Here is a 55,388-nt window from a genome sequence, read left to right as displayed (position 1 = left end):
ACCGACGTACACCGTGGTGCGCGCGGCGGGCGGCTGGGTGAGGCCCTGCTCCTCGAAGTAGGCGTTGTAGATCTCGTTCATCTCGGCGAAGTGGTCCACGTCGGTGAGGTAGACGCGGAGCATCATCACGTCGTCCCAGGAGGCGCCGCCCTCCTCCAGGATCGCCTTGACGTTGGCGAGGGTCTGGAGGGTCTGCTCGCGCAGGGTCGGGCCGGCCGGGGTGGGGGCCTTGCCCTCCTCGTGGGGCAGGAAGCCGACCTGGCCGGCGACCTGGAGGATGTTGCCCTTCTTCACGCCGTGGGAGAACTTCGCCGGGGGGACGGTGTGGGTCGCGGGGGTGAGAGCGATCTTGTCGGTCATGCGGTGACTTCCTTGACTGGGGTCCTGCCGGAGTACTCGCCGCTGATGGCGTCCGCCGTACGGCGCACCAGCGGGAGCAGGGTGAGGAGTTCCTCGGCGGTGACGACGACGTTCGGCGCGGAGACCGACATCGCGGCGACCACCCGGCCGTCGGCGCCCCGGATGGGCGCGGCGACGCAGTTGATGGACTCCTCGTGGCCACCGAGGTCGGTGGCCCAGCCCTGTTCGCGCACCTTGGCGAGTTCCTTGAGGAACCCGTCGGCGTTCGGTGTCGAACGGGCCGTGTACATGGGGTAGTCGAGCTGCTCGGCCACGGCCCGGCGCTCGTTCTCGGGGAGGTCGGCCAGCAGCAGCTTGGCGACGGCGGCGACGGTGATGGCGACGGGCTTGCCGATCCGCGAGTACATGCGGACCGGGTAGCGGCTCTCGACCTTGTCGATGTAGAGGACCTCGTCCTCCTCGTGGACGGCGAGGTGGACGGTGTGTCCGACCTGTTCGTTGAGGCGGACCAGGTGGGGGTGGGCGATCTCGCGGACGTCGAGGTTCTCCATCGCCTCCTGGGCGAGGGAGATGAGCCGGGCGCCGAGGCGGTAGCGCTGGTCGGACTGCCGGTAGACGAAGCCGTGTTCGTGGAGGGTGCGCAGCAGGCGCAGGGCCGTGGACTTGTGCACGCCCAGGCGCTCGGCGACCCGGCCCAGGTCGGCGGGGCCCTCGGCGAGCAGCGGCAGGATGCTCAGCGCGCGGTCGACGGTCTGGCTCATGGTGTGCGTACCTCCTCCTCGGCCCCTTCCGCGGCGTGTGTCCAGCCGGGGCCGAGTCGCAGTCTCCCCCACGCGGCGTCGTCGAGGGCGGCCAGCCGGTCGGCGTGGTCGCGGGCGGGCGGCGCGGCGAGGTCGCCGGGGGCGGTGAGGGCGGCGGCGGCCATCAGGTGGCCGTGGCGCAGGCGCTCGCGCACGGGCTTGTCGCGCAGGGTGGCGGAGAGGAACCCGGCGGCGAAGGCGTCGCCCGCGCCGACGGCGGCGACGACGTCGACGGTGAGCGCGGGGACGGAGGTCACCTCGTCGGCGCCGCCGCCGGTGCGGTGGAAGGCGGTGGCGCCGTCGGCGCCCTGCTTGACGACGAGCAGTTCCGGTTCCGGCAGCGCGGCGCGGACGGCCTCGGGTCCGCCGAGACCCCAGGCGTCCCGTGCCTCGTCGTCGCCGACGAAGACGAGGTCGGCGCCGCGGGCCAGGTCGAGGAGCACCTCGGGTCCGTGGCCGTGACCGGCGTCGCGCCACAGGCCGGGGCGGTGGTTGACGTCGAAGGAGACGAGGGGGCGGCCGGGGCGGCGGGCGGTCAGCTCGCGCGTCAGGTCCAGGCAGTCGGCGGAGAGCGCGGGCGTGATGCCGGACAGGTGCAGGACGCGGCCGGAGCGGACCGCGTCGAGGTCCATGGTGTCGACGGACATCGCGGAGGCGGCCGAGCCCGCCCGGTAGTACGCGACCTCGTGGGCGTCGGTGGCGCGGTCGCCCGCGGTGCGGAAGTAGATGCCGGTCGGGCGGGCGGGGTCGCGGCGCACGGCGCGGACGTCGACGCCGTAGGCGCCGATCGCCTCGACGAGGTGGTCGCCGAAGCCGTCGGCGCCGACCCGGCCGGCCCAGCGCGCGGAGTGTCCGGCGGCGGCGAGCACGCAAGCCACGTTGGACTCGGCGCCGCCGATGGCCCGGTCGAAGGAGGGGACGTCGGCGAGGCGCCCGGGGCGGGAGGGCAGGAAGGTGACCATGGACTCGCCGAGCGCTACGACGTCCACGACGTCGGGGGCGGTGCTGGTGCGTCCGATGGCGGTCACGATGGTGGGGGCTCCTCGTCGCGTGTGGCGGGCGGCTGCTCCGTTGACCCCGCGTTCGCCGAGATGTTAGACAGCAGTAAGCGATATACGCAACGGTCGTTGCAAGTGTTGCAACACACTCGCGACGCATCAGATCAGGGAGGCTCCATGGCCCTCGACACCGGCTCTCCGCACGGCCGCGAAGCCCTCGCCAGACTGGCCGAGGAGCACGTCGACCACCGTTTCAAGGGCCTCCCTCCGGACGCGTACGGTCTGACCCTCGCCGAGCTGGCCGGACAGCGCCGCAACCTCTTCACCGGCGGTTTCACCACCCCCGTCCTCGCGCTGTCCGCCGAGCGCCTGGAGCACAACCTGAAGCTGATGGAGACCTACTCCGCCCGGCACGGCCTCGCCTTCGCGCCGCACGGCAAGACCTCCATGGCCCCGCAGCTCTTCCACCGCCAGATCGAACACGGCGCCTGGGGCATCACCCTCGCCGTACCGCACCAGGTGCGGGTGGCGCGCGCCTTCGGCATCGAGCGGGTCTTCCTGGCCAACGAGCTGGTCGACGCCGCCGCCCTGCGCTGGATCTCCTCCCAGCTGGACGCCGACCCGGACTTCCGCTTCGTCTGCTACGTCGACTCCGTGCGCGGCGTGCAGCTGATGGACGCGGCCCTGACGGACGCGGGCGCCGCCCGTCCGGTGGACGTCGTGGTGGAGCTGGCCGCCGGTGCGGGCGCCCGGACCGGCGTGCGCACCGAGGCCGAGTGCGCCGCGGTCGCCGACGCGGTGGCCGGGACGCGGACGCTGCGGCTGGCCGGGGTCGCCGGGTACGAGGGCGAGGTGCCGGACGCCGATCCGGAGCGCGTGCACGCCTGGCTGCGGCGGCTGGTCGCGCTCGCCGTCGACTTCGACAAGGCGGGGCGGTTCGACGGCCTGGCGGAGATCGTGCTGAGCGCGGGCGGCAGCGCCTGGTTCGACGCGGTGGCCGACGTGTTCGCCGAGGTGCCCGAGCTGTCCCGGCCGGTGCTGAAGCTGCTGCGCTCCGGTGCTTACGTCTCCCACGACGACGGCCACTACCGCGAGCTGACCCCCTTCAACCGGGTCCCCGAGGAGGGCGCCCTGGAGCCCGCCTTCCGGCTGTGGAGCCAGGTCGTCTCCCGCCCCTCCCCCGGGCAGGCGTTCACCAACGCGGGCAAGCGGGACGCGGCGTACGACCTGCACCTGCCCTTCGCCCAGGTGGTGCGCCCCTCGGACGGCGGCCCGGAGCGCCCGGCGACCGGCATCACGGTGACCGGCCTGTCCGACCAGCACGCCTGGCTGCGCACCGCCCCGGACGCGGACCTGGAGGTGGGCGACTGGGTCGGGGCGGGCCTGTCGCACCCCTGCACGTCCTTCGACAAGTGGCAGCTCATCCCGGTCGCCGAGGCGGACGGGACGGTCGTCGACTACATCCGCACGTTCTTCTAGGACGCCCGAGAACACCTGGGAAAGGGAGCCGGACATGGAAGAGCTGGTCATCAGGGACGCGGACGTCGTCGACGGCTCCGGGGCGGACGGGTACCGCGCGGACGTCGTGGTCGACGGCGGCCGGATCGTCTCCATCGTCAAGGAGGCGGCGGCCGCCGGCTGCCAGCGCCCGAAGGCACGCCGTGAGCTGGACGCCGAGGGCCTGGTCCTGTCGCCCGGCTTCATCGACATGCACGCCCACAGCGACCTGGCGCTGCTGCGGGACCCCGATCACAGCGCCAAGGCCGCGCAGGGCGTCACCCTGGAGGTCATCGGCCAGGACGGGCTGTCGTACGCGCCGGTCGACGACCGCACCCTCGGCGAGGTCCGCCGCGCGATCGCCGGGTGGAACGGCCCCGGCGACGACATCGACTTCGACTGGCGCTCGGTCGGCGAGTACCTGGACCGGCTCGACCGCGGCATCGCGGTCAACGCCGCCTACCTGATCCCGCAGGGCACGGTGCGCGCCCTCGCCGTCGGCTGGGACGACCGGGAGGCGACCGAGGGCGAGCTGGAGCACATGCGGCGCCTGGTCGCCGAGGGCCTGGAGCAGGGCGCGGTCGGCATGTCGTCCGGGCTGACGTACACGCCGGGCATGTACGCCAAGGACGCGGAGCTGACCGAGCTGTGCCGGGTGGTGGCCTCGTACGACGGCTACTACTGCCCGCACCACCGCTCCTACGGGGCCGGGGCGCTCCAGGCGTACCAGGAGATGGTGCAGCTGACCCGGGAGGCGGACTGCCCGCTGCACCTGGCGCACGCCACCATGAACTTCGGCGTCAACAAGGGCAAGGCGCCCGAGCTGCTGGCGCTGCTCGACGGGGCGCTGGCCGACGGCGCCGACATCACGCTCGACACCTACCCGTACACCCCCGGCTGCACCACCCTCGTGGCGATGCTGCCGAGCTGGGCGAGCGAGGGCGGCCCGGAGCAGATCATGAAGCGGCTGTCGGACGACGACACCGCGGAGCGCATCCGCCACCACGTCGAGGAGACCGGCTCCGACGGCTGCCACGGCGTGCCGATGGAGTGGGACACGATCGAGATCTCCGGCACGGGCGACCCGGCGCTCGGTGAGTACGTCGGCCGCACGGTCGCGGAGTCGGCCGCCCTGCGCGGCGAGACCCCGTGGACGGTGGCCCGCAACCTGCTCCTGGCCGACCGGCTGGCCCCGACGATCCTCCAGCACGTCGGGCACGAGGAGAACGTCCGCGCGATCATGCGGCACCGCGTCCACACCGGCGGCTCGGACGGCATCCTCCAGGGCACCAAGCCGCACCCGCGCGCCTACGGCACCTTCCCGCACTACCTGGGCCACTACGTGCGCGAGCTGGGCGTGCTCTCCCTGGAGGAGTGCGTGGCCCACCTCACCTCGCGCGCGGCCGCCCGGCTGCGGCTGCCGGACCGGGGCCTGGTCCGCGAGGGGTACCGGGCCGACCTGGTGCTCTTCGACCCGGCGACGGTCGCGGCCGGCAGCACCTACGAGGACCCGCGGGTGCTGCCGACGGGCATCCCGTACGTGCTGGTCGACGGGCGGTTCGTGATGGAGGACGGGCGGCGCACGGACGTACTGGCGGGGCGGTCGGTGCGCCGGGTTCCGCGCTGAGCGCGGGGCCGGTGCGGCGGGACCCGCCGGACCGGCCCCGGCCCGGTGGTCAGGGCTTGGGCAGGACGCAGCCGCTGCGCGCGAGGTCGAGCTTGCTGTCGAGGCCGAAGCAGGCGGGGATCTGGTAGGTCTGCTGGCCGTAGTTGATGCCCTCGCGGACCGTCACGGTGCCGTCCTCGGCGACCTCGCAGGGGTTGTTGTCGGTGCAGCGCCCGCCGTCCTCGTTGCCCGTGTTGTTGACGGCGACGACCTTGCCGGTGGCGTTGTCGACCACCGGCGATCCGGAGGTGCCGCCGATGGTCTGGCAGGCGGAGGTGTAGCGGACCGAGTCCTTCCAGGTCCACTCCCCCTCCTTGAGGCGGTAGGCGAACCCGTCGACGGCGCAGGCGTAGGTGCGCTTCCAGTAGCCGGAGACGACGGTGATCGCGGTGCCGGCCGTGGGACGGGTGTCGTTCAGGGTGAGCGGGCTGATCCCGTAGGAGCCGCGGATCTGGGCGTACGTGCTGGTGAGCTGGTAGAGCGAGACGTCCGTGTCGGTCATCGTCGCGTAGGCGATCTTGCTCGCCCGCAGGGTGCCGACGCGGGTGCCGGAGGCGTTGAGCAGCCCGAAGGTGCGGCTGGAGGGCTGGTCCACGACGACCTCGCCGGCCGCCGGGAAGCCGGTCTCCAGACAGTGGCCGTTGGACATGACCAGCGCCGGGTCGTCGTCCTCGGAGGCGGGCAGGCGCACCAGGGAGCCGGAGCAGTTGCTGAGCGCGACGGTCCCGGCGAAGGACACGGCCCGGGCGGCGGGAGCCGCGGGTGACGCGGGAGCAGCGGGAGCCGCGGAGGCCGCAGGGGCGGCGGAGGCCGCAGGGGCGGCGGAGGCCGCAGGGGCGGCGGAGGTCGCAGGTGCCGCGGGAGCCGCGGCCGCCGGTGCCACGCCGACCCCGGTGACGGCCAGGGTGGCGAGCGCGGCAAGGAGAGGCTTGTTCATGTGGGGGTCCCCTCTTTGGAGGGCACCGGCCGGAGATCGTCCGGGCGGCGCCGCTTTGTCATGAGCATTCTCACGACAGAGAGGGGTGCGGACAAGGGCCGGTAACCGGCCGCCAGTTGGCGCGAACGGACCCACCGGGCACCGTCACGGGCGGCCGGGGCCACCCGGACAGGCGCGTCTCACGTGGTGGAAAACACGGCCCATGGGTCGTAACCGGGTCGTAAGCTCACGGACATGCAGGTGATCCAGTCGACCAAGCTCGCCAACGTCTGTTACGAGATCCGGGGCCCGGTGCTCGAGGAGGCGATGCGGCTGGAGGCGGCCGGTCACCGCATCCTGAAGCTGAACACCGGAAACCCTGCCGCCTTCGGCTTCGAGTGCCCGCCGGAGATCCTGGAGGACATCCTCCGCAACGTCTCCACGGCACACGGCTACGGCGACGCGAAGGGCCTGCTGGCGGCCCGCCGGGCGGTCGTCATGCACAACCAGACCCTCGGCATCGAGACGGACGTCGAGCACGTCTTCATCGGCAACGGCGTCTCCGAGCTGATCGTGATGGCGATGCAGGGCCTGCTGGACGACGGCGACGAGGTGCTCGTCCCGGCCCCGGACTACCCGCTGTGGACGGCCGCCGTCTCGCTGTCCGGCGGCACGGCGGTGCATTACCGCTGCGACGAGCAGTCCGACTGGATGCCCGACCTCGCGGACCTGGAGCGGAAGATCACCGACCGCACCAAGGCGCTCGTGATCATCAACCCGAACAACCCGACGGGCGCGGTCTACGACGAGGCGATGGTGCGCGCACTGACCGACATCGCCCGCCGGCACAACCTGCTGGTCTGCTCCGACGAGATCTACGACAAGATCCTGTACGACGAGGCCACCCACACCCCGACCGCCGCCATCGCCCCGGACCTGCTGACCCTCACCTTCAACGGCATGTCGAAGGCGTACCGGGTGGCCGGCTACCGGGTCGGCTGGATGTCGATCTCCGGACCCCGCGCGCACGCCGAGTCCTACATCGAGGGCCTGACGATCCTGGCGAACATGCGGCTGTGCGCCAACATGCCGGGCCAGCACGGCGTGGTCGCGGCGCTCAGCGGACGGCAGACCATCAACGAGCTGGTGCTGCCGGGCGGGCGGCTGCGCGAGCAGCGGGACGCCGCGCACGAGGCGCTGACCAGCATTCCCGGTGTGACCTGCGTGAAGCCGAAGGGCGCGCTCTACCTCTTCCCGCGGCTCGACCCCAAGGTCTTCAAGATCAAGGACGACCGGCAGATGGTCCTGGACCTGCTGCGCCAGGAGAAGATCATGGTGGTCCAGGGCACCGGGTTCAACTGGCCCGAGCCCGACCACTTCCGGGTGGTGACCCTGCCGACGGCCGTGGACCTGCGCGAGGCGGTGACCCGGATCGGGAACTTCCTGGACGGGTACGGCCAGCCCTGAACAGCGGCCGCGCCCCCCTGAGGCTTCACTGGAGGAGTTTCCCGAACGCCGTCAACTTTAGATTGGATCTAATGTAGGATGGTTTCCTGAAGCACTCAGGAGGCCATCCCATGTACGAGCCGATCCGCAGCAAGTCGGTCCACAGCACGATGGCCGGCAGCACCACGGACTTCCCCCACCGGTCCCGGGACGAGGAGCTGGACATCCAGCTCGCCGGCCATCTCGCGGCCCTGCTCGCCGTCACGGACGAGCTGCGCGCGCTGGCGCCCGAGCCCGGTCTGGACACCGCCGCCGACCGGCTCGCCGAGCAGGTGGCCCGGCTGCGGGGAGGCCGGGCGCCGGTCCGCCTGCAGGTGGCCGCCACCCGCCCGGAGCCGTGTCCGGCGGCGCTGCACCGGCGGGCGCACACCCTGGCGGCCCGCGCCCTGGTGGTCGCCGCCTCCCGCGCCGACACGGCGGTCGCGATCCTGACCGCCGAGCGCATGGACGCGCACTCCGCGGCCCTGGAGCCGCGCGAGCTCGCGGCCGGCTGAGCCCTCCCGGGCCCCCTCTACGGCCCCGGTCCGCGCGCACCCGCAGCGACGCGCGGACCGGGCGCCACACACCCCACCGCCCGGCCGGGTCGGCACCGGCCGGCCGGTCAGCCGAGGATCACCGTCAGGACGACGAAGACCAGGACGACCGCGAGGATGATCGCCCACACCGGCCAGTTGCCCCGGCGGTGCGGATCCTCCGGGCCGCCGCCGCGCGGCCGGTCCTCCGCCAGCTGCGGATCGGGCTCCCGCGGCCGGTCGCGCGAGTAGAAGTCACCACCGTCTGCCACGGCGGGTCCCTCCTTCCTCTTCCTGTTCTCCGCGGTTCCGATCCCCCCGGGTACCCGCGGGGAGCCGCGCATGCCCGCCGCCACCGGCGGTCCCGGAGTGGCCGGTTCCCGTTGCATACCGGTATCGGCCGGTCACCTCCCGTTCACCGGGACCCGCCAGGAACGTCTGGTTCCGGGAGCACGCTCACCGCGTGAGACGCATCGCTGGAATCGTCCTCGCGGTCCTGCTGATCGGTGGCGTGGTGGCCGCCGTCGTCGCGGGCCGGGACAACGAGGAGACGGGCGCGGCAACGAAGACCGTGCGCATGGTCATCGGGTCGGAGAAGGCGCAGTTCTTCGCCGACCCCGAAGTGGTGAAGGCCCTCGCCGCCAAGGGCTACACCGTGCGGGCCGAGACCTCCGGGTCCTGGGCCATGGAGGAGCTGGACCTCAAGGGCTACGACCTCGCCTTCCCGTCCAGTCAGGCCCCGGCCGACGAACTCGCCGACAAGTACGGCGTCCGGGGGCCGCTGCCCCGGCCCTTCTACTCGCCGCTGGTCGTGGTGACCCACCGCTCCACCGCGGCGGTGCTCGCGGCGAACGGGCTCGTCACCCTCGACCGCAGCCGGGGCGGCACCCTCAGGATGGACGCCTACCTCGACGCGGCCCGCGCCGGCCGCACCTGGCAGCAGCTCAAGGGCGCCGACCGGCACACCGAGCTGACCGGGACCCTGTACATCGCGACCACCGACCCGGAGACCTCCAACTCCGGCGCGCTCTACCTGGCCGCGACCTCCTACGTCGCCAACGGCGACCGCGTGGTGTCGAGCGACGCCGACCTGGACCGCACGGCGCCCCTGCTGCGAAAGCTGGTCCAGGTGCAGGGCGCCCAGAAGTCCAGCTCGGACGCCACGTTCCGGGACTTCACCAGCGGCGTCGGCGAACCGCTGGTGCTGGCCTACGAGTCACAGGTCGCCGCCCTGCTCGGGGAGGGCGGGGACACGGTCTCGGACCTGGTCGTCCTGTACCCGGACACCACCGCCACCAGCGACCACACCGTCGTACCGCTCACCGACACCGGCCGGGAACTCGGTGAACTCCTCTCGACCGACCCGAAGCTGCGGCAGCTGGCCGTCCGGCACGGCTTCCGGCCGCAGGGCGCGTCCGCCGAGTTCACCCGGGCCACCGAGGCCCACACCGCGTACCTCAACCAGCGGCTGACCGGCGTCCGGCAGGCGCCGGTGCCCACGTCCGGGGTACTGCGCCGGATGGCCGTCGGGGCGCGCGGATGACGGCCCGCGACCACCGGCCGGCCCGGCCACCGGCGGACACGACCGGACCAGCAGCGAAGCACCAGCGGACCACAGGGGGATTCGGCCACGTGACCGGCACCGACCACGACCTCACGCTCACTCTCACCCCGCCCGAGCCCGTCGCCCCCGTACCGCGCGAGCGGGCCGGCGGCCTCGTGCCCCTGGACGACGCGACCCGCGCGGACATGGCGCGCAAGGCCGCCGCCTACGTGGACGGGCTCGCCGCGCTCGACGCCCGCTCGCCCGAGTTCGCCGGCAAGGTCGGCGAGATCACCGGCCTGGGCGCCGCCGAGATGCGCACCGCCGCCGCGCAGTCCAACCGCATGCTGGAGCGCACCGTGCGCAGCCTGCCCGACCGGGGCGGCGACGCCCAGACCCGGGTGGCGGGCTCCCTGGTGGAGCTGCGGCGCGTGGTGGAGGACCTGGACCCGCGCGACCTGCCCGCGTCCAAGGGCCGCAAGCTGCTGTCCCGGCTGCCCGGCGGCAACCGGCTGCGCGACCACGTCGCCAAGTACGCCTCCGCCCAGGGCACCCTGAACCGGATCGTCGGCGCGCTGCGCGGCGGCCAGGACGAACTGCGGCGCGACAACGCGGCGTTGCAGACCGAGCGGGTCCGCCTGTGGGAGACCATGGGCAAGCTCCAGGAGTACGTCGTGCTCACCGAGGCGCTCGACACGGCCGTGCAGGAGCACGTCGCCGGGGTCGAACCGGGCGACCCGCAGGCCGCCGACGCCCTGCGCGCCGACGTCCTCTTCCCGGTCCGGCAGAAGCACCAGGATCTGCTCACCCAGCTCGCGGTGTGCGCCCAGGGCTACCTCGCGATGGACGTCGTGCGCCGCAACAACGAGGAGCTGGTCAAGGGCGTCGACCGGGCGGCCACGACCACCGTGTCCGCCCTGCGGATCTCGGTGATGCTGGCCGCCGCGCTCGACCACCAGAAGAAGGTCGTCGAGCAGGTCGACGCGTTGCGCGGAACGACGGAGGACCTGATCCGGGGCAACGCGGAGATGCTCGCCACCCAGAGCGGGGAGATCCAGCGCATCGCCGCCGACCCCGCGGTCGGCGCGGAGACCCTGCGCGCCGCCTTCCAGCAGATCTACCGCACCCTCGACACCATCGACACCTACAAGGCCCAGGCGACGGAGGCGATGGCGGCGACCGTGGAGTCCCTGACCGGTGAACTCCGGCAGGCCAACGCCTACCTGGAGCGCAGCCGTTCCCAAAGCGCCCTGGACTCCTCCCGGGAAGGGGGCCTCGCATGAGATCCGGCCGTCGCACGAGGCGCGCCCTGGCCGTCTGCCTCACCGCGCTCGCCCTCCTCACCGGCTGCACCTCGCAGGGCGACGGGGACGGCACGGACGGGGTGCCGACCCCCGGGGTCCCGGGCAGCGCCGAGCCGGGCACCTTGCGGGTCCTCGCCTCCAGCGAGCTGAGCGACATGAAGCCGGTGCTCGACCGGGTCCGCGAGGACACCGGCCTCACCGTCCGGCTCACCCCGATCGGCACCCTCGACGCCGTGGACATGCTGGCCAAGGGCACCACGGACGGCGCGTACGACGCCGTGTGGCTGTCCTCCAACGACTCGCTGCGACTGCGCCCCGAGGCGGCGCAGCGGATCGTCTCCGAGACACCGGTGATGGCCAGCCCCGTCGCGATCGGCGTCAAGGACGCCACCGTGCGGCGGCTGGGCTGGCGGCCCGGGTCGGTCACCTGGTCCCAGGTCGAGCAGGCCGTCGCCGACGGGAAGCTCACCTACGGCATGACCGACCCGGCCCGCTCCAACTCCGGCTTCGCCACCCTGGTCTCGGTCGCCTCCGCGCTCTCCGGCGCCCAGTCCGCGCTCACCGACGCCGACGTGGCGAAGGCGACGCCGCGGCTGCGGGAGTTCTTCGCCGGGCAGCAGCTGACCTCGGGTTCGTCGGGCTGGCTGGCGGCGGCCTACCAGCGGCGCGGGAACGTGGACGCGCTGCTGAACTACGAGTCCGTCCTCATGGGCATCCCGGACCTCACCGTGATCCGCCCCACCGACGGCGTCCTCACCGCCGACTACCCGCTCTCCACCCTCGCCTCGACGGACGACTCGACCCGCGGCGACGTCCGCCGCCTCGCCGAGGCGTTGCGCGCACCGGAGATCCAGCGGGAGATCACCCGCAGCACGCACCGCCGCCCGGTCCTCACCTCCGTGCCGCCCGCGCCGGGGCTGGACACGAGCCGGCGGCGCGAGCTGCCCTCCCCCGGCTCGCGCTCCGTCGCCGACGGCCTGCTCGACGCGTACGAGAACGACCTGCGCCGCCCGTCCCGGACGGTGTACGTCCTCGACACGTCCGGGTCGATGGCGGGCGAGCGGCTGACCCGGCTGAAGACCGCGCTGACCGCCCTCACCGGCGACTTCCGCGACCGCGAGGAGGTGACGCTGATGCCGTTCGGCTCGGACGTCAAGCGGGTGACGACCCATGTGGTGGACCCCGCCGACCCGGGCGCCGGTCTCGCGGGCATCCGCCGGGACACCGAGCGCCTGACCGCCGAGGGCGACACGGCGGTCTACACCTCGCTGGAGAAGGCGTACGACCATCTCGGCGGCGGCCGGGACGCGTTCACGTCGATCGTGCTGATGACGGACGGCGAGAACACCACCGGCACCGACGCGGCCGGCTTCGACCGCTTCTACGGCTCGCTGGGCGGGCAGCGGCAGGAGATCCCGGTGTTCCCCATCCTGTTCGGCGACTCCGACCGCGCGGAGCTGACGCACATCGCCGAACTCACCGGCGGCCGGCTCTTCGACGCGCAAAAGGGGTCGCTGGACGGCGCCTTCGAGGAGATCCGTGGCTACCAGTAGGCCCCACAGGCTCGTCGGCTTCCTGGAGTCCCGCAAGAACCTGACCGGCAGTGCCTGCGGGCTGGCGGGCGTGGTGCTGACCTTCACGGGGGTGGCGGGGCCGTACTGGCCGGTGGTCGTCGCGGGACTGTACGGCGCCGGTGCGCTGCTCGCCCCGCCGGAGCGGCCCGCACCGCCCGACTTCCCCGACCCGTCGGCCCAGCTGGCGGAGGTGCGCGGGGACTTCGGGCGGCTGCGCGGCTATCTCGCGGACGTGGAGCTGCCGCCGGCCGCCGAGGAGCGGCTGGCCGGGCTGACCGGACTGCTGGCCGGGCTGCTGGAGCCCGGCTGGGTCGCCGAGGTGCTGGCGGCCGACCCGGAGGGGCTGCACGAGGTGTCCCGGGCGGTGCGGCAGGACGTGCCGGAGGCGGTGGACGCGTATCTGCGGACCCGCTGGTGGACGCGGCTGACGCCGGGGCAGGAGCCGCCGGAGGCGCATCTGGAGCGGCAGTTGGCGCTGCTGCGGGAGGAGGCGGAGCGGCTGGCGGACCGGCTGCGGGACGCCGAGGCCCGGCGCCAGGAGTCGCACACCCGGTACCTGGAGGACCGCTCGGAGCACTGATCGCCGTACGGGCCGGGCCGGGCGTGCTGAAGGGCCGGGTCCGTCGCACGCCGTTGTGCGGGGACCCGGCCCGAACGGGGCTTCTCCGCGCTCCGGGGTGAGATGAGCTACTGGAGCGCGGGGAGACCCCCTCGTGACCGGCCTTCGTGACGACTTCGCGGGTCAGGGCTAGTCGGACCGGCCACGGAGCTGGGTGGTGGCGGGGCTCAGCCCAGGCGCTGCACCAGCGCCCGGTACTGGTCCCACAGCTCGGCGGGCGTGTGGTCGCCGAAGGTGTTCAGGTGCTCGGGGACGAGCGCCGCCTCCTCGCGCCAGACCTCCTTGTCGACGCTGAGCAGGAACTCCAGGTCGGCGTCGGCGAGGTCGAGCCCGTCGGTGTCCAGGGCCTCCTTGGTCGGCAGCACGCCGATCGGGGTCTCCACGCCGTCCGCCTTGCCCTCCAGGCGCTCCACGATCCACTTCAGGACGCGGCCGTTCTCGCCGAAGCCGGGCCAGACGAACTTGCCGTCGTCGTCCTTGCGGAACCAGTTGACGTAGTAGATCTTGGGCAGCTTGGACTGGTCCTTGTCCTTGGCCACGTCGATCCAGTGCCCCATGTAGTCGCCCATGTTGTAGCCGCAGAACGGCAGCATGGCGAAGGGGTCGCGGCGCAGCTCGCCGACCTTGCCCTCGGCGGCGGCGGTCTTCTCGGAGGCCACGTTGGCGCCGAGGAAGACGCCGTGGTTCCAGTCGAAGGACTCGGTGACCAGCGGGACGGCGGTGGCGCGGCGCCCGCCGAAGAGGATCGCCGAGATCGGCACGCCCCTGGGGTCCTCCCACTCCGGCGCGATGATCGGGCACTGCGCGGCGGGGGTGGTGAAGCGGGCGTTGGGGTGTGCGGCGGGGGTGCCGGACTCGGGGGTCCAGTCGTTGCCCTTCCAGTCGGTGAGGTGGGCCGGCGTCTCCTCGGTCATGCCCTCCCACCACACGTCGTTGTCGTCGGTGAGGGCGACGTTGGTGAAGACCGAGTTGCCCCACAGGGTCTTCATCGCGTTGGCGTTGGTGTGCTCACCGGTGCCGGGCGCGACGCCGAAGAAACCGGCCTCGGGGTTGATCGCGTACAGGCGGCCGTCCTCGCCGAAGCGCATCCAGGCGATGTCGTCGCCGATGGTCTCCACCGTCCAGCCGGAGATCGTGGGCTCCAGCATGGCGAGGTTGGTCTTGCCGCAGGCCGACGGGAAGGCGGCGGCGACGTACTTGGGCTCCCCGGTGGGCGGGGTCAGCTTCAGCACCAGCATGTGCTCGGCGAGCCAGCCCTCGTCGCGGGCCATGACGGAGGCGATGCGCAGCGCGTAGCACTTCTTGCCGAGCAGGGCGTTGCCGCCGTAGCCGGAGCCGTAGGACCAGATCTCGCGGTCCTCGGGGAAGTGCGAGATGTACTTGGTGCTGTTGCAGGGCCAGGGGACGTCCGCCTGGCCGGGCTCCAGCGGGGCGCCGACGGAGTGCACGGCCTTGACGAAGAAGCCCGTCTCGCCCAGCTCGTCCAGGACCGGCTGTCCCATGCGGGTCATGGTGCGCATGGAGGCGGCGACGTAGGCGGAGTCGGTGATCTCGACGCCCAGCGCGGACAGCGGCGAGCCGAGGGGGCCCATGCAGAAGGGCACGACGTACATGGTCCGGCCGCGCATGGCGCCCCGGAACAGGCCCTGCTCCCCCGTGAAGATCTCCCGCATCTCGGCGGGGTCCTTCCAGTGGTTGGTCGGGCCGGCGTCCTCCTCCTTGGCGGAGCAGATGAAGGTCCGGTCCTCGACGCGGGCGACGTCGGTGGGGTCGGAGGCCGCGTAGTACGAGTTGGGGCGCTTGATCGGGTCGAGTTTGCGGAAGGTGCCCTTGTCGACGAGCTCCCCGCACAGGCGCTCGTACTCGGCCTCGGATCCGTCGCACCAGACCACTGCGTCCGGCTGGGTCAGTTCGGCGATCTCGTTGACCCACGAGATCAGTTCCTGGTGGTGGGTGGGGACGGGGGGAGCCGCGATGTCGCGCGCCACGATTGCTCCTAGATGAGGGGTTTTTTGTTGGAGGCCCCGTGGGGGCTGCGACCCGGATGCGTGACGTTGACCTCGTGGGCGCTCATCCGGTGTCGACCGCACTCATTTGATCATCCGACGTGAGTGCCCATCTGTCCAGAGGGCGTCACAACTGAGCGGCGTGAGGAGCGCCACGTGCCCGTCGGAGGCCGCCGCAGGGCCGCGGCCGGGGGTGCACCGCCGGGTTCCCCGTGAGACGATGGCCACTCGCCCCGGGACATACGTTCGCACTGATACGTAACTTACGGGACCGTAGGTACGATGCGCCCATGACTGCGTCCGTCCCCGACGCGCCCAGGGACCTGCCGGCCGGCGGCCGCGGTCCCGTGGCGCTCTCGCTCCCGCACCCGGTGAAGCCGAAGCTGCGCGGCTGGCTGCACCTCGGCATGTTCCCCGCCGTCCTGGTCGCCGGTCTGGTGCTCACCGCGCTCGCCGAGTCGCCCGAGGGCCGCATAGCCTGCGGGGTCTACGTCCTGACGGCCTGCCTGCTGTTCGGCGTCAGCGCGCTCTACCACCGGGGCAACTGGAGCCCGCGCATGGACGGGGTGCTGCGCCGCCTCGACCACGCCAACATCTTCCTGATCATCGCGGGCACCTACACCCCGCTCACGATGCTGCTGCTGCCCGGCGCCAAGGGCGAGTGGCTGCTGTGGGGCATCTGGGCGGCGGCCGCGGCCGGGATCGTCTTCCGCGTCTTCTGGGTCGGCGCCCCGCGCTGGCTCTACACCCCGTGCTACCTCGCGATGGGCTGGGCGGCCGTCTTCTACCTGCCCGAGTTCATGCGGGCGGGCGGCATCGCCGTCCTGGTCCTGGTGATCGTCGGCGGTGTGCTCTACAGCGCGGGCGGCGTGATCTACGGCCTCAAGCGCCCCAACCCCTCACCGCGCTGGTTCGGCTTCCACGAGGTCTTCCACTCCTTCACGCTGGCCGCCTTCATCGCCCACTACGTGGGGATCTCGCTGGTCGCCTACTAGCCGGGCCGCCCGCGCGAAAAGGCCGGGGACCGGGGGCCGCCCGCGTGGCATCCTGACCGGGTGACCGGTCCCGAGATCCACGTCGAGTTCGCCCCCGAACTGCACCTGTTCGTACCGCGCGCCCGCCCCGCCGGCGCCGTCCGCGCGGCCACCGACGGGGTCTCCACCCTCGGCCACCTCGTCGAGTCCCTCGGCGTCCCGCTCACCGAGGTCGGCACCCTGCTCGTCGACGGCCGCGAGGTGCCGCCCGGCCACATCCCGGCGGGCGGCGAGTCGGTGCGGGTGCGGCCGGTCCGGCACCCCCAGCGGGTCCCCGGCGCGCCGCTGCGGTTCCTGCTCGACGTGCACCTGGGCACCCTGGCCCGCCGGCTGCGGCTGCTCGGCGTGGACACGGCGTACGAGTCGACGGACCTCGGCGACCCGGCGCTCGCCGCGCTGTCGGCGGCCGAGAAACGGGTCATGCTCAGCCGCGACCGCGGCCTGCTGCGCCGCCGCGAGCTGTGGGCCGGCGCCTTCGTCTACAGCACCCGCCCCGACGAGCAGCTCCAGGAGGTCCTGGACCGGTTCCGGCCCGCGCTGCGCCCCTGGACGCGGTGCACCGCCTGCAACGGTCTGCTCCGGACGGCCACCAAGGAGGAGGTGGCGGAGCAGCTCAAGGGCGGCACCCGGCGGTCGTACGACGTCTTCGCCCAGTGCACCGCGTGCGGCCGCGCCTACTGGCGGGGCGCCCACCACGAACAGCTGGAGGCGATCGTGGAGCGCGCCATGAGCAGGGGTACTCAGGGCGGCTGAGCACTCCGGCCGATCACCGACAGCCGCCCGGTGCGGTGTGCTGGACGGCATGACCGCCCCGTCCCGCCTCCCGGCCGCGCAGCTCTCCCACGCCCGGCTCTCCGCCCGCGCCCTGACCGCGGGCTCCGTGGCCGGACTCGCCCTGCTGCTGCCCACCGTCGCCCTCGCGTGGGCCGTCGTGCTCGCCTCCGGGCGCGGCAGCCACTGCCTGACCTACGGCGAGCAGTGCTCGCGCGTGCCCGGCGACGCCCTGTGGGCCTGCTTCTGGGCCGCGGCCGCCCTGGGCGTCCTGGCCCTGGCCTGGCCCCGCACCCGGTGGGCCCCCGCCAGGTGCGGGGTCGTCGCGCTGCAGTGGGGCGCACAGCTCACGCTGGGCGCGCTGATCCTCGCCGGTGCCTGACGTCCTGCGCGGGCCGGGCCGGTGCGCGCCGTCTCAGCCGTCCTGGGCGGCGGCCCCCAGTGCGGCGCGGAGCCGGTCCGGGTCGGTGGTCGGCGCGTCGCAGGTGAAGTTCCGGCAGACGTAGGCGGCCGCCGCCCCGCCCACCAGGGGCCGGTCGGCGAGCAGCGGGAACTCGTCGCTCCCCTCGGTGCCGAAGGCGACGACCGCCCCGGGCGCGGTCCCGAGCAGCGCCGTACGGTGCAGCCCGCGCGCGGCGGGGTCGGCGGCCGAAGGTCCGACGACGGCGACTTCCCGGGGACCGTCCAGCAGCGCCTCGGCGGCGGCGAGCCCCCAGCCGACGAAGCGCGGCACGCGCGGGCCGAGCGCCTTCACCACACCGAGGGCGCGTTCGGCGGCGGTGCGGTGGGGGGCGGAGCCGGTGTGGGCGGCGTACGACAGCAGGGCGGCCGCGGCGGCGCTCCAGCCGGACGGGGTGGCGTTGTCGGTGGGGTCCTGCGGACGGCGGATCAACTGCTCGGCGTCGGCCGCGGTGTCGTACAGCGCGCCCGACTCGTCCGTGAAGCGGGTGAGGACGTGGTCGAGCAGGAAACCGGCGAAGTCCAGCCAGACGCCCTCCCCGGTGACCGAGGCCAGCGCGAGGAAGCCCTCGGCCACGTCGGCGTAGTCCTCCAGCACCCCGGCGTTGGCTCCGGGCCTGCCGTCCTTGCTGGTCCGGGTGAGCCGGACCTGCTCGTCCAGGTGCAGCCGCACCAGCAGGTCGGCGGCGGCGACGGCGGCCTCCACCAGGTCGGGGCGCTCGAAGCAGGCGCCGGTCTCGGCGAGCGCGGCGATCGCGAGGCCGTTCCAGGCGGCGACCACCTTGTCGTCCCGGCCCGGGGCGGGGCGGCCGTCGCGCGCGGCCAGCAGCCGCTCCCGGACCGACGCGATCCGCGCGGCGTCGAAGACGCCCTCCTGCTGCGGCAGTTGCAGCACGGAGGCGCCGTGCTCGAAGGTGCCCTCCTCGGTCACCCCGAAGTACTGCGCGGCCAGCTGCGCGTCCGCGTCGCCGAGCACCTCGGTGAGCTGGGCGGGCGTCCACACGTAGTAGGCGCCCTCGACGTGCCTGCCACTGCCGTCGTCACTGTCGGCGTCCAGCGCGGAGGCGAACCCGCCCTCGGCGGTGCGCAGTTCGCGCACCATGAAGTCGGCGGTCTCCAGGGCGACCCGGCGGGCCAGGTCCGAGCCGGTGGCCCGCCACAGGTGGGTGTACGCGCGGCACAGCAGGGCGTTGTCGTACAGCATCTTCTCGAAGTGCGGCACGACCCACTCGCGGTCCACGGAGTAGCGGGCGAAGCCGCCGCCCAGCTGGTCGTAGATGCCGCCGCGGGCCATCCGTTCGCAGGTGTCGGCCGCCATCTGGAGCGCGCCCTCGGCGCCGGTGCGGGCGTGGTGGCGCAGCAGGAACTCGATCACCATGGACGGCGGGAACTTCGGCGCCCCGCCGAACCCGCCGCGCTCGGCGTCGTACTCCCGGGTGAGCCCGAGCAGCGCCTGCCCCAGCTGCTCCGCTCCGGGCGCCTCGGCGTCGCCGTAGGAGATCTCCCGCCCCGCGAGGTCCCGGACGATCTTCCCGGCCACCTCGCCGACCTCCTCGCGCCGCTCGGTCCACGCCTGCTGGACGCCCTGGAGCACCTGGCGGAAGGAGGGCATGCCGTGCCGGGGCTCGGGCGGGAAGTAGGTGCCGAAGTAGAAGGGCTCGGCGTCCGGCGTGAGGAACACCGTCATGGGCCAGCCGCCCTGCCCGGTGGCCGCCTGCACGGCCTCCATGTAGACGGCGTCGATGTCGGGACGCTCCTCGCGGTCGACCTTGACGCTCACGAAGTGCGAGTTGAGGTACTCGGCGGTGGCCTCGTCCTCGAACGACTCGTGCGCCATGACATGGCACCAGTGGCAGGCGCTGTACCCGACGCTCAGCAACACGGGAACCCCGCGCCGCCGGGCTTCTTCGAACGCCTCCGCCTCCCACGGCCACCAGTCGACCGGGTTCTCGGCGTGCTGGAGGAGGTAGGGGGACGTGGCCTGCGCAAGTCGGTTGGGCATGGCTCCATCCTGGCGCACGCGGCGCCGCCCCGCCCATGCGCCACGGGTGGTGGGGCGCACGGGCGGGGCGGTCGGGGTCGCGTGGGGGCTTCTGCTCAGTAGTCGACGCGGTCGGACTTGGCGATCCAGGCGTCGAACGGCTGGGTGCGGTGGGGCAGGTCGAGGTGTTCCACGGTCATGGGCCAGTTCGCCTGCGGCCGCTTCTCGAACAGGTCGTAGAACTTGCGGTCGTCGAATCCGGCCACCGCGGCGTCGTGGCGGTCGGCGGAGAAGACGAGGCGGTCGATGCGGGCCCACAGCGCCGAGGAGAGGCACATCGGGCAGGGCTCGCAGGACGTGACGAGGGTGCAGCCCTCCAGGCTGAACGTGTCGAGCGCCTTGCAGGCCGCGCGGATGGCGCTGACCTCGGCGTGCGCGGTGGGGTCGAGGCCGGCGGTGACCTGGTTGTTGGCGACGGCGACGATCTCCCCGTCCTTGGCGATCAGGGCGCCGAAGGGGCCGCCGCCGTTGCGGACGCTGGCGGTGGCCAGCTCGATGGCCTTGTTCATCCAGGCGCGCTCGAACTCACGGGTGCCGGTCTCGAGGGTGTCGGTGGTCATGCGTGCTCCTTCTTGGGCAGGAAGCGTGCGGGAGTACGGGCGTGCGGGCCTGGGAACGTCACAGGGAGGAGGTTTCGTAGGAGCAGTACACAGCTCGCGCACGACGACCGGCCAGGGGCCGAAAACATGAACTACGGACCGGCCGCGACCCTCGCTTCGTAGATTCCTACAAGGGCGGGCAGGCGTCCTGAAGGGGGTCAGTCCCCCTCGGCCTCGAAGGTGCGCAGCAGGTCGGCGGCGACGCTCACGGCGATGGTCGCGGGTTCCTTGCCGGTGATGTCGGCCAGCCCGATCGGGGTCTTGATCCGGTCGATGACGGCGTCCTCGTGGCCGCCCTCGGTGGCGAGGCGTTTGCGGAACCGCGCCCACTTGGCCGCCGATCCGATCAGCCCGATCGAGCCGAGGTGGCCGGTGCGCAGGGCCGCGTCGCACAGGGCCGCGTCCTCGGCGTGGTCGTGGGTCATGATCAGGACGTGGGTGCCGGGCGGCAGCTCGGCCAGCACCTCCTCCGGCAGCAGCGGCGTGTGGTGCGTGTGCACCCGCGCCACCGCGTCCGCCAGCACGCCGAGCCGCTCCTCGGCCAGCAGGTCGGCGCGGCTGTCGACCAGGTGGAGGTCCAGGTCCTGACGGGCCAGGATGCGCGCCAGCTCCAGCCCGACGTGTCCGACGCCGAAGATCGCCACCGACCGGACCACCGGCAGCGGTTCCAGCAGCACCGCGACGGTGCCGCCGCAGCACTGCACGCCGTGCTGGTTGGTCACCTTGTCATTCAGGGCGAAGTCGAGCATCTCCGGCTCCGCCCCGCCCGCGGCGATCATCTCCCGGGCCCGGTCGATCGCCACGGCCTCGACGTTGCCGCCGCCGATCGAGCCCCAGGTCTCGGTGTGTCCCACGACGAGCTTGGCACCGGCGTCGCGCGGGGCGTGGCCGCGCACGGCCGCGACGGTCACCAGCACGCCGGACTCCCGGCGTGCCCGCAACCGCGCGACCGCGGCGATCCACGTCATGTCAGGCACCGCTCAGCGCTTCCACGCCGGTGCGGACGCCGCCGTCGGCGACCGCCTCGCCGCGGGCGCGGCCCTTCCCGGCGGTGCCGCCCTGCCGCGCCGACTCGATCGCCCAGTACACCGCCTCGGGGGTGGCGGGCGAGGCCAGCTCGACCGCCGTCCCCCTCGGCCCGAACGCCGCGGCCGCCTGCCGCAGCGCCTCGCGCACCGAGAACGCCAGCATCAGCGGGGGCTCGCCGACCGCCTTGGACCCGAAGACCGCGCCCTCCTCGGTGGCGTTCTCCAGGAGGGTGACGTGGAACTCCTCGGGCATCTCCGAGAAGCTCGGCAGCTTGTACGTGCTCGCCGCCTGGGTCAGCAGCCGACCGCGGTTCGGCCCGTCACCGGTGTCCCAGCGCAGGTCCTCCAGCGTCAGCCAGCCCGCGCCCTGCACGAATCCGCCCTCGACCTGGCCGATGTCGATCATCGGGGAGAGGCTGTCGCCGACGTCGTGCACGATGTCCACCCGCCGGATGCGGTACGCGCCCGTGAAGCCGTCCACCTCCACCTCGGTCGCGGCGGCGCCGACGGCGAAGTACTTGAACGGCGAGCCCCGGAAGGTCTGGGCGTCCCAGTGCAGCCCCTCGGTCCGGTAGTAGCCGGCCGCGGAGAGCTGGACCCGCTGGAAGTACGCGGTGCGCACCAGGTCGTCCCAGGCCAGCTCCCGGTCACTGCCCAGGGCGCGCGCGACGCCCTCGACGATGCGCACGTCCGAGGCGTTGGCGCCGAGCTGCGAGGCGGCCACCTGGAGGAGCCGTTCGCGCAGTTGCTCGCAGGCGTTCTTCACCGCTCCGCCGTTGAGGTCGGCGCCGGAACTGGCCGCGGTGGCGGAGGTGTTGGGCACCTTGTCGGTCCGGGTCGGGGCGAGGCGCACCTTGTGCAGCGGGATACCGAGCGTGGTCGCGGCCACCTGGAGCATCTTGGTGTGCAGGCCCTGGCCCATCTCGGTGCCGCCGTGGTTGATCAGGACGGAGCCGTCCTTGTAGATCAGCACCAGCGCGCCGCCCTGGTTGAAGGCGGTGAGGTTGAACGAGATGCCGAACTTCACCCCGGTGACCGCGAGGGCCCGCTTGGTGTGCGGGTGCGCGGCGTTGAAGGCGGCGATCTCGCGCTCGCGGTCGGCGACGTGGCCGTTGTCCTGGACCTGCTGCCAGACGGCGGCGATCCGCTCGGCCTGGGTGACCGGCTGCCCGTACGGTGTGGTCTGCCCCTGGCCCGGGCGGTAGAAGTTGCGTTCCCGCAGCTCCTTGGCGTCCAGGCCGAGCTGCGGCGCGCAGCGGCCCAGGATGTCCTCGATCACCAGCATGCCCTGCGGTCCGCCGAAGCCGCGGAAGGCGGTGTTGGAGACCGTGTTGGTCTTGGCGATGCGGCCGGCGACGCGGGCGTTGGGGATCCAGTAGGTGTTGTCGATGTGGCACAGGGCCCGGGCCAGGACCGGCTCGGACAGGTCCAGGCTCCAGCCGCCGTCCGCGGTCAGCGTGGCGTCCAGGGCCTGGATGCGGCCCTCGGCGTCGAAGCCGATCCTCCAGGTGGCGTGGAACCCGTGCCGCTTGCCGGACATGGTGAGGTCCTGGGTGCGGTTGAGCCGGAACCGCACCGGGCGGCCGGTCAGCTTGGCGCCGAGCGCGGCGACGGCCGCGAAGCCGTGCGGCTGCATCTCCTTGCCGCCGAAGCCGCCGCCCATCCGCAGGCACTGCACGGTCACCTCGTGGGCGGGCACCCCGAGCACGTGCGAGACGATCTCCTGGGTCTCCGAGGGGTGCTGGGTGCTGCTCTGGATGAACACCTGCCCGTTCTCGTCGACCTGCGCGAGGGCCGCGTGCGTCTCCAGGTAGAAGTGCTCCTGCCCGGAGAACTGGAACTCGCCGGTGAACACGTGCACGGAGTCGGCGAAGCCCGCGTCGACGTCGCCGTGCGTCATGACGGGCCGGGCGCCGTGGTAGCTGTCCGCCGCGATGGCGTCCTGGAGGGTGATCAGGGAGGGCAGCTCCTCCAGGTCCACCTCCACGGCCGCCGCGCCGATCCTGGCCGCCTCCAGCGTCTCGCCGAGCACCCAGGCGACCGCGTGGCCGTGGAACATCACCTCGTCGGGGAAGAGCGGCTCGTCGTGCTTCATGCCGGCGTCGTTGACGCCGGGCACGTCGGCGCCGGTCAGCACCCGTACGACACCCGGCACCGCGAGGGCGGCCCCGGTGCGGATGGCCGCGACCCGGCCGCGGGCCTTCATGACCTGGACCGGATAGGCGTGCAGCACGTCCTTGGTCCGCTGGACCAGGTCGTCGGTGTACAGCGCGGTGCCGGTGACGTGCTGGACGGCGCTCTCGTGCGGCATGGAGACGCCGACGACGGGCTTCTCGGGACGCTCGGACAGGTGGCTCATGACGGCACCGCCTCGGTGGTCTGTGCGTACAGCTTCAGCAGGCTCTGGCCGAGCATCGCGGCGCGGTACCCGGCGCTGGCGCGGTGGTCGCTCATCGGCGTGCCCTCGCCCCGCAGCACCTCGGCCGCCGCCTCGGCGGTACCGGAGGTCCACGGCCGGCCCTCCAGGGCGGCCTCGGTGGCGAGCGCGCGGACCGGGGTGGCGGCCACGCCGCCGAGCCCGATGCGCGCCTTGCGGACGGTCCCGTCCTCGACGTCGAGCGCGAAGGCGACCGCCACGCTGGAGATGTCGTCGAAGCGCCGCTTGGCGATCTTGTGGAAGGCCGTGACCGGCGTCAGCGGCAGCGGCACGCGCACCGCGCGGATCAGCTCGCCGGGCCGGCGCACGCTCTGCCGGTAGCCGGTGAAGTACTCGGCCAGCGGGACCTCGCGCTCCCCGTCGGCGTCGGCGAGCACCAGCGAGGCCTCCAGCGCGAGCAGCACCGGCGGGCTGTCGCCGATGGGCGAGCCGGTACCCAGGTTGCCGCCGAGGGTCGCACCGTTGCGGATCAGCCGCGACGCGAACTGCGGGAACAGCTGCGCCAGCAGCGGGACGCTGCCGTCGAGGCGGCGTTCGATCTCGGTGAGCGTCAGCGCGGCCCCGATCTCGACGTGGTCGGACTCGACCCGCAGTTCCCGCAGTTCGGGCAGCCGGTCGACGGCGACCACGCAATCGGCCCGCCGGGAGCGGATGTTGACCTCGACGCCCCAGTCGGTGCTGCCCGCGACCACCACCGCGTCGGGCCGCTCGCGCAGCAGCCGCAGGGTCTCGGCCAGGGTGCTCCGGCGCAGGAAGGCGCGGTCGTCCTGGCGGTACTCGGTGGCGACCGGTGCGGGCGGGTCCTGCTCGCGGCGCCGGGCCAGCGGGTCGTCGTCGGTGGGTGTGCCGACGGCGAAGGCGGCGTCGCGGATCGGCCGGTAGCCGGTGCAGCGGCACAGGTTGCCGCTGAGCGCGTGCAGGTCGAAGCCGTTCGGACCGTGCTCGGCGTCGCCGCCGTCGCCGGTGCCGCTTGCGCCGGCCCCGCCGGTCGCCTCCGCACCGGCACCCGCGTCCGCGTGCGCGCAGCGGTCCGGGCGGTAGTACTCGGCCGCCATGCTGCAGACGAATCCCGGCGTGCAGTAACCGCACTGGGAGCCGCCGCGGACCGCCATCTCCTCCTGCACCGGGTGCAGGACGGGCGGCGTGCCGGGCGCCTCGACGGTGGCGAGGCCCTCGGAGGTGACGACCTCCTGCCCGTCGAGCGCCGCGACCGGGACCAGGCAGGCGTTGACCGGCACCCAGTCGGTGGGCTTGTTCACCCCGGGGCGGGCCACCAGGACCGAGCAGGCGCCGCACTCGCCCTCCGCGCAGCCCTCCTTGGTGCCGGTGAGGCCGCGCTCGCGCAGGAAGTCGAGCACCGTGGTGTGGGGTGCGGCCGGTGCGATCGGTGCTTCTTTTCCGTTGACCGTGATCCGTGCCGTCACCATGACAGACCTTCTTTTCGACTGGGGACAGGTCGACTCGGGACAGGTCGATTCATCATTGTCGCCAATTTCGGGCAGCTTTCTGAGTCCGGACGCGCCGCGGGAGAGGAGCGAGCGCAGATCGGCACGCGTCATCGGCATGCCGTGAAGTGGTGAAAGTCAAAGCGAAAGGGGAAAACCCGGAATGTGCCACGCGGGGGCACAGCGGAACGGCGTGTCAGCAGCCGTGCGCGACCCGACCCGAAACCCACACGGTGCGGCGGGCGAGGCGACTCAGATCAGAGTTGGCGCACATCTGCCGATCGCCTCCTGTCGATAGTCATGGGTCTGCTTCCATTGCAAATTAGTGGCTTCGGTCACCCTGGTCAAGAGGGGAATTCGTCGACTTTCCCGGCCGGTGCGAACCACCCCTCCCCAGGGTCTCCTCGCAGCAGGACACTTGACCCACGCATAACCGGGGAAGGACCCGGGGATGGGCCGGGAGGGCCCCTGGGACGCCTGGGGCCACCGGGGCGCCTGGGGCGACCCGGCAGGACACCGATGCCGCCGGAGGGGGCGCGACATGCGGGACAGTCATCGGGCGGAGGCCGAAGGGCTGCTCAGGCGGGCCGTGGAGGAGGAGGTACGGCGCTCGGGCGGACGCACGGACGGGAACGTACTGCTCTCCCGGGCCCGCGCGGCACTGGACGCGATGGCGGGGACGGCCGGCGAGGAGTACGCGGCCTACACCCACGCCCTCGACGAGGCCGCGGCCGGGCAGCTCACCTTCCGCCAGCGCTACGCCCGTGAGGGCGCCGGCACTCCCCTGCTGGTGGCCGCCGTGGCGGCGATCGCCGCGGTGGTGGCCGACGTGGCGCTCGGCACCGGCACCGGCACCGCGGTGGGCGCGGGGGTCACGGTCGGGGTCGTCGGAGCGGCGGCGACCGTGGTCAAGGTGGTCGGGGCCCATGTGCCGGCCGCCCACCACCGCGCCGGGGCGGTCAGCCAGCCCGGCGGACCCGAGCAGCTGCGGCTGCAGTGGCTCACCGCGCTGGAGGTGCGCGGCATCCGGCCCTTCCTCGACCAGCAGCGGATGCTCGCCGCGTCCACCGCTCCGGCCAAGACCGGGCCGAAGCTGCGGGGTGCCGACAAGAGCGCGGCCGCCCGAGGACGCAGCGCGCTGGAGCAGTCGTTCGGGCAACTGCCGGAACCGGAGGGGGTGTTCGCCGGCCGGCGGCAGGAGATGGCGCGGCTGCGGCAGTGGGTGCAGGCGGCCCGCGCGAGCACGGAGACCAAGCCGACGGTGGTGGTGCTGCACGGGGCGCCCGGCAGTGGCCGTACGACGCTGGCGGTCCGGGCCGTCCACGAGCTGCGGGACTACTTCCGCGGGGCCTGCCTGGTCGATCTGCGCGGTGCCGGGTCGGCGGCGGGCGGCTCCGGGTCGGGCGGTTCCGCGGCGAACGGCTCCGCGGGGAGCGGCTTCGTGGAGGGCGGGGAGTCGCCGCTGAGCACCCGGGACGCCCTGCTGCACCTGCTGAACCGGCTCGGGGCGCCGCGCGAGCAGCTGCTGTTCCGGGAGCGTTCCTCCGCGGACCAGCAGGTCAAGCGGCTCAGCGAGCTGTACCACCAGCATCTGACGGGCGTCCCGGTCACCGTCGTCCTCGACGACGCCTCGGACCCCGAGCAGGTGCGCACCCTGGTGCCGGAGCGCTCGGACAGCCTGGTGCTGGTCACCGCGCGCCGGCCGCTGCGGCTGCCGCCCGACCTGCCCGCGCGGGTGTACGACCTGCCCGTCGAGGAGCTGGACGCGGCGGGCGCCGAGGAGCTGCTGGGCGCGGCGGCCGAGGACGCCTCGGGGCCCTACGACGCCGAGTCCAGCGAGCTGATCCGGCAGCTGTGCGGCGGGCTGCCGCTGGCGCTGCGGGTCGCCGGGTCCTCGCTGGGCCCGCGCTCACCGCGCGCGCTGGCGACCGACCTGGGCGCCTACGGGCCGGTGGAGCCGGTCGAGCGGGCGCTGTGGCTGCGCTACACCGACCTGCCGGAGCCGGCCCGGCGGCTGCTGCGCCGGCTGGCGCTGGCGGGGCGCACCTCGCTGGGGGCCGCGGCCGCCGCCGCGCTGCTGGCCACCGACGAGGCGGAGGCGACCCGGCAGCTGACGGCGCTGTCGCGGGCGGGCCTGATCGACCACGTCCGGGGCAGCCGCTACCGCCTGCACGACGTGGTGCGCGCCTTCGCCCGCGCCCGGCTCGCCGACGAGGAGGAGCCCGCCGACCGGACGGCCGCGCAGGAACGGCTCATCGCGAACTACGCCGAGCTGGCCGACTCCGTCCTGCGCCTGGTCGACGGCAACATGTCGACCCGCTCCAACCAGTTCGGGCAGTACGGCTTCACCTCCCTGGACGAGGCGCTGCGCTGGCTGGACGACGAGTCGAGCTTCATCACGGCGACGCTCAGGCACGCGGAGGGCGTCGACCAGGGCGCGGTGCTGAACCTGCTGGGCGCGCTGTGCGACTACTGCCTGCTGCGCGGCGACCTGTACCGGCTCGGTGAGATCAGCGAGCTGGCGCAGTCCGTGGACCAGGGGCTGCTGGTGCGCTCGGTGCAGTGGCGCACCGGCATCGCGGCCCGGCAGCTGGGCGAGCTGGACAAGGCGCGTACGACGCTGGCCTCCGTGGTCGACCTGTACCGGGACGCCCACCACGACGCCGGCGCGGCGCGCGCCCTGTGCTCGCTGGGGATCACGCTGCACCACCAGGGCAACCTGACCGACGCGGCGGCCAAGCTCCGGGAGGCCCTGGACCTGCAGGCCGCGCCGGAGCTGGCCACGGACCGGGCGTGGACGCTGCACGCGCTGGCGGCGGTGCAGCGCGACCGGGCCCGGCTGGCCGAGGCCCTGGAGCTGCTCACCGAGTCGCTGGTGCTGCACCGCGCGGGCGAGTCGGTACACGGCCAGGCGTGGGCCCACTTCCAGCTCGGCCAGCTGCACCTGCGGATGGGCGACGTGCCCGGCGCGGAGTCCGATCTGCGGGCCGCCCTGGACCTGTACGGCCGCACCCAGGACGCCCGCGGCGAGGCCTGGGCGCTGACCCAGCTGGCGCGGGCCCGTCTGGTGGACGGCGATGCCTCCGAGGCCGTGGAGGAGCTGCGGCGGGCGGCGGCCCGGCACCGGGAGAACGAGGACGCCCGCGGCGAGGCGTGGACGGTCTACTACCTGGGCCAGGCGCTGGAGGAGACCGGCGACCTGGACCAGTCGGTGCGCGAGCTGGAGCGCTCCCGCACCATGTTCTCCCGGATGCGGGACGTGTACGGCCTGGCCTGCGCCCGGCACCACTCGGCGCGGGTGACCCGCGACCAGCGGGCCGCCCAGACCGGCTCGCTGCGCAACTCCGGCTTCGCCCGCCAGCTCCTGGTCGACGCGCGCGCCGACTTCCAGCGCATCGGCGTCGGCCACGGAGAGGCGTGGACGTGCCTGGAGCTGGCGGTCGTGGACGCGGGCAACGCGCGTACGCCGCAGGCGCTGGCCCTGTGCGACGAGGCGGCCGCCCTGTTCGCCGGGTACGGCGACCGGCGCGGCGAGGACTGGGCCCGCTTCCTGCGCTGCACGCTGCTGCCGTACGCCGCCCCGGGCGGGGTGGAGATCGGCACGGCGGTGGCGCAGGAGGAGCTGGCCCAGCTCTCCCGCGCCCGCCACTCGGCCCGCGACACCAAGCTGGACGACTACGTGGACGCCTACCAGCTCCTGCTGGAGCGCGGCGTACAGCTGGAGGCGGGCTGGCAGGCCTGGCGGCTGGGCATGGTCCCGGGCCGCCAGGCGCGGGAGGTGATGGGCGTGGCGGTCACGGCCTGAGACCGGGCCCGCCGCCCGCCGCCGAGGCGGGCGGCCCGGGTCAGCTCCGCTGCGGCTTGGCCTCGGGGCCGCCGGAGGCGTCCCGCTCGGCCGGCTCCTTGAAGTCCACCCTGCCCATGTGCCGGTTCATGGACTTCATCAGTCCCCACACCGCCAGAGCCATCACCGCGAACACGATGAACCCGAGGACGCCGGGGGTGACCTTGTCCTCGTCCAGCTCGGCGAGCGTGACGAGGTGCGTCATTGCCAGGCTTGCGCTTGCACTCATGTCAGGCATTGTCCCGGATGCCCGCGAAGAGGTCGTCCTCGGGGAGGGAGGTTTCCACGAGGGACTTCGCCAGCTCGTACTCCTCGGTGGGCCAGACCTCCTTCTGGATCTCCATCGGCACCCGGAACCAGCCCCCGTCGGGGTCGATCTGCGTGGCGTGCGCGATCAGCGCCTTGTCGCGGGTCTCGAAGAAGTCCGCGCAGGGCACGTGCGTGGTGAGGGTGCGCTCCGTGCGCTCGGACTCCGCCCAGCGCTTGAGCCAGTCCTCGTAGGGCGACTCCAGGCCGCGCTCCAGCAGCGCGTTGTGCAGCGCCTCGGTGCGGGGCCGGTTGAAGCCCTGGTTGTAGTACACCTTCAGCGGCTGGTACGCCGGTCCGTACTCGCCCTCCGGGTACTTCTCGGTGTCGGCCGCGCCCTCGAAGGCCACCATCGTGATCTTGTGGGTCATGATGTGGTCGGGGTGCGGGTAGCCGCCGTTCTCGTCGTAGGTGGTGATCACCTGGGGCCGGAAGGAGCGGATCTTCCGCACCAGCTCACCGGCCGCCTTGTCGACGTCCTCCAGGGCGAAGCAGCCCTCCGGCAGCGGCGGCAGCGGGTCGCCCTCGGGAAGGCCGGAGTCGACGAAGCCGAGCCACTCCTGCCCGACGCCCAGGATCTCCCGGGCCTCGTCCATCTCCTTCCGGCGCACCTCGTGGATGTTCTCCTCGATGTACGCGTCGCCCTGGAGCTTGGGGTTGAGGATGGAGCCGCGCTCCCCGCCCGTGCAGGTCACCACCAGCACGTCCACCCCCTCGGACACGTACTTCGCCATGGTGGCCGCGCCCTTGCTCGACTCGTCGTCGGGGTGGGCGTGGACGGCCATCAGTCGCAGCTGGTCAGTCAAGACTCAAATCCTCGGTCAGTCGGCGCCCCGGCGTGCAGAGGCGCAATGTGAAGGTGCCGCCCCGTAGGGGCGTCGTTGAGGGGCGGCGGTCGGGTGGCGGGCGGGAGGCTTCTATAGTGACCGAATCGGGAGCGGAATAATTCCGGGGCCCGGACCGGACCCGCTCCCGCGGAGAGGACGATCATGAGTACGGCGAGCACGCGGACGCCCCAGGGCCGCTACGGCCGCTCCTCGGACGAGCAGGCCGACCGCACGCTCAAGATCGTCGGTGCCGTGCTCGGAGCCCTCCTGCTCGCCCTGATCGGCTGGTTCGGCTACCACTACGTCGGCCAGAACAAGATCAGCGGCGAGCTGATCGGCTTCGAACTCGCCGAGGACTCGGTGCAGGTGCACCTGGAGGTCCGCAAGGACGCCGGCGTCACCGGCTACTGCACGGTGCGCTCCCAGGCGGAGGACGGCGACGAGGTGGGCCGGGCCGACTTCCGCTTCGACGGGGACGACACCCGCATCGACAAGGTCGTCACCCTGCGCACCAAGGCCGCGGGGACGTCGGCCGAGCTGCTCGGCTGCCATCCGGAGTGATCCGGCGAGGCCCGCGGGCGCCAATACCTGCCGCCTGACCTGCGACGACAGGAATCTGGTGGCTTATGTCCTCCCCCTTTGGCCACTGAATTGTTAGGCTCGTGGTTTCGCCCTTCCGTGAAGGAACATCCTTCTGGGTAGGGCGTTGATTTGTATTCCCAGTACCAACGAGGAGCACCCGTGACCCAGACCAGCGAGAACGTCACCTGGCTGACCCAGGAGGCGTACAACAAGCTCAAGGAGGAGCTTGAATACCTTACTGGTCCTGCGCGCACCGAGATCTCTGCCAAGATCGCCGCGGCTCGTGAGGAGGGGGACCTGCGTGAGAACGGCGGGTACCACGCGGCGAAGGAGGAGCAGGGCAAGCAGGAGCTCCGCGTGCGCCAGCTGACCCAGCTGCTCGAGAGCGCCAAGGTGGGTGAGGCCCCGGCCGCCGACGGTGCGGTGGCGCCCGGCATGGTCGTCACGATCGCCTTCGACGGCGACGAGGACGACACCCTGACCTTCCTGCTCGCCTCGCGCGAGTACGCCAGCTCGGACATCGAGACCTACTCTCCGCAGTCCCCGCTGGGCTCGGGCGTCATCGGCCACAAGGTCGGCGAGGACGCGCAGTACGAGCTGCCCAACGGCAAGCCGGCCTCGGTGAAGATCCTCAAGGCCGAGCCGTACAACGGCTGACGCGCCGCTCACCGTCGACGAGCCCCCGGTGTCCCCGTGACGCCGGGGGCTCGTCGCGTCGTCCCCCGGTCAGCTGGCCGCCGAGCGGTACTTGCGCACCGCCAGCGTGCGGAAGACCGCGATGATCAGGACGGACCAGATCAGCGAGGCCCAGACGGGATGCTGCATGGGCCAGGCGTCGGACTGCACGACGCCGGGGTTGCCGAACAGCTCGCGGCAGGCCTGCACGGTGGCGCTGAACGGGTTCCACTCGGCGATGTGCCTCAGCCAGGGCGTCATCTGGCTGGAGTCCACGAAGGCGTTCGAGATGAACGTCACCGGGAACAGCCAGATGATCCCGCCCGAGGTCGCCGCCTCCGGGGTGCGCACGGACAGCCCGATCAGCGCGCCGATCCAGGTGAAGGCGTATCCCAGCAGGAGCAGCAGCGCGAAGCCGGCCAGGATCTCGCCTGCGCTGGTCGGGTCGGCGGAGCCGGTGCGCCAGCCCACGATCAGCGCGACTATCGCGAGGACCAGCAGGGTGATGGCCGTCTGCACGAGGTCGGCCACGGTGCGGCCGGTGAGGACCGCGCCGCGGGCCATCGGCAGGGAGCGGAAGCGGTCGACGAGCCCCTTCTGCATGTCGTCGGCGATGCCGGCCGCCGATCCCGCGGTGGCGAAGGTGACGGTCTGGGCGAAGATGCCCGCCATCAGGAAGTCCTTGTAGACGTCCGCGTCGGTGGTGTTGCCGATCTTCATCGAGCCACCGAAGACGTAGGTGAACAGGACCACGAACATCACCGGCTGGATGACCCCGAACAGGACCATCTCGGGGATCCGGGTCATCCGGATCAGGTTTCTGCGGGCGATGACCAGTGAGTCGCGGACGGACTGGCCGATGCGGTTGGCGGGCGCCGTGACCGGCGTCGTGTCGGTGGCGGCGCTCACTTGGCGGCCTCCTTCTCCTGCTCGTGGCCGGCGTCGTCCGCCGAGCCGTTCGCCTCGTCCTTCGCCTCGGCCACGTGGCCGGTGAGGGAGAGGAAGACGTCGTCGAGGGTCGGGCGGCGCAGCCCGATGTCGTCGATCTCGATGCCGCGGACGTCCAGCTCGCGGATGACCTCGGCGAGCAGCTTGGCGCCGCCGGTGACGGGGACGGTCAGCTTGCGGGTGTGCTCCTCGACCGTGGTCGACCCCTTGCCGAATCCGGCGAGCACCTCGGCGGCCGTCGTCATGTGGTCGCGCTCGTGGACGACGACCTCGACCCGCTCTCCCCCGGTGCGGGCCTTGAGCTGGTCGGAGGTGCCGCGGGCGATGACCCGGCCGTGGTCGACGACCGCGATGTCGTGCGCGAGGTGGTCGGCCTCCTCCAGGTACTGCGTGGTCAGCAGCAGGGTCGTACCGCCGGCGACCAGCTGCTTGATGACCTCCCACAGCTCCTGGCGGTTGCGGGGGTCGAGGCCGGTCGTGGGTTCGTCCATGAACATGACGGGCGGGGAGACCACCAGGGCCGCCGCCAGGTCGAGCCGGCGGCGCATGCCTCCCGAGTAGGTCTTGGTGGGGCGGTCGGCGGCCTCCGAGAGGTGGAACTGGTCGAGCAGCTCGGCGGCGCGGGCCTTCGCGGCCCTGCCCTTCATCTGGTAGAGCTGGCCGACCATCTGCAGGTTCTCCCGGCCGGTCAGGTATTCGTCGACCGCGGCGAACTGGCCGGACAGGCCGATGGAGCGGCGTACCTCATTGGGCTGCCTGAGGACGTCGATGCCCGCGACGACGGCCTTGCCGCTGTCGGGGCGCAGCAGGGTCGTGAGGCAGCGGACGGCGGTGGTCTTGCCCGCGCCGTTCGGCCCGAGCAGGCCGAGGACGGTGCCCTCGGGAACGTCGAGGTCGACGCCGTCCAGAGCCCTTACGTCGCCGAAGGTCTTGACCAGGCCTTCGGCATAGATGGCGCCTGGCATATGAGTCTCCACGTCGTCGGGGATTCTTCGGAAAGCCTAGGTTTGTGCGTTTCGCAGCGCTCAGCGAGCGATTTACGACACACCATAACGCGATGTATCGCGTCTCACAATGGAGTTTCTCGAACGAGTGACGAAGGAGGGGCGAAGCGGCCGGGCCGACGGCGGCCGCCGAACCCCGGCCGGGGCTCCCCGGAGGCTCAGGCGATGACGGTGTAGCCGGCGTCCCGCAGCGCCCGGCCGACCTCGGCGCAGTGTTCCGGACCCTTCGTCTCCAGGTGCAGTTCGACCTCCGCCTCCGTGAGCCCGAGCCGCGGATGGGTTCGGACGTGGCTCACGTCGAGGACGTTAGCGTCGACCACTGACAACACCCCGAGAAGCGTGGCCAGGGCGCCGGGCCGGTCCGTCAGCCGCAGCCGGACCGCCAGGTAGCGGCCCTGCGCGGCCATGCCGTGCCGCAGCACGCCCTGCATCAGCACCGGGTCGACGTTGCCGCCGGACAGGACCGCGACGACCGGTCCCTCGAAGGCGTCCGGCTCGCTCAGCAGCGCCGCCACCGGGCTCGCCCCGGCCGGTTCCACGACCAGCTTGGCCCGCTCCAGACACAGCAGCAGCGCGGTCGACAGCGCGTCCTCGGAGACCGTGCGGACCTCGTCCACCAGGTCGCCGACGATCCCGAACGGCACGTCGCCGGGCCGCCCCACCTTGATCCCGTCGGCCATCGTCGCCGGGTTCTCCACGGCCACCGGGCGCCCCGCGGCCAGCGACGGCGGGTAGGCGGCCGCGCCCTCGGCCTGCACGCCGACGATCCGCACGTCCGGCCGCAGCGCCTTCACCGCGACCGCGATCCCGGCCGCCAGCCCGCCCCCGCCGATGCCGACGACGACGGTCCGTACCTCGGGGCACTGCTCCAGGATCTCCAGCCCGACCGTGCCCTGGCCCGCGATGACGTCGGGGTGGTCGAAGGGGTGGATGAAGACCGCGCCGGTCCGCTCCGCGTACTCCTGCGCGGCGGCCAGCGTCTCGTCCACCACCTGGCCGTGCAGCCGCACCTCGGCGCCGTAGTCCCGGGTCGCGCTGATCTTCGGCAGCGGCGCCCCCTGCGGCATGAACACCGTCGACCGCACGCCGAGCAGCGACGACGCCAGCGCGACGCCCTGCGCGTGGTTGCCCGCGCTCGCCGCGACCACGCCCGCGGCCCGCTGCTCGGGCAGCAGCCCGGCGATCCGCACATAGGCGCCGCGCAGCTTGAACGAGCCCGTCCGCTGGAGGTTCTCGCACTTGAAGTGCACCGGGGAGCCGACCAGCTGGGACAGGTGCCTGCTGCCCTCCATCGCCGTCACCCGCGCCACGCCCGAGAGCATCTTCTGGGCTCCGCGCACGTCGTCGAGGGTGACGGGAGCGACCAGGCGCGTTGTGCTGTAGCTCATACCCTCCAGCATCGCAGTTCCCCGACGCCCCGCGCCGTTGTGACCAACCTCCGAGACCCGCTTTGCCCAGCGCCGGTACGCCTTGCCGCCCGGCCGCGTACCCTGTCCCCCAATTAGCAGCCCTCCACGAAGTGAGCCCCCGGCCATGCCCACAACACCTGAAATGTCGATGGACATGACGACCGCCGGTGACACCGGTCTTCTCGAGACGCTCCAGCACGAGGTCGCGCTCTTCGCCCGACGCGCCGAACAGACCCGCCTCGGCGGGGTCGGCCAGGTGCGCAACTCCATGGACCGCGCCGCCTACCTGCTGCTCAACCGCCTCGACAAAGAGGGCCCGATGGGCGTGAAGGCGCTCGCCGCGAGCATGGGGATCGACTCCTCCACGGTCACCCGGCAGGTGGCCCCGCTCGTCGACACCGGACTCGTCAAGCGGACCTCCCACCCCGAGGACGGACGCGCGGTGGTCCTGCAGCTGTCGCCGCGCGGCGTGGCGCGACTGGAGGAGGTCCGCTCTTCCCGACGTCAGCTCATGGCCGAACTGACCCACGACTGGGCGCCGCAGGAGCGCGAGACGTTCTGCGCGCTCCTCGCGCGCTTCAACGGCGCCCTGTCCGCCCGTATGGCCCCCTCCGGCGCGGCGTCCCCGGAGGCGCCCGCGGGCTCCTGAGCGAGGCGCCGAACCCCGTCCCGCAAGCTTCCGGAACGGGGTTCGCACCGAACCCTTGACCGGCGGGCCGCCCCTGGCCTGATATGAGACCTCAGGGGTCGTCGCCGTCTGGGCGGGAGGCGCGGTGCGAGAACGGCATGCGTCCCGGGAGGCCCGTCGGGCCCGCGAGTTCGAGACGTTCGTCGCGGGCGCGGCAGGGCGGCTCCTGCACGCCGCCACGCTGCTCACCGCCGAGGCCCCGGACGCCAACCCGCGCGCGCGGCGCCTGCTGGCCCTGAGTCTGGCCCACACGTACGCGTCCTGGGACCGGCTGCACGGGGAGGACCCGTACGACCGCGCCCGCCAGCACCTGGCCACGCGTTTCGCCCGGGCGGCCTGGCACCGGTACGGCGTCCCGGGCCGGGCCCGCCTGCGGTCCGCGGGCCCCCTGGGCCCGCTCGCCCCGCAGGAACGCCTGATCCTGGTGCTCCGGCTGTACGAAGGTGTCGCCGAGGAGCAGACGGCCGCGCTGCTGGGCCTGCCCGTGGAACGGGTACGGGCGATCTGCGACCGCGCGACGGCCGCCCTGCTGCACCCGCCGCCGTCACCGGCCCGGCCGGTGACGGCGGAGGCGAAGGCGGCGACGCCGTGACGCGCGCGGCGGACGGCCGGGGCACGCGCGCGACGACGTGCGCGACGAGCGGCCCGAGCACCCGCGCGACGACGTGCGCGACGACCGCTCCGGTGACCGGCACGGCGGCCGCCGTGGTGACCGGCACCCGGGTGTGGCGGGCCGGGAGGTGCGGGTGAACCGGCCCCGGCGTGAGGCCGCCGCCCGGCGGATCATGGAGCAGTCGCCGCCGCGGGTACCGCCCGACCTCTGTGCGGAGGCCGTCCGCCGGGGCGGCCGCATGCTGCGCCGCAGGACCGCGGCCCGCCGTCTGATGTGGCTGCTGCTGGCCGCCGCGGCCGTGGCGTTCGCGGTGTGGGCGCTGACCGTGCAGCCGTGGGTGGAGCCGCCCTCGGAGACGACTCCGCCCGTGACCGGCTGGGAGGGCTGGTGAGTCCTCCCGGGGGGCTGTCCTAGCCCAGTGCCTGCTGGAGGTCCGCCAGCAGGTCGTCGGCGTTCTCGATGCCGACCGAGAGCCGTACGAGGTCGGCGGGCACCTCCAGGGCGGAGCCCGCCGCGGAGGCGTGCGTCATCCGGCCCGGGTGCTCGATCAGCGACTCGACGCCGCCCAGGGACTCGCCGAGCGTGAAGACCTTCGCCCGGTTGCAGACCTCGACCGCCGCCTGCTCCCCGCCCTCGACGCGGAACGACACCATGCCGCCGAAGGCCTTCATCTGCTTGGCGGCGACCTCGTGCCCCGGGTGCTCGGGCAGTCCCGGGTAGAGCACGCTCGTCACGCGCGCGTGCCGGGAGAGCATCTCGGCGACCTTGGTCGCGTTCTCGCTGTGCCGGTCCATGCGCACCGCGAGGGTCTTGGTGCCGCGCAGCACCAGCCAGGAGTCGAAGGGCCCGGCGACCGCGCCCATCGCGTTCTGGTGGAACGCCAGCTCCTCGCCCAGCTCCTGGTCGCCCACGATCAGCGCGCCGCCGACCACGTCCGAGTGTCCGCCCATGTACTTGGTCAGCGAGTGCACGACGACGTCCGCGCCGAGCGCCAGCGGCTGCTGGAGGTAGGGGGTGGCGAAGGTGTTGTCGACGACGAGCCGGGCGCCGGCGTCCCGGGCGACCTGGGCGATCTGCGCGATGTCGGTGATGCCGAGCAGCGGGTTGGAGGGCGTCTCCACCCACACCGCCTTGGTCTTCGGGGTGAGCGCGGCCCGCACGGCGGCGGCGTCGCCGGTGTCGGCCACGGACCACTCCACGCCCCACCGGGTGGCAACCTTGGCGAAGAGCCGGAAGGTGCCGCCGTAGGCGTCGTTCGGGATCACCACGTGGTCGCCGGGGCGCAGCAGCGTACGCAACAGGCAGTCCTCGGCCGCCAGTCCGGACGCGAACGCGAGGCCTCGCCTGCCGCCCTCCAGGGCGGCGAGGTTCTCCTCCAGGGCCGTACGGGTCGGGTTCGCGCTGCGGCTGTACTCGTAGCCGCCCCGCAACCCGCCGACGCCGTCCTGCTTGTAGGTCGACACCTGATAGATCGGCGGGACGACCGCGCCCGTCAGGGGATCGGCGGTGTTGCCCGCGTGGATCGCGAGCGTCTCGAAGTGCTGACTGATGTGCCTGTCGCTCATGGGCACCGAGGGTAGCCGTGCGGAACGCCTCGCGGGTTTTCCACAGGGCGGGGGACAGGTTGGCCAATTGTCGGCGGCGTCTGGTTCGCTTGAGACATGGAGATTCTCTGGGTCCTGATGGCACTGGTCATGCTCGGCTTCGTGCTGCTCCAACTCTCGCGGCGCCGGCGCGGCGCGGTCGGCCTGGTCGAGCCCGGCCACCCGGACGCCGCCGACCCCGCGAACTACGGCTTCGCCCGTGAGGAGGAGCTGGACGTCCGCATGCCGGGTCCGGACGAGGACCTGCTGGACGTCCTGGACCTGGTGCAGCGCACCCAGGACTACCGGGGGGCGCAGCAGCTCCTGGCCGGTACGGAGGCGGAGGGCGAGCGGCGCTGGCAGCGTGTGCAGGCCTTCGCGGGCGCCGCGTCGCTGGAGCTGCGGCAGCGGCCCGGCGGCGTCGCGGAGACCCCGGGTGGGCAGTGGCTGCGGGTGTGGCGGGCGGAGGCACCCAAGGACGCGGGGGGCGCGGCGGTGCACGCCGAGTTCCTGGTGCAGCAGGCGTGGCGGACGGCGACGCCGGGCACGGACGAGTTCCGGATCATCATGGAGGAGGCCAAGGCGGCCTGCGGCGAGGCGGCCCTGCTCGCGCCCGGGGACCCGGTGCCGTACATCGTCGAGCTGTCGGTGGCCCGCGGCCTCGGCTACGCCCGCGAGGAGTTCGAACAGCTCTGGCTGAAGATCCTGGACCGCGCCCCCAACCACATGGGCGCCCACCTGGCCGCCCTGCAGTACTGGTGCGAGAAGTGGCACGGCTCGCGCGAGCTGGCGTACTCCTTCGCCGAGGCGGCGGCCGCCCGCGCCCCGCGGGGCTCCCTGCTGGCGGCGATGCCGCTGTTCGCGGTCTTCGAGCACCTGCCCGAGGTCAACCTGGTCAGCGGCTTCTATCAGAGCGAGGTCGTCACCAAGGCCGTGCACGGCGCGCTGCACGCGGTCCACTCGGCCCACCGGGACGACCCGACGCAGGCGCACGTCCGCCACCTTCTGGTCTTCTTCCTGGTCCGCGGCGAGCGCTGGGCCGAGGCGATGAACCAGCTGATGGTCATAGACGGCCACGTCGGCGCCCTGCCCTGGACCCTGTCCAGCGACCCGGCGGCGGAGTTCGCGGTCTACCGCGCGCTCGCGGTGGCGGGGTACGAGGCGAACGGCGGCAGCCCGGCGACGCTGCCGCACTGAGCGCCGGCCGGGCGCGCCGCCCGCACGGACGGTCCGGCCGAACCCGGCCGGACCGTCCCGCTGCTGCTCCCCCTCAGCCCTCGGTGCGGGCGGGCAGCCGCCAGCCCGGGCGCGGGAAGTGGCAGGTGTACCCGTCCGGGTAGCGCTGCAGGTAGTCCTGGTGCTCGGGCTCGGCCTCCCAGAACGGACCGACCGGCTCCACCTCGGTGACGACCTTGCCGGGCCACAGTCCGGAGGCGTCCACGTCGGCGATCGTGTCCTCGGCGATCCGCTTCTGCTCGTCGTCCACGTAGTAGATCGCCGAGCGGTAGCTGGTGCCGATGTCGTTGCCCTGGCGGTTCCTGGTGCTCGGGTCGTGGATCTGGAAGAAGAACTCCAGGATCGTGCGGTAGTCGGTCGCCTCGGGGTCGAAGAGGATCTCGATGGCCTCCGCGTGCGTGCCGTGGTCGCGGTACGTCGCGTTCGGCACGTCGCCCCCGGTGTACCCGACCCGGGTCGCGGTCACGCCCGGGAGCCGGCGGATCAGCTCCTCCATCCCCCAGAAGCATCCGCCCGCCAGCACGGCCCTCTGCGTCTGCGCAGCCATTGCGGCACCCTCCAAAATCTCTCGGCTCGATCGTCCGGGCCACTCGGCCCGTACCTCACCGGCCTGCATGCCCACGCTGCGTGCAACGCTCGGGGCGCCCCGACGATTCCGCGGCGTCGGACGGGCGTATCGGTTCTGTCCCGCCCGTTCGAGCGGTGCGGCGGCGCCCCCCTGCCGGACAGCCTGAGGCGCGGGACCGGAATCGCGCCCGTGGGCGCAGCAATGACCATCTCCGTCTCGGCAACGGCCCGCGCTCGGGCGGCGTCCCCGTCGAAAACCGGTGGCCCGGGCGAGGCCTCCGGCCGAAGCTGTACGGCATGGAAGCAGCGCAGCACGAGATCCGGGCGGTCCACACGGCGTCCACCGTGACCGTCTACCAGGCCTACTCCCCTCGGATCGGCCTCCCCGCCGCCCGCGACGGACGCTTCCCCGCCGCCTGGAAGCGGGACCGGATGACGTGGATCAAGCCGTCGTTCCTGTGGATGATGTACCGCTGCGGATGGGCCGCCAAGGAGGACCAGGAGACCGTCCTGGCCGTCGAGATCGGCCGCGAGGGCTTCGAGTGGGCCCTGCGCCACGCGTGCCTGTCGAGCTACAAGCCCGGCGTGCACCCCGACCGGGCCACCTGGCAACGGGACTTGAAGCGCTCGCCCACCCGCGTCCAGTGGGACCCGGAACGCGATCTGCGCCTGCGGCCCCTGCCCCACCGCTCCCTGCAACTCGGCCTCTCCGGCGAGGCCGCCCGCCGGTACGCCGACGAGTGGACGGTCTCCATCCGCGACGTGACCCCCCTCGCCCACGAGATCCACGCCCTCGTACGGAACGACGACCTGGACGCGGCCCGGGCCCTGCTGCCCCGGGAGCAGCCGTATCCGGCGGCGGAGGACCTGATGGCCGGCCTGCGACCGTGACGGACCGCTCCCCCGCCGCGCTCGCCGCCCTGTGGCGCGCCCGGCACCCGGCGGTCCCGCCCGTCGCGCACACGTTCCGCAGCGCGTACGCCGACCGATGGGTGCGCTGCCACAGCCTGCCCGGCTCGAAGCGGTACCCGGAGTCCGAGGACGAGTACACGGCCGTGCTGCACCGGTACAACACGGTGCTCGACGGGTTGTTCACCGGCCGGGACGTGTACGTCGTGACCACGGAGTGGTCCGGTACGCCCGACGGGCCGGCCGCCTTCCCGACGCCGCGGCGGGAGCTGCACCCGCACGGTGTCCACTGGTGGACCGAGTCGGACGAAGACGACCCCGACCCCGCCTTCCACACCCACACGCGCTTCTACGCCGACCGGCGGTCCTGGCGGCACGGCTGCGTGGACGCGCTGCTGCGCGCGGTGGCCGACGAGGCGCTCGCCGGGGTGTTCGTCACGGACACGGAGCTGCGCCGCATCCACCACCCCTACGACGGTGGCGCGGACGTCGTTCTCGCCACGCCCGGCGAGCGCGGAAGGTTTCGCGACCGCCACTCCGACTGGCTGTCCAGCCATCCTGCCGGACTGTGAGGAAGTGCCACGATGTTCCGGGCGAAGAAGCCGTCGGCCACCGAGCAGACGGAACACGAGCCGAAGCTTTCGGCGTACCAGCGGGGCATGCGTGACCGGATGCTCGCAGCGCCCGTGGTGGCCGCGCCCGAGCCCTGGCGGTCCGTCGCCCTCGTACCGGTCGGCGGGCTGCTCGGCATCGGCTTCGCGTCGCACCCCGAGAGCGGACACGACCTGGTCATGGTCGTCTCGCACGACGGTCACGGTCTCTTCGACACCGTCACCGGCGAGAAGATCGCCAGGGACCGGGACCCCGACCCCGAGGGCAGCACGCCCGACGAAGCGGCCGATCTCTCCTGTCCCGGGCTGGGGCCGGTCGAAGGCAGCCGGGTGCACATCGCGGGGCTCTTCGGCGGCGGGTTGCACGCCAGCACCCGGGACGGGTGGGAGCTGGAGGTCGTCACCCCGGCCTGGCCGAACGAACGCGTCCTGCTGTCCCGCGACGGCGGGCTCCCGCACGCCGGTCCGCACGGGGAGGGCTGGTGGCACATCTTCCACGCGGACTACTCGACCTTCCGGGCGGCCGGCTTCTCGCCCTCCGGCCGGACCATCGCCGTGGCGACGAGCAGCGACCTTTCCCTTTGGACCCGCCACCACAGAAGCCTCCTGCCGACACGGCCCAGGAGTTTCATGAAGGCGGCTTGACGCGGGTCATCAGAGAGCGTTGACAGCACCACTGCGCGGTCGGCCGGGAGAAGGAGCCGCTCCGGCTCTCAGAGTCCGGCTGGCCGCAGGCGTGCCGAGCGCCGCCGTCTCGTCGAGCCGCGGCCTCGGCGCTGCTGCGACGTACTACTCGGGTTTGCCATCGACGTACGGGTGCGCAGGCATACGCTCACGAGGATGTGTTGGCGGCGAGGGGGAACGGGGCGCGCGGGCAAGGATGACTACACGGGACACAATCATCCGAATTGGACTTTTCCTGCTGTCCAGCGTTTTCGCCGGTGGCGTCTTCGCGCTGTCCATCGTGGCCGACGAGGCCAAGGGCTCGGACAAGTGGAGGTGGACTGCCGTCGGCACCATCGCGGCAGTGTCAGTCGTGGCGGTTGCGGCATTCGAGAACCATCGCGCCGAGTCCGCCAGGCAGAAGACCTACAAAGCGGCGGTCAAGGCGTCCGGAGACTTGGCACTTGCTTACAACCAGGTCCTGATGCCGACCACAGAGCGCCTTCGTGACCTTTCCGCCGACTATGCGGCAGCCAATCCTCCGAGCACAAGTGGAACCCATGCCACCCAAAATCACTACCTGCCCATCCTTCATTCGCTGCTCGAAAGCGCCGTGGTCCTGACCGCCGAACCCACGCCTTCCAGTTACCCAAGGGCCCGTAGCGCGTACTACGCCCGGGACCCTTCCACCGGTGACTTCGACCTCGTCGACAAGTACGGAAGGACACCATCGCCACGGCCCAAAATCCCGGGCGCAGACGTCGCCGGCGCGCACATGAATACGATCCTCACCGGGAATTCGCCGTACTGGGCCGACGGCACGCCGGGAAAGGTGAGCTACCTCGACCCGGCGGGCAACCGGTACAAGGCCGTCATCGCGGTACCCGTCCGCGCAGGAGGCACACTGTTCGGGGTGTTAACAGTGGATGCACCCGACTATGACGATTTTACGCGGGCCCACGTAGACCTCATGAGCACGTTGGGTAACATCCTTGCTGCTTCATTGACCCTAGGTGGCCCCTGATGAGTACCCCCGCCCCCCGACCGGGTCGCAGATTACGCGGAATCCCTCTGTTTCGGCGCCGCCCCCGAGGGCCGGAACCCGAGCCCGAACCCAATCCTCGAACCCCAGAGGGTCGCGACCTGATCGCCTTCAGGGAATACCAGTCCGTTCGGGCCCACATGCAGGCACAGGCGTCCCAGAACCTGGATTCTCGGCTCAACCTGGCCAAGGATTCGGCCGTCTGGAATACCGCCACCTTCGGCACTCTCACCCTGTCGTCCCTCACCCTGGCGATCACGCTGGCAGTGACGGGATTCACGTGGTGGGTCCTCGCACCACTGGCCGGAGCCGCCCTGTTCCTTTGGCTTCTCGTCGTTTCCGTGGACAACGTACGAAGAGGCGGGGACCCTCGGCGGCGTTGATCACCGCCTTGCCCTGCCTGCCCTGTCCCCGGCAGCCTCGCGCCGGCGGCGTCTCAGTCCACCTCGACACCGAACTCGCGCAGCAGTTCCTCCAAGCCGCCCGGGTAGCCCTTCCCGCCCAGGACGAAGTCCCAGTCGCCGCTGGCCCTGCGCCGGAAGGAGCCGAGGACCAGGGCGGTCTCGTGCGGGCGACCGTCGGAGACCTGGAGTTGGCCCAGTTCCGTGAGAGCCGGATCGAGGAGGCGGATACGGGCGTCCGTGAAACCGGAAAGATCGGCGTCCGGATTGGCCTCCGGGTCGACGGCGGCGACCAGCACGAGCCGGTCGGCGTCGTCAGGCATGGTGTCGAACGAGGCGCAGATCGCGGCCCTGTCGGGCGCGGTGGCGGGCAGCGTCCGTACGGAGCCGTCCGGGGTCTGCGGGTTGTTGTAGAAGACGAGGTGGTCGTCGGACAGAATTCGGTTGCCGCGACACACCAGGGCGCACACGTCCAGGGCGACACTTCCGGTCCATGACATGCCGAGGATGTTGTAGTCGTCGGGAAGCGACGGCTCCGGAAGGGGCGCGAGCGGCGGGGCCGAGTCCGTGCGGTCCCCGTCGCCCAGCCGACCGCGCAGACCGTGGCGGCGCAGCAGGTCGACGAGTTCTCTGCCCGCGATCAGTTCCAGCGGCTTTCCGTTGGCGAAGGTGTGCGCACCGGGGCCGAAGCCCGACGTGGTGACGAGGACACCCTTGTTCGCCCCGGCGTCCTGCACGGTTCCGTAGAGGTCGCGGACGGCGGTGGGCGGCACGGTGTTGCGGTACCGCTTCACCTGGACGACGATCTGTCCGCCCCGGATCGGCGTCGGGTCGAACGCCTTGACGTCCACACCGCCGTCGTTGGAGCGCTGTGTGGTCACCGCCTGCATCCCCATGGCCTCGAACAGCTCCGCCACCAGTCCCTCGAAGGCGATCGGGTCCATCTCGTACAGATCGGGTTCCTCGTCACCGCCGTGGGTGGCGACGCGATGGCCGACCTCCTCGGGCCGTCGGCCCGGCCTGATCGCGACGAGTTGGTCCGGGCGAGCCGAGAGCTGTCCGCGCAGCGCTTCGGCGAGGCAGCTCTCCGCGTCCACCTGGGCCAGATGCAGTTCGCGGAACGAGGAGCACTCGGCCATGACGGTGGCCAGGAAGATCTGGGCCCGTCTGCCCGTGGTGGGGTCGTGCCCGTCCACAAACCCGTTCAGGGCCACCGAATCCAGCGCGCCGGACTCGTCGGCGGCGAAGAGTTCGTGCAGCACCAGCAGCATGCACTGGGCGACGACCTCCTTGTAGAGCGCCCTGCGCTGTCCCACCGGGCGGGGAGTCTCCCTGTACTGGTCGGCCGCGTACATGTACCGGATGTACTTGGACTGCGGGACGACGCTGCCGGCAGGCAGCTCCCAGTCCACCACCAGTTGCCGGGCTGCCGGGTCGTAGGTCATCGCGACCCGGCGCGGAAAGCCTTCGGGCCATGCCGTCGAGGTGTAGAGAGCGGCGGAGAAGTACTCGACCACGGCATCGGGCTCACGGCGCCCGACACCTTCGACCACCGCGGCCAAGGGCGGGAGGTCTTCGGCGAGCATGAGGGTGGACGGCCGGAAGGCAGGAGCCCGGCACCCCGAGGCCAGCAGCTCCTGGAGCGCCGCCACCTGTGCGTCCAGCTCCTCCGTGCGGCGGATCGCCTCGGCCTGCTTGTATTCGCGGTAGCTCTGGGCGGCTCGCCGCTCGTAGGCCCGCGCCTGCCGGGCCTCCTGTCTGCGTTGCCGTGCCTCGGCCTCCAGCTCGCGCTGTCGCTGCCGCTGCATCTCTGCCCAGACCCCGACGTGACCCGTGGCGCGACGACTCATGGGTTGTCAGCCCTCCCCCCAACACCGGTTGTCCCCACAACCAGTTGTAGCGCGTCGACCTTATCCAGCAATCGGTGCCGCGCACATCCACTCGGCCCCTCTGGCCGACAGGCGGGGATCAGCTCCCGTCGCGCAGCCCCGCCACCAGGAGCCTCGCCAGTTGCCGAGCGTCGTAGCGCGGGTCGGGGGTCTCCGCGCCGATGCAGAGGTTGCCGACGCCGCGCATGAGGGCGTAGGCCTCGATGTCGGTGTGGATCTCGCCGGAGGCGGTCGCGGCGGTGAGGAGGTCGGTGCAGACCGGGACCAGGCGGTCGAGGAAGTACGCGTGGAGGGTCTCGAAGCCCGCGTTGTCGGCCTGGAGGACCGCGGCGAGGCCGTGCTTGGTGACCAGGAAGTCGACGAACCGGTCGATCCAGGCCGCGAGCGCGGCGTACGGGGTGGGGCTGCCGGCCAGCAGGGCGGGCCCGGCCTCGGCGCAGGCCTCCACCTGGTGCCGGTAGACGCCGATGATGAGGTCCGCGCGGGTCGGGAAGTGGCGGTAGATCGTGGCCGTGCCGACGCCGGCCTCGGCCGCGATGTCGCGTACGGGGGCCTCCACGCCGGACCTGACGAACACCGCGGCGGCCGCGTCGAGCAGCGTCTTCTCGTTGCGCCGGGCGTCCGCACGCTTGGGCCGGGAGGCTGCCCGCCCCGCCGCCGCTTCGCCGTCCTTCACCGTGCCGTTCCCTTCACCGGTTGATAAACGGGACAGCGTTCCGTATCGTTGGACGAGTAAACGGGACGGTGTTCCGCTTGGTCTCTCCATGATGCCAGAGCGTCGAGCCCGCCACCAAGTCATGCCTCATCGCCCCCAGCAGTGGAGGAACCGTCATGCAGTACCGCACCTTGGGCCGCACCGGTGTGCAGGTCAGCTCGCTCGCGCTCGGCGCCATGAACTTCGGCAGCATCGGGCGCACCACCCAGGACGAGGCCACCGCCATCGTCGACGCCGCCCTGGAGGCCGGGGTCAACCTCATCGACACCGCCGACATGTACGGCCGCGGCGAGTCCGAGGAGATGGTCGGCAAGGCGATCGCCGGGCGCCGCGACGACATCGTGCTGGCCACGAAGGCGAGCATGCCGATGAGCGACGAACCCAACCACCAGGGCTCCTCGCGCCGCTGGCTGGTCACCGAGCTGGACAACAGCCTGCGCCGCCTCGGCGTCGACCACGTCGACCTGTACCAGATCCACCGGTGGGACCCGAACACGAGCGACGAGGAGACGCTGTCCGCGCTCACCGACCTGCAGCGCGCCGGGAAGATCCGGTACTTCGGGTCCTCCACCTTCCCCGCGTACCGGATCGTCGAGGCGCAGTGGGCCGCCCGCGAGCACCGGCTGAGCCGGTACGTCACCGAGCAGCCCAGCTACTCCGTGCTCCAGCGCGGGATCGAGAGCCACGTGCTGCCCGTGACCGAGCAGTACGGGCTCGGCGTGCTGGTGTGGAGCCCGCTGGCCTCGGGATGGCTGTCCGGCGCGGTGCGCGCGGGCCGGGAGGTCACCACGCACCGGTCCGGGTTCATGCCCGAGCGCTTCGACCCCGCGCTGCCCGCCAACCAGGCCCGGCTCGACGCCGTCGAGAAGCTGGCCGCGGTCGCCGACGAGGCCGGGCTCACGCTCATCCAGCTCGCGCTCGGCTTCGTGACCGCGCACCCGGCCGTGACCGGCGCGCTCATCGGCCCCCGCACCCTGGACCACCTGCGCTCCCAGCTCGCCGCCGCCGACACCGTGCTCTCCGACGACGTCCTCGACGCCATCGACGGCATCGTCGCGCCCGGCACGGATCTGGCCGCGCACGAGAAGTTCGACGCCACGCCCGCACTGCTCGACCCGGCGCTGCGCCGCCGCCCGGCGGCCCGCTGAGCAAGTCAGCGTCCCGGTCGGCCCGGGCAGTTCGTCGTCCGCGGTGAAGAGTACGGCGAGGTCGCCGAGGGGGGTGGAGTCACCCTGCCATCCTCTCCGCCAGGAATTCGGCCCACGTCATCTTGCCGACCAGCGCGTCCCGCAGGGTGAGGTTCTCGCCAGAACGGTACGCGCGCCCCGCTTTCCCGGGAATCCGCACCGGCAGCTTCGGGCGCCGGCGTCCACCGCGCAGGTCGAGATAGGAACGGGCCAGCGTGGCCAGATCGTGGACCTCGGGACCGGTCATGTCGGGCACCCGGCCGGACGGCTCGCCGAGGGTCAGTTCGGCCAGGCGTACGGCGACCTCGCGGGCGGCGACCGGCTGCAGGCGCAGCCCGCCCGGCGCCGGGAGGACCGGCAGCCGGGTCATCTTCTCGATCATCGTCAGGGTCAGCTCGTGGAACTGGGCCGCCCGCAGCACCGTCCAGCCGATCCCCGAGCCGGCGATCGCCCGCTCCGACTCCAGCTTGGTGCGCAGCCAGGCCAGCGGCACGCGGTCGGCGCCCACGACCGAGATGTAGGCGAGGTGCCGCACGTCCGCGCGGGCGGCGGCGCGCACCAGGGTGCGGGTCGCCTCGTCGTCGCCCTTGGGGCCGCCCGCCAGGTGCAGCACGGTGTGCACGCCGTCGACGGCGGCCTCGACGCCCTCGCCGGTGCGCAGGTCGCCGGTGACGTACGTGATGCCGTCGCCGCCGGTGTGGCGGGTCCCGCGGGTGAGGACGCGCACCTCCTGCCCGGCCGCCCGCAGCAGCGGGACGACGTGGCCGCCGAGGGTGCCGGTGCCGCCGGTGACCAGGACAGGTGTCGTGGAGGAGGTCGGAGGGTGGGTCATGGCTGCCGCTCCCGGTGTCCGTGACGTCCGAGAGGCGGGGTGGAGCCGATGTGGGACCGCCCCGCCCGGACGTCCGCCGTATGTGGTGGCGGTATGACCCGGGGCGGGGCGGCCGTGTGACAGCGAGGAGGAGGGAATCCGGAAGATTCTTCCTCCGGCGATCAGATCGTCGCGGTGTCGATCACGAAGCGGTACCGCACGTCACTGGCGAGCACCCGCTCGTACGCCTCGTTGACCTCGGACGCGGCGATCAGCTCGATCTCGGCGCCGATGCCGTGCTCCGCGCAGAAGTCCAGCATCTCCTGGGTCTCGGCGATGCCGCCGATCATGGACCCGGTGAGGGACTTGCCGCCGCCGAGCAGCGCGAAGAGGTTGAGGGAGACCGGCTCCTCGGGGGCGCCGACGTTGGCCAGCGTGCCCTCCGTCTTCAGCAGCCCCAGGTAGGCGGCGAAGTCGAGCGGGGCCGAGACCGTGGAGACGATCAGGTCGAAGGTGCCGGCCAGCTCCTCGAAGGTGGCCGGGTCGCTGGTGGCGTAGTAGTGGTCGGCGCCCAGCTTCAGGCCGTCGTCCTTCTTGCGCAGCGACTGCGACAGCACGGTCACCTCGGCGCCCAGGGCGTGCGCGAGCTTGACGGCCATGTGGCCGAGGCCGCCCAGGCCGATGACGGCGACCTTCTTGCCGGGGCCCGCGTTCCAGCGCCTGAGCGGGGAGTACGTGGTGATGCCGGCGCACAGCAGGGGCGCGGCCTCGTCCAGCGAGATGCCCTCGGGGATGCCGAGGACGAAGTTCTCGTCGACGACGACCTTCTCGGAGTAGCCGCCGTAGGTGGGCTCGCCGTCCTTGCCGATGCCGTTGTACGTCATCACGTTGCCGCCCGTGCAGTACTGCTCGCGGCCGGCCTTGCAGTTCTCGCACTCGCGGCAGGAGTCGACCATGCAGCCGACGCCCACCCGGTCGCCGACGGCGAACTTGGTGACGCCGGGGCCGACGGCGGAGACGATGCCCGCGATCTCGTGGCCGGGGACCATCGGGAAGATGGCCTCGCCCCAGCCCTCACGGACCTGGTGGATGTCGGAGTGGCAGATGCCGGCGAACTTGATGTCGATCAGGACGTCGTGCTCACGCACCTCGCGCCGCTCGATGGTGGTGCGCTCCAGCGGCGCCTTGGCGGCGGGTGCTGCGTACGCGGCGACAGTGGTCATGCCGGGTTCTCCGGGATTCTCTTGGCGTGACTGGGTGATGCTTCCACCCTGCCTGCGACCTGCGGATCCACCCAGACCACGGCTTTGCGTACGACCGGCGTGCGTACCACTGACGGGGACAGGCTCATGGGCGTACGACCGGGAATACGTCCGGTGATACTGGAAGCATGGATGGACAGCTTGACCGGCGGGCCGAACTGAGCGAGTTCCTGCGCACCCGGCGGGCTCGGCTGAAGCCGGAGGACGTGGGCCTGGAGTCGTACGGGCGGCAGCGCCGGGTGCCCGGGCTGCGGCGCGAGGAGCTGGCGCAGCTGGCCGGGGTGTCGGTGGCGTACTACACCCGCCTCGAACAGGGCAACGGGCAGAACGTGTCGGCGGAGGTCCTGGACGCCATCGCCCGCGCGCTGCGGCTGACCGACGCGGAGCAGGCCCACCTGACGCACCTGGCGCGGCCGAAGCAGCAGCGCCGGCGGGCCGGGGCCCCGCGGGGCAAGCAGCCGGTGCGGGTGGCGCTGCTCCAGCTCCTGGAGTCGATCGACACGGTCCCGGCGTACGTGTCGGGCCGCCGCTCGGAGATCCTCGCCTGGAACCGGATGGCCGCCGCCCTCTTCGGCGACTGGGGCAAGCTGCCCGCCGCGGAGCGGAACTGGGCGCGGCTGGTCTTCCTGAATCCGGACTACCGGGAGCTGTTCGTCGACTGGGACCAGAAGGCCTACGACATGGTCAGCTTCCTGCGCATGGACGCGGGCCGCCATCCGGACGACCCGCGACTGTCCGCGCTGGTCGGCGAGCTGTCGGTGAAGAGCGAGGAGTTCCGCCGTCTGTGGGCCACGCACGACGTCAAGGAGAAGAGCTACGGCGTCAAGCGGATGCGGCACCCGCTGGTCGGCGACCTGACCCTGTCCTTCGAGACGTTCCGCCTGGTCGACGACGACGAGCAGGCCTTCGTGACGTACCACGCGGAGCCCGGCTCCCCGTCGGCGGACGCGCTGCGGCTGCTGGCGAGCTGGGGTACGGACGCGGCGGCGGCCGCGGTCACGCCCTGAGGGTGCCCCGGCTCAGCGCGGTGTCGAAGGGGGCCCAGGCGCGGGCGGTGAGGAGGAGGACGGGGCCGTCGCCGTCGCGGGAGACCTTGGAGTCCCGGACGGGGACGAGGCCGGGGATGCCGTCGGCGACTTCGACGCAGTGGCCGCCGTCGCCGTTGCTGTAGCTGCTCTTACGCCATGCCGCCCAGGAAACGCTCCGGGTACTTGCCATTTCGATAGTCCTCTGCTGCTTGCTCAATGAGCTTGAGGGACGGTTCGGGAGGAAGCGCTGCGGCCCTGAGACGACCGTACGCCTTCGCATACTGCCTCACGAGCCCCGGATCATCGACCAATTGCCCGCTGTACATCCCCTCCGTGTACATGACCGGCGGGGCATCGGCAAAGGTCATGAACCTTGTCGTGCCCATCATGAAGGGGTGGGCGCCTGAACTCAGCGGAAGGACCTGCGGAACCGCCCGGCGCTTGCGTGCCACCTCGGCGATATGAGCGAGCTGGTCGGCCATCGTGTCGGGCGGAATGATCGGTTGTCGCAGAACCGACTCGTGCAGCACGAGCCAACTTTCGGGTGCCTGCTGGTCCTCGAAAAGCCACGCTCGTGATCGCCGCGCCTCGATTTTCCCGGCCACCGTCTCCTCCGAGTCCGATGGGTGAGCGGCCAGCACGACAGCCCTGATCTACGGCGCCAGTTGTAGCGGCCCTGGGATGAGCGTCGGGTCCCACTCCTCGATCTCCTGCGCACGCTTCTCCATCTCCGCGACGTCCACGAAGTACTCCGCGTGCCCTCCCCGCCGCGCCTTCCGCACGTCCTCGCACCGTCGCTCGAAGAACCCGTCCGTCCCCAGTACCTGGTCCGCGTGCCGGGCCAGGTCCAACGGCATGCGCCGCTCGCCCCGTTCGATGTCGCTCAGGTGCGACTTGCCGTAGAAGCTGCCCTCGACCAGCGCCTCCAGCGACAGCCCGGCCCGCTCCCGCTGCCACCTCAACTCCTTGCCGTAGAAGGTCGGGACGCTCGTCGAGCCGTCGATGTCCTTGCGTTGTGCCATGGCGTTGCCTCTTCCGCACTCCGGGCTGCCGACGCGAGATCCCTTTCACGGTAGGGCGCCGAACGTCACTGTGTGAGGCGTTCGTCACAGAGCGCACACGGAAAGGCGCCCGTTCATGACCCAACCGCCCCGTCCGCAGGACGACATGACCCGCTGCGTGGAGGAGCTGCGCGCCGCCCTCGCCCTGCACGGCATCGCCCTGCCCTCCCTCGGCCTGGACCTGCCGACGTTCGCCGGCGCGTACGCACCGCCCACCGGTCTCGTCTCGCTCGGCAACTGCAACGCGGCCACCGCCCGTGCGCTCGCCGCGGTCCTGCGTCGGGCGGCGCCGTGACGACCTGGGAACTGAGCCTGCTCGCCACGCCGGAGGCCGTACCGGAGGTGCGCCGCCTTCTCCGCCGTTACGACCACGACGTCCGCCTGTGCGTGACCGAGTTGCTGACGAACGTGATCGACCACGTGGGCGAGGGCACCCCCGCGACCGTCCGCGTCGCCGTCCTGCCCACCGGCCACACGCGTGTGGAGGTCACCGACCCCGACCCACGCGCCCTGCCCCTCCTCACCGGACCGGCCGGTGTCACCGACGAGTCCGGGCGCGGCCTCGCCCTCCTCGACGCGCTGGCGCTGCGGTGGGGCGTGGAGCAGTGCGGGGACCGCAAGACGGTCTGGTGCGAGCTGGCGGGAGAGCCGCCGCCCGACGACGCTCGGGCGCCCGCCGCCCCGCCATCCCCGGCGGTCCGGAGCGGACGGTGAGGGTCAGGACTGGTCCAGGGCCCGTTCGATCGCGCGTCGGGCCCGGTCCGCGGCCGTGCGGTCGTGCTGGAGCTGCATGGCCGCGTTGAGGGCAAGCCCCGCCGCGACGATCTCGAACAGCGCCTGGTCGACGTCGAAGCCGGCGGGCAGCTCACCGTTGTCCACCGCCGCGGTCAGGTCGGACCGCAGCTGTTCGCGCCAGCGGGACCACACCTCGGCCACCGCGTCGCGGACCCGGCCGGGGCGGCCGTCGTACTCACTGAGTGCCGCGGTCATCAGGCAGCCGCCGGGCAGCAGGGGTTCTTCCAGGTAGCCCACGGAGTTGGCGCACAGCGCGCGCAGCCGCCGCAGGCCCGGCGGCTCGCCCAGCACCGGTTCGACCACCCGGTGCCAGAAGTCCACGAACGCCTTGTCCAGGGTGGAGATCTGCAGCGTCTCCTTGGTGCCGAAGTGCTTGTGCACCCCGGACTTGCTCATCTCCAGCTCTTCGGCGAGCCGGCCGATGGTGATGCCGTCCAGCCCTTCTTCGGAGGCGATCTCGGCGGCACGGCCGAGGATCCGGCCCCTGGTGGCCTGCGCTTCGGCCGCTGAACGTCGTGGTGACATGCACCCCAGATTAGCGCACGACCGTTCGCTATTGATTTAGCGAACGACCGTACGCTAATGTCCGGAGTCCACCGGAACGAAGGAGTACGAGATGCGGGTGCGACGACTGGGCTGGGCCGGACTGGAGGTCGAGGCGGGCGGCGAGCGGCTGGTGATCGACTACGTGCGGGACCTCTCGCCGCTGTTCACGGGGTGGAAGCCCGGCGAGAACGTGGCTGCGCCGAGCGGACCGGCGTCCGCCGCGCTCGTCACCCACCTGCACCGGGACCACACCGACGCGTCCGCGCTCTCGGAGGTGTTGACGCAGGGGGCGCCGGTGCTGCGGCCGGCGCCCGGTCACGGTGACGACGTGGACAACGTGACGACGCTGCCGGCCGAGCGCGAGCTGGTCCGGCACCGGCTGGCCGTCGAGGTCGTGGACGTCTGGTCCACGCGCGACCTCGGGCCGTTCCGCGTCACGGCGGTCCCCGCCGTCGACGGGCTGGGCGACCCGCAGCTGAACTGGGTGGTGGAGGCCGACGGACAGCGGATCTTCCACGGCGGCGACACGATGTTCCACGGCTTCTGGTGGCTCGTCGCCCGCCGGTTCAGCCCCTTCGACGCGGTGTTCCTGCCCGCCAACGGCGCGGTGGTCGACGCACCGCACCTGCAGCCGCCGAGCCCGGTGCCCGCCGCGCTGGACCCGCTGCAGGCCGCCGCGGCAGCGGAGATCCTCGACGCCCGGCTCGCGGTGCCGATCCACTACGAGCCGGAGCAGCCGGACAAGATCCCGGGCTACGCCGAGGTCGCCGACCCGGCGGCCGGGTTCCGCACGCACGCCGGGCGGCGCGCCCGGATCCTGCCCGTCGGTCAGTGGCTGGACCTGGCCTGCTGAAGGTCAGGCCGACGCGTTCTCCTTCACCGTGATGCGTCCCTTGCGGATGGTCGCCACACGGGGGGCTTTCTTCGCGATCGCCGAGTCGTGGGTGACCATCACGAAGGTGAGCCCCAGCTCCTTCCACATGCGGTCGAGCACGTCCATGATCTCGTCGCGGGTCGACTCGTCGAGGTTTCCGGTGGGTTCGTCGGCGAGCAGCACCTTGGGCTGCTTCACCAGGGCGCGGGCGATGGCGACGCGCTGCTGCTGGCCGCCGGACATCTCGCCGGGCAGGTGGCCGAGGCGTTCGCCGAGGCCGACGGAGGCCAGGGCCTCGGCGGCCTTCTCGCGCCGGTCCTTCGCCTTGACGCCGAGCGGGACCAGGGCGGTCTCGACGTTCTCCTGGGCGGTCAGGGTCGGGATCAGGTTGAAGGACTGGAAGACGAAGCCGATGCTCTCGCTGCGCACCCGGGTCAGCCGGGCCTCGGGGAGCTTCGCGAGGTCGGTCCCGTCGAGGACGACCTGGCCCGTGCTGGGCCGGTCGAGGGCGCCCAGCATCTGGAGCAGGGTGGACTTGCCGCCGCCGGTGGGGCCCTGGATGACGAGCCGGTCGCCGTCGGCGATGGTCAGGTCGACGCCGTCGAGGGCGTGCACGGTGGCCTTGCCGCGGGTGTAGCGCTTGGTGACGCCGCTGAGTTCGTACATGGTGCAACTCCTGGGGTACGGGGGGAGGGTGGCGCTACTCGACGCGGCGCAGGGCGTCCGCGGGGCGCAGCCGCGAGGCGCGCCAGCCGCCGAAGCCGCCGGCGACGAGCCCGCCGGCCACGGCGAGGCCCACCGCGAGGGCGATGGTGGTGAGGCTGACGGGTGCGGTCAGCGCGATGTCCAGGGTCTTGGCGGCGGCCTGCCGGCCGGGACCGCCCATGCCGCCCCCGCCCAGGCCGCCGGGCCCGCCAGTGCCGCCGCCACCGCCCGTGCCGCCGCCCAGCTGGGCCTGCAGCGTCGGGCTGACGGCGGTGACGGCGTAGGCGCCCGCGAGGCCCAGCGCGATGCCGAGGGCGCCGCCGACCAGGCCGTTGACGACGGCCTCGCCGATCACCTGCCGGGTGACCCGGCCCGAGCGCCAGCCGAGCGCCTTGAGCGTGCCGAACTCGCGCACCCGGCGGGAGACGGCGGAGGAGGTGAGCAGACCGGCGACCAGGAAGGCCGCCGCCAGCACGACGACCGACAGCCACTTGCCGACGCCGGTGGCGAGCGAGGAGGCGGTGGACAGGGAGCCGGACACGGTGTCGGCGAGGTCGGCGGAGGTGGTGACCGTCGTACCCGAGATGTTCTTCTGGATCGCGGACTTCACGCCGTCGATGCGCTGCGAGTCGGTCGCCTTGACGTAGATCGTGGTGACCTTGTCCTTCGCGTCGCCCAGCGTCTGGGCCTGCTTCAGCGGCACGTAGAGGTTGGCCGCCGCGTCGCCGCTGTCGGCCGTGGCGATGCCGACGATCTCGAACTTCGTGTCCTTGACGGTGACCGTGCTGCCGGTCTTGAGCTTCTTCTCCTTGGCGTAGGCCGAGTCGGCGACGGCCACCTTGGCGTCGGTCTCCGACTCCTTGAAGGTGCGCCCGCTGGTGATGGTGGACGTGGTCAGCGGACCGAGGGCGGGCTCGGTGACGTCGGTGCCGTAGACGGAGTAGCTGTTGACGTCGAAGTCGGCGCCGCCGCCCTCGACCCGGCCCTGCGGGGACTGGCCGCCGCCCGGGCCGCCGCCCTGGCCCGCGCCGCCGCCGGAGGTGTCCTGCTTGAACTGGCCGCGCGAGAACTCGCCGCTGACCTTGACGACCTGGAGGCTCAGGCCGCCCACCGCGTCGGCGACGCCGCTCTGCCCGGCGACCTTGCCGACGGTGGAACTCGCCAGCGTCTGGAAGCCCTGCACCATGACGCGGTCGGTGCTCTGCTCCTCCTCGGAGCCGTCGTCCTGGGCGTCGAAGCGGAAGCGCGGCCGTTCGGCGGTGCTGCCGGAGGAGGCCTCGGCGGCCTTGGTGACCGTCATGTCCGTGCCGAGCCCGTACAGGGACTGCAGGACCTTGTCCTGGGCCCGGCCCATGCCGGAGGAGACCGAGTCGACGACGATGACCAGGGCGATGCCCAGGGCCAGTCCGGAGGCGACGACGAGGGCCGCCTTTCTGCGGCGGCGCAGCTCGCGCCTCAGGTAGGTGAAGAACATGGCCGCAAAGTAGGGACG

At 72.3% G+C, this 55,388-nt stretch carries 53 protein-coding genes and 1 pseudogene (1 of these 54 running past the window's edge); 27 read left to right on the top strand and 27 right to left on the bottom strand.

Features of this window, described 5'->3' with window-relative positions:
* The 3 genes in view from K7854_RS07015 to K7854_RS07005 are tightly spaced (each overlapping or abutting the next) and all read right to left on the bottom strand, a layout consistent with a single transcriptional unit that may run on beyond the window.
* On the bottom strand, positions 1-360 hold the 5' portion of the coding sequence (locus K7854_RS07015; protein ID WP_226025492.1) for a RidA family protein. The gene continues 51 nt to the left of window position 1, outside the view; 360 of the gene's 411 nt are visible here — the first part of the coding sequence; it begins with the start codon at positions 358-360; the stop codon falls past the left edge of the window.
* Complete coding sequence (locus K7854_RS07010) at positions 357-1,121, bottom strand: IclR family transcriptional regulator (protein ID WP_226025491.1); 765 nt, start codon at positions 1,119-1,121, stop codon at positions 357-359. The genes K7854_RS07015 and K7854_RS07010 overlap by 4 nt, the downstream gene beginning before the upstream one ends.
* On the bottom strand, positions 1,118-2,188 hold the full coding sequence (locus K7854_RS07005; protein ID WP_226025490.1) for a sugar kinase: 1,071 nt from the start codon (positions 2,186-2,188) through the stop codon (positions 1,118-1,120). The genes K7854_RS07010 and K7854_RS07005 overlap by 4 nt, the downstream gene beginning before the upstream one ends.
* A gap of 147 nt (positions 2,189-2,335) precedes the next feature.
* Here K7854_RS07005 and K7854_RS07000 point away from each other — a divergent pair, with 147 nt between their 5' ends.
* Positions 2,336-3,637, top strand: coding sequence for an amino acid deaminase (locus K7854_RS07000; RefSeq protein ID WP_226025489.1), 1,302 nt, complete (start codon positions 2,336-2,338; stop codon positions 3,635-3,637).
* A gap of 34 nt (positions 3,638-3,671) precedes the next feature.
* Positions 3,672-5,282, top strand: a complete 1,611-nt coding sequence (locus tag K7854_RS06995) for an N-acyl-D-amino-acid deacylase family protein (RefSeq protein ID WP_226025488.1) — start codon at positions 3,672-3,674, stop codon at positions 5,280-5,282.
* Between the two features lie 49 nt (positions 5,283-5,331).
* Here K7854_RS06995 and K7854_RS06990 read toward each other — a convergent pair whose 3' ends face one another.
* Positions 5,332-6,258, bottom strand: a complete 927-nt coding sequence (locus K7854_RS06990) for a S1 family peptidase (protein ID WP_226025487.1) — start codon at positions 6,256-6,258, stop codon at positions 5,332-5,334.
* Between the two features lie 234 nt (positions 6,259-6,492).
* On the opposite strand from K7854_RS06990, the gene K7854_RS06985 reads away from it, so the two are divergent.
* Positions 6,493-7,704, top strand: coding sequence for a pyridoxal phosphate-dependent aminotransferase (locus K7854_RS06985; RefSeq protein WP_226025486.1), 1,212 nt, complete (start codon positions 6,493-6,495; stop codon positions 7,702-7,704).
* A 110-nt stretch (positions 7,705-7,814) separates the two neighbouring features.
* Positions 7,815-8,237, top strand: a complete 423-nt coding sequence (locus K7854_RS06980) for an SCO4983 family protein (RefSeq protein WP_226025485.1) — start codon at positions 7,815-7,817, stop codon at positions 8,235-8,237.
* Positions 8,238-8,344: 107 nt separating this feature from the next.
* Here K7854_RS06980 and K7854_RS06975 read toward each other — a convergent pair whose 3' ends face one another.
* Complete coding sequence (locus tag K7854_RS06975; protein WP_226025484.1) at positions 8,345-8,527, bottom strand: hypothetical protein; 183 nt, start codon at positions 8,525-8,527, stop codon at positions 8,345-8,347.
* Between the two features lie 191 nt (positions 8,528-8,718).
* On the opposite strand from K7854_RS06975, the gene K7854_RS06970 reads away from it, so the two are divergent.
* From K7854_RS06970 to K7854_RS06955, 4 genes are all read left to right on the top strand, one after another.
* The gene (locus tag K7854_RS06970) at positions 8,719-9,798 is read left to right on the top strand and encodes a substrate-binding domain-containing protein (RefSeq protein WP_226025483.1); all 1,080 of its coding nucleotides are present in this window, start codon (positions 8,719-8,721) and stop codon (positions 9,796-9,798) included.
* An 89-nt stretch (positions 9,799-9,887) separates the two neighbouring features.
* On the top strand, positions 9,888-11,081 hold the full coding sequence (locus K7854_RS06965; RefSeq protein ID WP_226025482.1) for a toxic anion resistance protein: 1,194 nt from the start codon (positions 9,888-9,890) through the stop codon (positions 11,079-11,081).
* Entirely contained in the window at positions 11,078-12,655 is a 1,578-nt protein-coding gene (locus tag K7854_RS06960; RefSeq protein WP_226025481.1) for a vWA domain-containing protein, read from the top strand. The genes K7854_RS06965 and K7854_RS06960 overlap by 4 nt, the downstream gene beginning before the upstream one ends.
* On the top strand, positions 12,642-13,256 hold the full coding sequence (locus K7854_RS06955) for a hypothetical protein (protein WP_226025480.1): 615 nt from the start codon (positions 12,642-12,644) through the stop codon (positions 13,254-13,256). Before K7854_RS06960 ends, K7854_RS06955 begins: the two co-directional genes overlap by 14 nt.
* Positions 13,257-13,462: 206 nt before the next feature.
* On the opposite strand, the gene K7854_RS06950 is transcribed toward K7854_RS06955, so the two are convergent.
* On the bottom strand, positions 13,463-15,283 hold the full coding sequence (locus tag K7854_RS06950) for a phosphoenolpyruvate carboxykinase (GTP) (RefSeq protein ID WP_226025479.1): 1,821 nt from the start codon (positions 15,281-15,283) through the stop codon (positions 13,463-13,465).
* A 308-nt stretch (positions 15,284-15,591) separates the two neighbouring features.
* Between K7854_RS06950 and trhA the strand changes: the two genes are divergently transcribed.
* The 3 genes from trhA to K7854_RS06935 are packed head-to-tail and all read left to right on the top strand — an operon-like array spanning position 15,592 to position 17,488.
* The gene (gene trhA, locus K7854_RS06945; RefSeq protein ID WP_226025478.1) at positions 15,592-16,296 is read left to right on the top strand and encodes a PAQR family membrane homeostasis protein TrhA; all 705 of its coding nucleotides are present in this window, start codon (positions 15,592-15,594) and stop codon (positions 16,294-16,296) included.
* A 60-nt stretch (positions 16,297-16,356) separates the two neighbouring features.
* Positions 16,357-17,088 (top strand): Mut7-C RNAse domain-containing protein, encoded by a 732-nt coding sequence (locus tag K7854_RS06940; RefSeq protein WP_226025477.1) that lies wholly within the window; start codon positions 16,357-16,359, stop codon positions 17,086-17,088.
* Positions 17,089-17,137: 49 nt separating this feature from the next.
* Positions 17,138-17,488, top strand: coding sequence for a hypothetical protein (locus K7854_RS06935; RefSeq protein ID WP_226025476.1), 351 nt, complete (start codon positions 17,138-17,140; stop codon positions 17,486-17,488).
* A gap of 33 nt (positions 17,489-17,521) precedes the next feature.
* Here the strand turns inward: K7854_RS06935 and K7854_RS06930 are convergent, their stop codons facing one another.
* The 5 genes from K7854_RS06930 to K7854_RS06910 form a co-directional block, all read right to left on the bottom strand.
* Complete coding sequence (locus tag K7854_RS06930) at positions 17,522-19,567, bottom strand: thioredoxin domain-containing protein (protein ID WP_226025475.1); 2,046 nt, start codon at positions 19,565-19,567, stop codon at positions 17,522-17,524.
* A 95-nt stretch (positions 19,568-19,662) separates the two neighbouring features.
* Entirely contained in the window at positions 19,663-20,166 is a 504-nt protein-coding gene (locus K7854_RS06925; protein WP_226025474.1) for a nucleoside deaminase, read from the bottom strand.
* 197 nt (positions 20,167-20,363) lie between these two features.
* Entirely contained in the window at positions 20,364-21,173 is an 810-nt protein-coding gene (gene xdhC / locus K7854_RS06920) for a xanthine dehydrogenase accessory protein XdhC (RefSeq protein ID WP_226025473.1), read from the bottom strand.
* A gap of 1 nt (position 21,174) precedes the next feature.
* The gene (xdhB, locus tag K7854_RS06915; protein ID WP_226025472.1) at positions 21,175-23,592 is read right to left on the bottom strand and encodes a xanthine dehydrogenase molybdopterin binding subunit; all 2,418 of its coding nucleotides are present in this window, start codon (positions 23,590-23,592) and stop codon (positions 21,175-21,177) included.
* Positions 23,589-25,097, bottom strand: coding sequence for a xanthine dehydrogenase small subunit (locus K7854_RS06910; RefSeq protein ID WP_226025471.1), 1,509 nt, complete (start codon positions 25,095-25,097; stop codon positions 23,589-23,591). The genes xdhB and K7854_RS06910 overlap by 4 nt, the downstream gene beginning before the upstream one ends.
* Positions 25,098-25,656: 559 nt before the next feature.
* Here K7854_RS06910 and K7854_RS06905 point away from each other — a divergent pair.
* Positions 25,657-28,920, top strand: a complete 3,264-nt coding sequence (locus tag K7854_RS06905) for a tetratricopeptide repeat protein (protein WP_226025470.1) — start codon at positions 25,657-25,659, stop codon at positions 28,918-28,920.
* A gap of 40 nt (positions 28,921-28,960) precedes the next feature.
* Here the strand turns inward: K7854_RS06905 and K7854_RS06900 are convergent, their stop codons facing one another.
* Entirely contained in the window at positions 28,961-29,197 is a 237-nt protein-coding gene (locus K7854_RS06900) for a hypothetical protein (RefSeq protein WP_226025469.1), read from the bottom strand.
* Complete coding sequence (gene mca, locus K7854_RS06895) at positions 29,190-30,050, bottom strand: mycothiol conjugate amidase Mca (RefSeq protein ID WP_226025620.1); 861 nt, start codon at positions 30,048-30,050, stop codon at positions 29,190-29,192. The genes K7854_RS06900 and mca overlap by 8 nt, the downstream gene beginning before the upstream one ends.
* Positions 30,051-30,254: 204 nt before the next feature.
* Between mca and K7854_RS06890 the strand changes: the two genes are divergently transcribed.
* Positions 30,255-30,653, top strand: a complete 399-nt coding sequence (locus K7854_RS06890; RefSeq protein WP_127895174.1) for a DUF4307 domain-containing protein — start codon at positions 30,255-30,257, stop codon at positions 30,651-30,653.
* 180 nt (positions 30,654-30,833) lie between these two features.
* A complete protein-coding gene (greA, locus tag K7854_RS06885; protein WP_127895173.1) occupies positions 30,834-31,331 on the top strand; it encodes a transcription elongation factor GreA in 498 nt (165 codons plus the stop codon).
* Between the two features lie 69 nt (positions 31,332-31,400).
* Here the strand turns inward: greA and K7854_RS06880 are convergent, their stop codons facing one another.
* From K7854_RS06880 to ilvA, 3 genes are all read right to left on the bottom strand, one after another.
* On the bottom strand, positions 31,401-32,258 hold the full coding sequence (locus K7854_RS06880; protein ID WP_226025468.1) for an ABC transporter permease: 858 nt from the start codon (positions 32,256-32,258) through the stop codon (positions 31,401-31,403).
* Positions 32,255-33,262, bottom strand: coding sequence for an ATP-binding cassette domain-containing protein (locus K7854_RS06875; RefSeq protein ID WP_226025467.1), 1,008 nt, complete (start codon positions 33,260-33,262; stop codon positions 32,255-32,257). The genes K7854_RS06880 and K7854_RS06875 overlap by 4 nt, the downstream gene beginning before the upstream one ends.
* A 197-nt stretch (positions 33,263-33,459) precedes the next feature.
* On the bottom strand, positions 33,460-34,689 hold the full coding sequence (ilvA, locus tag K7854_RS06870) for a threonine ammonia-lyase (RefSeq protein ID WP_226025466.1): 1,230 nt from the start codon (positions 34,687-34,689) through the stop codon (positions 33,460-33,462).
* Between the two features lie 169 nt (positions 34,690-34,858).
* Here ilvA and K7854_RS06865 point away from each other — a divergent pair, with 169 nt between their 5' ends.
* The 3 genes from K7854_RS06865 to K7854_RS06855 all read left to right on the top strand — a co-directional run bounded on the left by K7854_RS06865 (position 34,859) and on the right by K7854_RS06855 (position 36,402).
* Positions 34,859-35,359: a MarR family winged helix-turn-helix transcriptional regulator gene (locus tag K7854_RS06865; protein ID WP_443732433.1), complete on the top strand. Its 501-nt coding sequence runs from the start codon at positions 34,859-34,861 to the stop codon at positions 35,357-35,359.
* Positions 35,360-35,483: 124 nt separating this feature from the next.
* Complete coding sequence (locus K7854_RS06860; RefSeq protein WP_226025464.1) at positions 35,484-35,990, top strand: sigma factor-like helix-turn-helix DNA-binding protein; 507 nt, start codon at positions 35,484-35,486, stop codon at positions 35,988-35,990.
* Between the two features lie 154 nt (positions 35,991-36,144).
* Positions 36,145-36,402: a hypothetical protein gene (locus K7854_RS06855; RefSeq protein WP_226025619.1), complete on the top strand. Its 258-nt coding sequence runs from the start codon at positions 36,145-36,147 to the stop codon at positions 36,400-36,402.
* 19 nt (positions 36,403-36,421) lie between these two features.
* Here the strand turns inward: K7854_RS06855 and K7854_RS06850 are convergent, their stop codons facing one another.
* On the bottom strand, positions 36,422-37,576 hold the full coding sequence (locus K7854_RS06850) for a cystathionine gamma-synthase (protein ID WP_087807545.1): 1,155 nt from the start codon (positions 37,574-37,576) through the stop codon (positions 36,422-36,424).
* Positions 37,577-37,672: 96 nt separating this feature from the next.
* Between K7854_RS06850 and K7854_RS06845 the strand changes: the two genes are divergently transcribed.
* Complete coding sequence (locus K7854_RS06845; RefSeq protein WP_226025463.1) at positions 37,673-38,791, top strand: hypothetical protein; 1,119 nt, start codon at positions 37,673-37,675, stop codon at positions 38,789-38,791.
* 73 nt (positions 38,792-38,864) lie between these two features.
* Here K7854_RS06845 and msrA read toward each other — a convergent pair whose 3' ends face one another.
* A complete protein-coding gene (gene msrA, locus K7854_RS06840; protein WP_226025462.1) occupies positions 38,865-39,377 on the bottom strand; it encodes a peptide-methionine (S)-S-oxide reductase MsrA in 513 nt (170 codons plus the stop codon).
* A gap of 317 nt (positions 39,378-39,694) precedes the next feature.
* Between msrA and K7854_RS06835 the strand changes: the two genes are divergently transcribed.
* The 4 genes from K7854_RS06835 to K7854_RS06820 all read left to right on the top strand — a co-directional run bounded on the left by K7854_RS06835 (position 39,695) and on the right by K7854_RS06820 (position 42,604).
* On the top strand, positions 39,695-40,288 hold the full coding sequence (locus tag K7854_RS06835) for a DUF4291 domain-containing protein (protein ID WP_226025461.1): 594 nt from the start codon (positions 39,695-39,697) through the stop codon (positions 40,286-40,288).
* Positions 40,285-40,878: a DUF3885 domain-containing protein gene (locus tag K7854_RS06830; protein WP_226025460.1), complete on the top strand. Its 594-nt coding sequence runs from the start codon at positions 40,285-40,287 to the stop codon at positions 40,876-40,878. The genes K7854_RS06835 and K7854_RS06830 overlap by 4 nt, the downstream gene beginning before the upstream one ends.
* Positions 40,879-40,890: 12 nt before the next feature.
* Complete coding sequence (locus K7854_RS06825; RefSeq protein ID WP_226025459.1) at positions 40,891-41,562, top strand: hypothetical protein; 672 nt, start codon at positions 40,891-40,893, stop codon at positions 41,560-41,562.
* Positions 41,563-41,797: 235 nt separating this feature from the next.
* Positions 41,798-42,604 (top strand): GAF domain-containing protein, encoded by an 807-nt coding sequence (locus K7854_RS06820; RefSeq protein WP_226025458.1) that lies wholly within the window; start codon positions 41,798-41,800, stop codon positions 42,602-42,604.
* Positions 42,605-43,058: 454 nt separating this feature from the next.
* Here K7854_RS06820 and K7854_RS06815 read toward each other — a convergent pair whose 3' ends face one another.
* Positions 43,059-44,873, bottom strand: coding sequence for a restriction endonuclease (locus tag K7854_RS06815; protein ID WP_226025457.1), 1,815 nt, complete (start codon positions 44,871-44,873; stop codon positions 43,059-43,061).
* 118 nt (positions 44,874-44,991) lie between these two features.
* Positions 44,992-45,588 (bottom strand): TetR/AcrR family transcriptional regulator, encoded by a 597-nt coding sequence (locus K7854_RS06810; protein WP_226025456.1) that lies wholly within the window; start codon positions 45,586-45,588, stop codon positions 44,992-44,994.
* Positions 45,589-45,743: 155 nt separating this feature from the next.
* Between K7854_RS06810 and K7854_RS06805 the strand changes: the two genes are divergently transcribed.
* Positions 45,744-46,775, top strand: coding sequence for an aldo/keto reductase (locus tag K7854_RS06805; protein WP_226025455.1), 1,032 nt, complete (start codon positions 45,744-45,746; stop codon positions 46,773-46,775).
* Positions 46,776-46,854: 79 nt separating this feature from the next.
* On the opposite strand, the gene K7854_RS06800 is transcribed toward K7854_RS06805, so the two are convergent.
* Positions 46,855-47,646: an SDR family oxidoreductase gene (locus K7854_RS06800; protein WP_226025454.1), complete on the bottom strand. Its 792-nt coding sequence runs from the start codon at positions 47,644-47,646 to the stop codon at positions 46,855-46,857.
* A 161-nt stretch (positions 47,647-47,807) separates the two neighbouring features.
* Complete coding sequence (locus tag K7854_RS06795) at positions 47,808-48,848, bottom strand: NAD(P)-dependent alcohol dehydrogenase (protein WP_226025453.1); 1,041 nt, start codon at positions 48,846-48,848, stop codon at positions 47,808-47,810.
* Positions 48,849-49,015: 167 nt separating this feature from the next.
* Between K7854_RS06795 and K7854_RS06790 the strand changes: the two genes are divergently transcribed.
* Positions 49,016-49,894 carry a helix-turn-helix domain-containing protein gene (locus K7854_RS06790; protein WP_226025452.1) on the top strand — a complete coding sequence of 293 codons (879 nt, stop codon included), beginning with the start codon at positions 49,016-49,018 and terminating at the stop codon, positions 49,892-49,894.
* On the opposite strand, the gene K7854_RS06785 is transcribed toward K7854_RS06790, so the two are convergent.
* Positions 49,884-50,105: a DUF397 domain-containing protein gene (locus tag K7854_RS06785; RefSeq protein WP_226025451.1), complete on the bottom strand. Its 222-nt coding sequence runs from the start codon at positions 50,103-50,105 to the stop codon at positions 49,884-49,886. The two genes, K7854_RS06790 and K7854_RS06785, sit on opposite strands and share 11 nt — an antisense overlap.
* Positions 50,065-50,937: pseudogene (locus K7854_RS06780) on the bottom strand (helix-turn-helix domain-containing protein). The gene K7854_RS06785 and the pseudogene K7854_RS06780 overlap by 41 nt, the downstream one beginning before the upstream one ends.
* A 115-nt stretch (positions 50,938-51,052) precedes the next feature.
* Here K7854_RS06780 and K7854_RS06775 point away from each other — a divergent pair.
* Positions 51,053-51,271: a hypothetical protein gene (locus K7854_RS06775; RefSeq protein ID WP_226025450.1), complete on the top strand. Its 219-nt coding sequence runs from the start codon at positions 51,053-51,055 to the stop codon at positions 51,269-51,271.
* Complete coding sequence (locus K7854_RS06770) at positions 51,268-51,690, top strand: ATP-binding protein (protein WP_226025449.1); 423 nt, start codon at positions 51,268-51,270, stop codon at positions 51,688-51,690. The genes K7854_RS06775 and K7854_RS06770 overlap by 4 nt, the downstream gene beginning before the upstream one ends.
* 3 nt (positions 51,691-51,693) lie before the next feature.
* Here the strand turns inward: K7854_RS06770 and K7854_RS06765 are convergent, their stop codons facing one another.
* Positions 51,694-52,296: a TetR family transcriptional regulator C-terminal domain-containing protein gene (locus K7854_RS06765; protein ID WP_226025448.1), complete on the bottom strand. Its 603-nt coding sequence runs from the start codon at positions 52,294-52,296 to the stop codon at positions 51,694-51,696.
* 91 nt (positions 52,297-52,387) lie between these two features.
* Between K7854_RS06765 and K7854_RS06760 the strand changes: the two genes are divergently transcribed.
* Positions 52,388-53,170, top strand: a complete 783-nt coding sequence (locus K7854_RS06760; protein WP_226025447.1) for an MBL fold metallo-hydrolase — start codon at positions 52,388-52,390, stop codon at positions 53,168-53,170.
* Positions 53,171-53,173: 3 nt separating this feature from the next.
* Here the strand turns inward: K7854_RS06760 and K7854_RS06755 are convergent, their stop codons facing one another.
* Positions 53,174-53,857 (bottom strand): ABC transporter ATP-binding protein, encoded by a 684-nt coding sequence (locus K7854_RS06755; protein WP_226025446.1) that lies wholly within the window; start codon positions 53,855-53,857, stop codon positions 53,174-53,176.
* A 34-nt stretch (positions 53,858-53,891) separates the two neighbouring features.
* Positions 53,892-55,370 carry an ABC transporter permease gene (locus tag K7854_RS06750; RefSeq protein ID WP_226025618.1) on the bottom strand — a complete coding sequence of 493 codons (1,479 nt, stop codon included), beginning with the start codon at positions 55,368-55,370 and terminating at the stop codon, positions 53,892-53,894.
* Positions 55,371-55,388 lie beyond the last annotated feature (18 nt).

This window comes from Streptomyces hyderabadensis (assembly GCF_020404845.1).
GTDB lineage: Bacteria > Actinomycetota > Actinomycetes > Streptomycetales > Streptomycetaceae > Streptomyces > Streptomyces hyderabadensis.
This window is presented reverse-complemented; position numbering and strand designations above follow the sequence as displayed.

Excerpts from the sequence above, each read along its gene's own strand:
- K7854_RS06845 (WP_226025463.1), top strand. The coding sequence starts at position 37,673 with ATGGAGATTCTCTGGGTCCTGATGGCACTGGTCATGCTCGGCTTCGTG.
- K7854_RS06825 (WP_226025459.1), top strand. The coding sequence starts at position 40,891 with ATGTTCCGGGCGAAGAAGCCGTCGGCCACCGAGCAGACGGAACACGAG.
- K7854_RS06765 (WP_226025448.1), bottom strand. The coding sequence starts at position 52,296 with ATGTCACCACGACGTTCAGCGGCCGAAGCGCAGGCCACCAGGGGCCGG.
- K7854_RS06935 (WP_226025476.1), top strand. The coding sequence starts at position 17,138 with ATGACCGCCCCGTCCCGCCTCCCGGCCGCGCAGCTCTCCCACGCCCGG.
- K7854_RS06795 (WP_226025453.1), bottom strand. The coding sequence starts at position 48,848 with ATGACCACTGTCGCCGCGTACGCAGCACCCGCCGCCAAGGCGCCGCTG.
- ilvA (WP_226025466.1), bottom strand. The coding sequence starts at position 34,689 with ATGAGCTACAGCACAACGCGCCTGGTCGCTCCCGTCACCCTCGACGAC.
- K7854_RS06865 (WP_443732433.1), top strand. The coding sequence starts at position 34,859 with ATGGACATGACGACCGCCGGTGACACCGGTCTTCTCGAGACGCTCCAG.
- K7854_RS06990 (WP_226025487.1), bottom strand. The coding sequence starts at position 6,258 with ATGAACAAGCCTCTCCTTGCCGCGCTCGCCACCCTGGCCGTCACCGGG.
- trhA (WP_226025478.1), top strand. The coding sequence starts at position 15,592 with ATGACTGCGTCCGTCCCCGACGCGCCCAGGGACCTGCCGGCCGGCGGC.
- msrA (WP_226025462.1), bottom strand. The coding sequence starts at position 39,377 with ATGGCTGCGCAGACGCAGAGGGCCGTGCTGGCGGGCGGATGCTTCTGG.
- K7854_RS06815 (WP_226025457.1), bottom strand. The coding sequence starts at position 44,873 with ATGAGTCGTCGCGCCACGGGTCACGTCGGGGTCTGGGCAGAGATGCAG.
- K7854_RS06890 (WP_127895174.1), top strand. The coding sequence starts at position 30,255 with ATGAGTACGGCGAGCACGCGGACGCCCCAGGGCCGCTACGGCCGCTCC.
- K7854_RS06805 (WP_226025455.1), top strand. The coding sequence starts at position 45,744 with ATGCAGTACCGCACCTTGGGCCGCACCGGTGTGCAGGTCAGCTCGCTC.
- K7854_RS06785 (WP_226025451.1), bottom strand. The coding sequence starts at position 50,105 with ATGGCAAGTACCCGGAGCGTTTCCTGGGCGGCATGGCGTAAGAGCAGC.
- K7854_RS06750 (WP_226025618.1), bottom strand. The coding sequence starts at position 55,370 with ATGTTCTTCACCTACCTGAGGCGCGAGCTGCGCCGCCGCAGAAAGGCG.
- K7854_RS06850 (WP_087807545.1), bottom strand. The coding sequence starts at position 37,576 with ATGAGCGACAGGCACATCAGTCAGCACTTCGAGACGCTCGCGATCCAC.
- K7854_RS06980 (WP_226025485.1), top strand. The coding sequence starts at position 7,815 with ATGTACGAGCCGATCCGCAGCAAGTCGGTCCACAGCACGATGGCCGGC.
- K7854_RS06755 (WP_226025446.1), bottom strand. The coding sequence starts at position 53,857 with ATGTACGAACTCAGCGGCGTCACCAAGCGCTACACCCGCGGCAAGGCC.
- K7854_RS06930 (WP_226025475.1), bottom strand. The coding sequence starts at position 19,567 with ATGCCCAACCGACTTGCGCAGGCCACGTCCCCCTACCTCCTCCAGCAC.
- K7854_RS06760 (WP_226025447.1), top strand. The coding sequence starts at position 52,388 with ATGCGGGTGCGACGACTGGGCTGGGCCGGACTGGAGGTCGAGGCGGGC.
- K7854_RS06985 (WP_226025486.1), top strand. The coding sequence starts at position 6,493 with ATGCAGGTGATCCAGTCGACCAAGCTCGCCAACGTCTGTTACGAGATC.
- K7854_RS06820 (WP_226025458.1), top strand. The coding sequence starts at position 41,798 with ATGACTACACGGGACACAATCATCCGAATTGGACTTTTCCTGCTGTCC.
- xdhC (WP_226025473.1), bottom strand. The coding sequence starts at position 21,173 with ATGACGTGGATCGCCGCGGTCGCGCGGTTGCGGGCACGCCGGGAGTCC.
- K7854_RS06790 (WP_226025452.1), top strand. The coding sequence starts at position 49,016 with ATGGATGGACAGCTTGACCGGCGGGCCGAACTGAGCGAGTTCCTGCGC.
- xdhB (WP_226025472.1), bottom strand. The coding sequence starts at position 23,592 with ATGAGCCACCTGTCCGAGCGTCCCGAGAAGCCCGTCGTCGGCGTCTCC.
- K7854_RS06905 (WP_226025470.1), top strand. The coding sequence starts at position 25,657 with ATGCGGGACAGTCATCGGGCGGAGGCCGAAGGGCTGCTCAGGCGGGCC.
- K7854_RS06960 (WP_226025481.1), top strand. The coding sequence starts at position 11,078 with ATGAGATCCGGCCGTCGCACGAGGCGCGCCCTGGCCGTCTGCCTCACC.
- K7854_RS06800 (WP_226025454.1), bottom strand. The coding sequence starts at position 47,646 with ATGACCCACCCTCCGACCTCCTCCACGACACCTGTCCTGGTCACCGGC.
- K7854_RS06900 (WP_226025469.1), bottom strand. The coding sequence starts at position 29,197 with ATGCCTGACATGAGTGCAAGCGCAAGCCTGGCAATGACGCACCTCGTC.
- K7854_RS06925 (WP_226025474.1), bottom strand. The coding sequence starts at position 20,166 with ATGACCACCGACACCCTCGAGACCGGCACCCGTGAGTTCGAGCGCGCC.
- K7854_RS07000 (WP_226025489.1), top strand. The coding sequence starts at position 2,336 with ATGGCCCTCGACACCGGCTCTCCGCACGGCCGCGAAGCCCTCGCCAGA.
- K7854_RS06910 (WP_226025471.1), bottom strand. The coding sequence starts at position 25,097 with ATGGTGACGGCACGGATCACGGTCAACGGAAAAGAAGCACCGATCGCA.
- K7854_RS06995 (WP_226025488.1), top strand. The coding sequence starts at position 3,672 with ATGGAAGAGCTGGTCATCAGGGACGCGGACGTCGTCGACGGCTCCGGG.
- K7854_RS06835 (WP_226025461.1), top strand. The coding sequence starts at position 39,695 with ATGGAAGCAGCGCAGCACGAGATCCGGGCGGTCCACACGGCGTCCACC.
- K7854_RS06775 (WP_226025450.1), top strand. The coding sequence starts at position 51,053 with ATGACCCAACCGCCCCGTCCGCAGGACGACATGACCCGCTGCGTGGAG.
- K7854_RS07010 (WP_226025491.1), bottom strand. The coding sequence starts at position 1,121 with ATGAGCCAGACCGTCGACCGCGCGCTGAGCATCCTGCCGCTGCTCGCC.
- mca (WP_226025620.1), bottom strand. The coding sequence starts at position 30,050 with ATGGCCGTCCACGCCCACCCCGACGACGAGTCGAGCAAGGGCGCGGCC.
- K7854_RS06875 (WP_226025467.1), bottom strand. The coding sequence starts at position 33,262 with ATGCCAGGCGCCATCTATGCCGAAGGCCTGGTCAAGACCTTCGGCGAC.